Raw genomic sequence first — 54,372 nt, 5'->3', positions numbered from 1 at the left:
AGGCGAAGCCGGCCCCGATGGCCACGTTCCAGGCCGCCGACTCGTGGAAGACGTGGCCGGAGTTGTGCACGTGGGCCGTCGTCGCCGCGGTGGCGGCCTGGGCGATGCCGAGCACGAACTGGGCCGCCCCGAACACGCCGAGCAGGACCCGCAGCACCAGGACCAGGCGCTTCTTCGCGGCGGTCCCGGAGCGCTTCTGCTTCTCGGCGCTGAAGCCGGCCAGCAGCGCCTCCACCGGGGGCGGCGTGCCGAGCACCGGCTGCAGCCGCACGAGCCGGGTCACGGCCCGGGCCTCGCGCTCCCACTCCCGGCAGCCCGCGCAGCCCGCCAGGTGGGCGTCGACGAGCGCGGGCTCGATCGGTTCGTCCTCGCCGTCGATCCGGGCCGACAGCGCCTCTCGGAACAGCGCACACTCCACGGTTGGATTGTCGCCGCTCATGCCCGGTTGGTTCCAACCCGCCGCCGCGATCCGGCGGCGACGTAGGGTCACATCCATGGGGATGATGGGGTACACGACCTTCGGCGTGCTCTCCGGGAAGTACGACACGGGTCGCCCCGACACCGCGCGCCTGGACCGTGACTCGATCAGCGAGCGGGACATGAGCGTGGCCCGGGAGGTGCACGCGGTCGCCGGCGAGCTGGGCGCCACCTCGGCCCAGGTCGCGCTGGCCTGGACCCGGCGGCGCCGCGGAGTGCTGCCCATCCTGGGCGCGCGCTCCGAGGCGCAGATCCGCGACAACCTCGGCTGCCTCGACGTGGACCTGCCGGACGAGCTGGCCAAGCGCCTGGAGGACGCGACCGGGTTCGCCGCCGGGTTCCCGTCGGACTTCATCGAGCAGACCGCGCCGTGGGTGCTGGGGGCCGCCGCGCTGTAGTCAGGACCCCGTGCGCCGCAGCAGGTACGTATCCATGACCCAGCCCTTGCGGGCCCGGGCCTCGGCGCGCACCCGCTCGATCTCGTCGATCACCTCGCCCAGCCGCCCGGCGACGAGGATCTCGTCGGGGGTGCCGAGGTAGGCGCCCCAGTAGATGTCGATGGGCTGGTCGCGGTACACCTGGCAGGAAAGGCCGGCGTCCAGCATGACCACCACGTCGTCGCAGCCCTCCGGCCAGCCCGCGGCCAGGCGTCGGCCGGTGGTGATGTGCACCGGGCCGGCGACCCGGTTGAGCGTCACCCTGTGCCGGGCGGTGAGGATCTGCACGCTGCTGATCCCGGGGATGACCTCGAAGGCGACGTCGTGCCCGGCCGCCCGGATGGTCTCCAGCACGCGGATGGTGCCGTCGTACAGCGCCGGGTCGCCCCACGCCAGGATGCCCCCGGTGCCGCCGTCGGGCAGTTCGCGCTCGATCGCCTCGGCCAGCAGCCGGGCCCGCTCGTCCCGCCAGTCCCGCACCGCCCCGGCGTAGTCGGCGGCCTGCCGGTCGCGGGGCGGGTCGGGGATGACCACGGTGCGGTACTCGCCGGTGACGTACCGCGCCAGCAGCGCCCGGCGGGCCTCGGTCAGCTCCGCGGCGGCCTCGCCCTTGTCAAGCACGAAGAAGGCGTCGGCGGCGTTCATCGCGTTGATCGCCTGGACCGTGACCTGCTCCGGGTCCCCGGCCCCTACTCCAATGATCAACACGGTGCGCATGACTAAGCAGGATAGGCCCGGGTCTCGGCCGCCTTCACCGCCGCCCACACCTCGCGCCCGGGGGTCAGCTCCAGGTGGGCCGCCGCGGCCGGGGTCACGTCGGCCGCGGCCGGCAGCGCGCCGTCGAGCCGGATGCGCAGGTTGTCGCCGTGCCGCTGGATCGCGGCGATCGTGGCCGGCCAGGCGTTGCGCGGGCTGCCGTCGGGCCGGGCCGGGTGCAGCGCCACCGCGGACGGCGGGAACGCCACGAACGCGTCGCCGTGCAGCGCGTCGGCGGCGGTGAGCGCGACCCCGCCGACCTCGACGGTGTGCCCGTCGGCGCGGCCGCGGTACAGGTTGAGCCCGACCAGCCGGGCCACGTACTCGGTGCGCGGCCGCGCGGTGATCTCGGCGGCGTCGCCCTCCTGCACCACGCCGCCCTGCTCCAGGATCACCAGCCGGTCGGCGAGCACCAGCGCGTCGAGCGGGTCGTGGGTCACGATCAGCGTGGCGCCCGGGTGCTCGGTGAGGTGCCGCTGCAGCTCGGCCCGGGTGTCCGCGCGCGTGCCGGCGTCCAGCGCGGCGAGGGGCTCGTCGAGGAGCAACAGGCGCGGTTGTACGGCGAGAGCCCGGGCCAGCGCCACCCGCTGGGCCTGCCCGCCGGAGAGCTGGCGGGGCTTGCGCTTGGCGAGGTCGGCCAGCCCGACGCGGCCCAGCCAGGCCTGCGCCTCGGCCCGGGCGGCGCGCCGGTCGGCGCCCTTCCGGCGGGGCCCGAAGGCGACGTTGTCCAGCGCGCTGAGGTGCGGGAACAGCAGGTAGTCCTGGAACACCACGCCGATGCGCCGGCGCTCCGGCGGCGTCCAGACCCCTGCGGCGGGCCGGTCGAGGTCGCCGCCGTCGAGCGTGATGTGGCCCTCGGTGAGCGCGGTGAGCCCGGCGAGCGCCCGCAGCGCGGTCGTCTTCCCGGCGCCGTTGGGCCCGAGCAGCGCCACGACCTCCCCGGCGCCGATCGCGAACCGGGCGTCGAGCCTGAACGTCCCCCGCTCGACGACGAGGTGCGCTTCGAGGAAGGTCATGCCGTGATCCACCGATCCCGCAGCGAGGCCAGGATCGCGACGGACACGGCCAGGAGGATGAGGCTCAGCACGATCGCCGCCTGCAGGTCGGTTTCGAGGGCGAGGTACACCTCGAGCGGCATCGTCCTCGTCCGGCCCGGGAAGCTGCCGGCGAACGTGATCGTCGCCCCGAACTCGCCGAGCGCCCGCGCCCAGCACAGCACGCCGCCGGCCGCGATGCCGGGCGCCACCAGCGGCAGCGTGACGTGCGTGAACGTGGTCCACCGCCCGGCACCGAGCGTCGCCGCGGCCTCCTCGTAGCGGCTGTCGGCCCCGCGCAGCGCCCCCTCGACCGCGATGACCAGGAACGGCATCGCCACGAACGCCTCGGCCAGCACGACCGCGGTCGTGGTGAACGGCAGCGTGATCCCGAAGGTCTGGTCCAGCCACTCCCCGAGCAGCCCGCGCCGGCCGAACACCAGCAGCAGCGCCACGCCGCCGACCACCGGCGGCAGCACCAGCGGCACGGTGACCAGCGCCCGCACCAGCCGCCGCCCGGGAAAGTCGACCCGGGCCAGCAGCCAGGCCAGCGGTACCCCGAGCACCAGGCACACCAGCGTCGCCAGCGTTGCGCACACCATCGACAGCCGCAGCGCGGTGAGCACGCCCGGCTGCGCCAGCCGCTGCGGCAGCGTCGTCCACGGCGCGCGGATCAGCAGCCCCGCCAGCGGCAGGACGAGAAACGCCAGGCCGAGCCCGGCGGGCACCAGCAGCGCGGCCGGTACCCGCCGGGACCGGTCACGGCGCCTGGAAGCCGGCATCCGACAGCACGGTCTTGCCCTTGTCCGACAGCACGTACTCGACGAAGGCCTTCGCCCCGCTCGCGTTGGGCGCGCTCTTCAGCACGACGATCGGGTACTCGTTGATCGCCCCCGACGACTCGGGGAACTCGACCCCTTCGACGTCGCTCGCGGCGGACTTGGCGTCGGTGCGGTACACCAGCGCCGCGTCCACCTCGCCGAGCTTCACCTTCGACAGCGCCGCCTTGACGTCCTGCTCCAGCGTGACCGGCGTGAGCTTGACCCCGGCCGAGTCGAGCGCCTTCTTGGCCGCCGCGCCGCACGGCACCTGCTCCGCGCACAGCGCCACCTTCACGCCGGGCTTGGTGAGGTCGGCCAGCCCCTTGACGCCCTTCGGGTTCCCCTTGGGCACCGCGATGACCAGCTGGTTCTTCACGAAGGTGGTCGGCGACCCGGACCCGTTGCCGGCGTCGGTGACGGTCTTCATGTTGGCCGGGGCCGCCGAGGCGAACACGTCGGCCGGCGCGCCCTGGTTGATCTGGGTCGCCAGCTGCGAGCTGCCGGCGTAGTTGAACGTCACCTTCGCCCCGGGGTTCGCCGCCTCGAAGTCCTTGCCGATCTTGTTGAAGGACTCGGTGAGCGAGGCCGCCGCGAACACGGTGACGGTCCCGGTCACGCCCGTGGCCCCGCCGCTCGCGGCCGGGGTGCTCGTGCTCGACGGCTCGTCGTTGCCGCACCCGGCCAGCCCGACCGTAACGGCCAGGAGCGCCGCCAGCGCCACCCGCTTCATATGGTCCTCCCCTTGTCTACTTTGTCTGCTTGTCCGCGCGCTCGACCACGACGGTGGTCGACTTGATCACCGCCACCGCGACCGAGCCGACCTGCAGGTCCAGCTCGTCGGCGGCCTCGCGGCTCATGAGCGACACGATCCGGAACGGCCCGGCCTGGATGTCCACCTGCGCCATCACCGTGTCCTTGACCACCGCGGTGACGATCCCCCGCAGCCGGTTGCGCGCCGAGGACCCTTCCAGGCCCTCGACCTCCGCGGCCCGCTCACGCGCGAACCCCGCGAGATCCGCCCCGTCGATGACCCGGTGCCCGTGCTCGTCCCGCCCGGCCGGCAGCCGCCCGCCGTCCACCCAGCGCCGCAACGTGTCGGCGCTGATCCCGAGCAGCTCGGCCGCCTCCCCGATGCGAAAGTTGGTCATGGCCGAAAGCCTAGCCCCTGCAGTTGCGGGGATAAATCGCCGATAGGTCTCGCATCTGCCCAAGGAAAGGCGCCTGGGGCATGATAGGGGGCATGGCACAGCGGTGGCCCGAGGTCCTGAGCCTGCTCGCCGGCGCGGCCGGGCGGGCCGGCGGCCCGGCCCGCATCGTGGTCGACGGGCCGGACCCTTCGGTCGTGGCGGAGACGACGGCCCGCCTCGCCTCGGCGCTGCGCACGCGGCCCAGCGCCCCCGACACCATCACCATCGACGGCAGCGGCACCCCCGTCGAGCTGACGATCTGGCTCCGCACGTCCCGGACGTCCCCCACCGCCGACTCGGCCGACATCGTGGTCGACGTGCACGACCGCGACTGGCCCGTGGTCCGCCACGTGAACCCGGCCCTGCTGGACCACGCCAGCTGGTATCTGCGCGAGTCCCGCGCCTTCTTCGGCATCCGGGCCGCGACCTGGGACGCCAAGTTCGGCGACGACGCCCCCGCCTACGCCGCGGCCGTGCGCCGAGCCGCCATTCCCCCCGGCTCGACGGTCCTGGACGTCGGCTGCGGCACCGGGCGCGCCCTGCTCCCGTTGCGCGAGGCGGTGGGCCCGACCGGCCGCGTGCTGGGCCTGGACCACACCCCGCAGATGCTGGAGGTCGCCCGCAAGCACGGCGAGCCGCTCCTCATGGCCGACGCCCGCCGCCTGCCCTTCGCCGCGTCCACCCTGGACGCCGTCTTCGCCGCCGGCCTGATCATGCACCTGCCCAGCGCCGCGGACGGCCTGCGCGAGCTGGCCCGGGCCACGGCCGAGGCCGGCCGCCTGATCCTGTTCCACCCGACGGGCCGGGCCGCCCTCGCCGCCCGCCACGGCCGCACCCTGCACCCCGACGACCCGCTGTCCCGCCACCGGCTCGAGGCGTTGTGCGCGGCCACGGGCTGGGCCCTGACCGATTACGACGACGGCGGGGCGGTCTTCTTCGCCCTGGCCCGCCGGACCGGGTGACCGTCGGCCGGGTGCGTCTTCTTCGCCCGGCCTGCCGGACCGGGTGACCGTCGGCCGGGTGCGTCTTCTTCGCCCTGGCGCGCCGGACCGGGTGGCCGTCGGCCGGGTCGGTCAGACGGCGACCAGCAGACCGCGCCCGGACAGGAAGTCGCGGGCGTTGCGGGCGTCGGGCTCCGGCAGCAGGGTCCAGGGCAGGACCAGCACGCCGGTGCCCTTCACGATCACGACCCAGAACTCGCCGTTGTCCTCGACCCGCTCCACGCTGGACCACCGGTAGGTGGCGCGCAGGCTCGGGGTGCGGACGCGGGCCGCCTCGTCGGTCAGCTCGTACGTCGCGGTCTCGACGAAGACGCCCGTGCGGGCCTTGGCCGCGGCGCGGGTCAGGACCCACGGGCCGACCAGCAGGGTCACGCCCGGGGCGAGCAGGACGCCGGCGCCGACCGGGGTGCCCATGGCGAACGCGCTCAGGCCCGCCGCGGCCAGCCCACCGCCGACCAGGCGCCATGAACGCAGGCTGCCACGCATGCGGGCCTTCACCGACCTGCGGGTGCGGCCGCGGTCCGGCTGGACCGTCAGGCTGATGTGCATCGCCCCCCGTTCATCGATTGCTGCCGCGACAGTACGCCATCGCCGATCACTCCTCCGCGCGGCACCCGAGCCCGGGGAACGAGGACGATGGCGTGCCGCGGTGGGGAATCCCGGGCGCACGCCGCCGGGCCGCAGATCGACGCCGAGCGCTCAGATCCCGTCCGCCGGGGAGCCGACGGTCCAGTAGACCTGGTTGTAGTCCTGCAGCTCCAGCCGATCGTCCGCGGCGCGGTAGGTGGTCACGCCGCAGTTGGCCGGCGAGCCGCCCTCCGGCCACGACTGGGCCTGCGAGTAGCTCCAGCCCTCGAGCAGGAACCGGAAGCAGCGCAGCGTCCCGCCGTGGGTGACCACCATGATCTTCTGGCCGGCGTGGTCGCGGGCGATGGCGTTGAGGAACATGTGCACGCGGCCGGTCACGTCGGCCAGGCTCTCGCCGCCGGGCGGGCGGGCCATGAAGCCGCCGAAGGTCTGCCAGTACTCGTTCAGCCACGGGAACGCGGCCTCGGCCTCGGCGGTCGTCATGTCGTAGGCGAAGCCCGGGTCGCGCTCGCGGATGAACAGCTCCGTCTTGACCCGCATCCGCGAGCGCTCGACCTCGGGGTAGGCGTCGAGGATCGCCGCGGCGGTCTGCTCCGTGCGGGCGTAGCCGCTGGTGAACACGTAGTCGAAGGCGCCGAACCGCGAGCGGATGGCCTGGCCGGTCTGCGCGGCCTGCTTGCGCCCGTCCGGCGTGAGCTCGATGAGGTGGTCCGGCACGCCCCGCACGACCTGCCGGGCCGCGTCGTCGGCGAAGTACACGCTGCCCTTCTTGGCGATGTTGCGCGCGGACTCCGCGTGGCGGACCAGGACGAGCAGGGCGGGGGTCAAGGCGGTCACCTATGACTCGTACTGCTCCTGCGGCACCGGTATCAAGGTGACCTCGGACACCTCGATGTACGGGATCGCCTCGCCGTTCACCTGGTCCTGCAGCTCGCGGCTGCTGTACTTGCCGACGACCTGCAGCCACTGCTGGTCGGCCAGGCCGTCGGGCAGGTCCCCGCCCAGCGCCACCTTCACCGGCCGCGCGTCGGCCGCGCAGCAGCTCACCATCATCCGGGCCAGCAGCCACGAGTCCTGCGGGCCGCGCATCGCGAAGCCGGTGAGCTGGATGCGCCGCTCGCCGAGGGAAGCACCCCGGTCGAACACGGCCCGCGAGGCGTAGTCGAGCATCGGCAGCGCCAGCGGGTCCCCGGCCGGCAGCGGCGCGTACTCCGACCTCGCCGTCACCGCCGACCCCGACCGACCGGCCGCGTAGGAGCCCAGCGCCGGCGGCGCGAAGAGCAGCAGCCCGAGCACGGGGGCGAGCAGCAGCCAGGCCACCTTCGGGCCGCCGTGCGCGTGCCCGTGGCCGTCGTCGTGCTCCTGCGCGGCCGCGCCGCGCGCCCGCAGCTCGTACCACAGCGTGAAGCCGCCCGCGACGAGGAGGATGCCCCCGGCGACGACGAGATACGGCTGCAGCCCCGGCTTGACGTAGTTGAGGTACTGCCCGGTGAGCGACGCCCGCAGCACCGCCCCGCCGACGAGCAGCAGGATCACGGCCTGAGCCTGTTTGTTCACAGCAGCACCGGTCCCAGGAGCGCGGAGACGAGGATCGCCATCACGAAGGTGGCGGGGGCGAAGCGCAGCGCGAACCGCCGGCCGAAGATCCCGGCCTGCATCGCGAAGAGCTTCAGGTCGATCATCGGGCCGACGACCAGGAAGGCCAGCCGGGCGGTCATCGAGAACTGGGTGAGCGACGCGGCCACGAAGGCGTCGGCCTCCGAGCAGATCGACAGCAGCACCGCCAGCAGCCCGAGCACCAGGATGGCCAGCAACGGGTTGGCCGCCACGTGCTCCAGCCAGCTCTTGGGCACCACCACGGCAATGACCGCGGCCGACGCCGCCCCGATGACGAGGAAGCCGCCGGCGTGCAGCACGTCGTGGCGCACCGACGCCCAGAACGCCGGCCACTTGCCCATCCCGTCCAGGTGGGCCCGCGACGGTATGCGCAGCCAGCTGCCCTTGCCGAACGCCTGCCACAGCCAGCCCATGAGGCAGGCGACGACGAGGCTGGCCACGGCCCGGGCGATCACCACGCGGGGCTGACCGGGGAAGGCGACCGCGGTGGAGACCAGCACGACCGGGTTGACGGCGGGCGAGGCGAGCAGGAACGCGAACGCGGCGGCGGGCGTGACCCCACGGCTGACCAGCGCGCCGGCCACGGGCACCGACGCGCACTCGCAGCCGGGCAGCACGACGCCGGCGACGCCGGCCGTCGGCACGGCGAGCGCCGGGTGCCGCGGCAGCGCCTTGGCGAAGAAGGACGGCGGGACGAAGACGGCGATGATCGCGGAGAGCACGACGCCGAAGACGAGGAACGGGATCGCCTGGGTCAGCACGGAGACGAACACGGTGAGCCAGGTCTGCAGCGCCGGCGCGGCCAGCGAGCGCATGATCGGCCCGCGCAGCACGACCACGAGCACGAGCACGACGGCGAGCACCTCGACCGACCCGGGACGCCACCGTTTCTGCGGCGCGGCGGCCTCGGGAGGGGACTGGGGTGGGTGCTCGGTCAGCGTCACGCCCAGGAGGCTACCGCGTCGATTGGTACCGTCGGCATGAAGCGCGGACGAACACTTCGGAGGGTGAGCGATGTTCGACTCACAGGCGTGCGCCCTGGCCCACGGCGCGGTCGAGCTCGCGCCGGACGGCCGGGCGGTGGTAGCCGTCTTCGACTCCCCCGTCGCCACCCACCTGCTGCACTTCGCGGCGACGCTGGGCTACCGGGTCGCGCTGGCCGAGCCGGGCCTCGAAGGCCTGGACATCACGGCGAACACGGACATCGTGGTGACGGACCATGATCGCCCCGAGCTGGGCGAGGTCCTGCGGGACGCTCTCGCCACGCCGGCCCGCTGGATCGGCGTGATGGGCAGCCCGAGGCACCCGGCCCCGCACATCGAGGCCCTGCGCAGGCTCGACGTCGACGAGGCGGACATCGCGAGGGTCCACCGCCCGATCGGGCTCAACATCGGCTCCCGCACGCCCGCCGAGATCGCCCTGGCGACCCTCGCCGGGCTGGTCGCCGACAGAAACGACCGGCCCGGCGGGTTCAGCTTCGGATGATCAGCAACCCGGGAGGCGCTCGATCAGGTACCGCTCGACCTGGTCGATCGAGACCCGCTCCTGGGCCATCGAGTCGCGGTCGCGCACCGTCACCGCGTTGTCGTTGAGCGTGTCGAAGTCCACCGTCAGGCAGAACGGGGTGCCGATCTCGTCCTGGCGGCGGTACCGCCGGCCGATACCCTGGGCGTCGTCGAAGTCCACCGTCCAGCGCTTGCGCAGCTGCGCGGCGAGGTCGCGGGCCTTCGGCGAGAGGTCGGCGTTGCGCGACAGGGGCAGTACGGCCGCCTTGACCGGGGCGAGCCGCTTGTCGAACCGCATGACCGTGCGCGTGTCCACCGAGCCGCTGGTGTTCGGCGCCTCGTCCTCGTCGTACGCCTCGAGCAGGAAGGCGAGCACCGCGCGGGTCAGGCCGGCCGCCGGCTCGATGACGTAGGGGACCCAGCGCTCCTTCTTCTCCTGGTCGAAGTACGACAGGTCGACGCCGGAGTGCTTGGAGTGCGTGGTCAGGTCGAAGTCGGTCCTGTTGGCGATGCCCTCGAGCTCGGAGAACTCCTGGCCACCGAAGCGGAAGCGGTACTCGATGTCGACCGTGCGCTTCGAGTAGTGGGAGAGCTTCTCCTTCGGGTGCTCGTAGTAGCGCAGGTTGTCCGTGGAGATGCCGAGGTCGATGTACCAGTTCCAGCGCTCCTGCAGCCAGTACTCGTGCCACTGCTCGTCGCTGCCGGGCTCGACGAAGAACTCCATCTCCATCTGCTCGAACTCGCGGGTCCGGAAGATGAAGTTGCCCGGGGTGATCTCGTTGCGGAAGCTCTTGCCGACCTGCGCGATGCCGAACGGCGGCTTCTTGCGGGCGGCGCCGGCGACGTTGTTGTAGTTGACGAAGATGCCCTGGGCGGTCTCGGGGCGCAGGTAGTGCAGGCCCTCGTCGTTCTCGACGGCGCCCAGGTAGGTCTTCATGAGGCCGTTGAACATGCGCGGCTCGCTGAAGGTGCCCTTGTTGCCGCAGTTCGGGCAGTTGATGTCGCCGAGCACGAAGGGCTTGCCCGCGCCGTGCTTCTCGACCCAGGCCTCCTCGAGGTGGTCGGCGCGGAAGCGCTTGTGGCAGGAGGCGCACTCGGTCAGCGGGTCGACGAACGCGTCGACGTGGCCGGAGGCGACCCACACGTCGCGGGCGAGGATGACGGCCGAGTCGAGGCCGACGATGTCGTCGCGCTGCTGGACCATCGTCTTCCACCACTGGCGGCGGACGTTGTCCTTGAGCTCCACACCGAGTGGGCCGTAGTCCCAGGCCGAGCGCGTGCCCCCGTAGATCTCGCTCGACGGGAAGACAAAGCCGCGGCGCTTCGCGAGGCTGACGACGGAATCGATGCGATCTGCGGCCATGGTTCCTCCTCGGCCTCACGGCGACTGGCTGTCGGCAAGGCAGGTTGTCGGGGTTTGTCCAAATAGGGAAAATGCGGCAAACCGTCAAACGTCACCATCGACGGTACGGTTACGCCGGGGCGAGCCGCACCAGATTAACCGTCCGGGTCGCCCGGCCCGCCGCGCGGTCGGGCTAATCGATCCCGCCGCAGATCTCGAAGCGGCTGCCGGACTGTTCCATGATGTACTGCTGCGTCTCCCACCGGCCGCCGGTGTGCTCGATCTGCACGGCGACGGTGACCGAGTCGGCGATGGTCACGTCCTCGACGGAGACCCGGTAGTCGATCACCGGGTTGCTGCCGTAGTGGTCCTCGAACCAGCCGATGGAGTGGGTGCGCTGCTCCGGCGCGCACAGCTGCCTGCGGGCCTCGGCAAAGTTCTCGTCACGCACGGCGACCAGGTAAGTCTGGACCTCGGAGACGACCTGCTTCTTGGCGACGCCGTCCGCATACGGCACCAGGAGCACGACGCCGACCACCCCGCCGACGCAGCACAGCACGACGACGAGCGCGCCCACGACGAGGCTGATCCACAGTCCCCGCAGGTCGCGGTCGCGCGGCGGCGACGCGAACGGGGCGAGCACACCCGGGCCGCGCGGCGGTGGCGGCACCTCCCCGGGCGCCGGCCACTGCGGCTGGGGCGGCATCATGTGATCAGCCTATCCAACGTCAGGCGCGGTCACTCGCCGCGACCGTCAGCCCGCCGCCGGGTTCGCACTCGGCCAGCACCTCGAACGCCGACGGCTCGTCGAGCGCCTGGGCGAGCAGCGGCGTGGCGTGCACCTTCACGTCGAAGTTGGACAGCGCGCGGCGGTAGGAGCCGACCGACTCCCACTCGGTGACGATGCTCCAGTGCGCCGGGTCGTCGAAGGCCCGCCCGAGGCGGCCCCGAAGGTACCCTGGGCACGCCGCCAGGGCGGCCAGCGCGGCGTGCGCGCGCCCGACGAAAGCCTCATCGGCGGTATCGACGACGAACCTGGTCATCACGAGCATGCCGCCGAGCATACGGAAAGGACCCCGCCCCATGCCCGAGCGCGTGCTGATCCGGCTGGCCCGGCTCAACAAGACGCTGGTCTTCCTGGTCACAGCCGCGCTCGTGTTCCTCGGGCTGCTGCTGCCCGGCATCGTCGGCGCGGCGGTGCTGTCGGTGCTGGCCGCGGGGCTGGCGTGGCTGCAGTACGTGACGTGGTCCGTCACCCCGGCGGCGGGGCGGGTCCCCCGGATGCTCATTCTCGCACTCGTGGTGGCGGCCGCTATATACAAGGCAAGTTGACAACGATTCCCATTATCAGGCACGCTCGGAGTGTGGTTCTCCAGGTCGAACGGGCGGTCGTCGCCTACGATGGCCGGCCCGTCCTCGATGGGGTCTCGCTCAGCGTGCGGGCCGGCGAGGTGGTCGCCATCCTCGGCGCCAACGGCTCCGGCAAGTCCACCCTCGTCAAGGCGTCGATGGGGCTCGCCCCGCTGGCCGGCGGCGAGGTGCGGCTGTTCGGCACCCCGCTGCGGCGCTTCCGCGGCTGGCACCGCATCGGCTACGTGCCGCAGCGCGTCGGCGCCGGCAGCGGCGTGCCGGCCACGGTCGGCGAGGTGGTGGCCGAGGGCCGGCTGGCCCGGCGCGGCTTCCTGCGTCCCGCCTCCGGCGCCGACCGGCAGGCCGTCGAGGAGGCCCTGACCGCGGTCGGCCTCGCCGATCGCGCCCGCGAGCCGGTCTCCGTGCTCTCCGGCGGCCAGCAGCAGCGCGTGCTCATCGCCCGCGCCCTGGCCGGCGGCCCGGAGCTGCTGGTGCTGGACGAGCCCACCGCCGGCGTCGACGCGGTCAGCCAGGATCTCTTCGCCGACTGCCTGCGCCGGTTCGTGACCCAGGGCGGCACGGTCGTCTTCGTCGCGCACGAGCTGGGCCCGCTGCGGCCGCTGATCAGCCGGGCCGTCGTGGTCAGCCGGGGCGCGATCGTCCACGACGGCGCCCCGCCGGCGACCGACAACGACCACGTGCACCCGCACGCCGCGGCGGCCTGAGCGCGCCGATGGGCATCTTCGCGTACGACTTCATGATCCGTGCCCTGCTCGGGGCGCTCATCACCGGAGCCGCGGCCCCGGCCATCGGCGTCTACCTGGTCCAGCGGCGCCTGTCGCTGATCGGCGACGGCCTCGGCCACGTCGCGCTCACCGGCGTCGGGCTCGGGCTGCTGCTGCACCGCTCCCCCGTCATCATGGCCGTCCTCGCCGCCGCGGCCGGCGCCGTGGTCATCGAGCTGGTCCGCGAGCGGGGCCGCACGTCGGGCGACATCGCCCTGTCGATGCTCTTCTACGGCGGCATCTCCGGCGGCGTGGTCCTCGTCAACCTGTCCGACGCGCAGAGCAGCCGGAGCCTGGTGACGTACCTCTTCGGCTCTCCCCTGACCACCAGCCGGCAGGACCTGGCGGTGATGCTGATCCTCGGCGTCGCCGTGCTCGCCGTCGCGCTGCTGCTGCGGCCGTGGCTCTTCGCGGTGTGCCACGACGAGGAGTACGCCCGCGTCTCGGGTCTCCCGGTGCGCACCCTGAACCTCATCCTGGCGGTCACCACCGCCGTCACCGTCACCGTGGCCATGCGGGCCGTCGGGCTGCTGCTGGTCAGCGCGCTCATGGTGGTGCCGGTGGCGACCGCGCAGCAGATGACCCGCGGCTTCCGGGCCACCATGCTCGCCGCCATCGGCCTGGGCCTGGTCGTCTCCGGCGGCGGCGTGTGGCTGTCGACCGCGATCGACACCGGCCCGGGCGCCACCGTGGTGCTGCTGGCCATCGCCGGCTTCTTCGCCGTCACCGTCGGGGTCGCCGCCGTCCGGGCCGCCCGCGGTGCCCGCCACCGGCAGGAGACCCCCGCCCTCGACGACGTGGCGAGCGACGCGCATGCCGGCGCCTGACGGCTACGAGGCGGCCGGCGAGCTGCTGCGGGCGCTGTCGGCCCCGCTGCGCATCCGGATCGTCACCGAGCTGGCCGCCGGGCCGCGCTGCGTGCACGAGCTGGTCGAGACCCTGGCCGCGCCGCAGCCGCTGGTCTCGCAGCACCTGCGCGTGCTGCGCGGCGCGGGCGTGGTGCGCGGGTCGCGGCGGGGGCGGGAGATCGCGTACTCGCTCATCGACGAGCACGTGGCCCACATCGTGGCCGACGCCGTGAGTCACGCCCGCGAAGGACACTGACGGCACCCGGGGCCGGCGAGCCCAGCGGGATCGACGGTCGTGCCCCACGCTTGAAGGCATGAAGCTCTATGCCGACCGCGCCCCCGTCGCCATCCGGCAGCTCGTCACCGACGCCTTCGTCGTCGTGTGGGTGTACGCCTGGGTGAGGCTGGGCATGGCGCTGCTCGACCTGATCCAGAAGCTGGCCGTCCCCGGGCAGAAGCTCGAGGGCGCCGGCGACGGCCTGGCCCGCAACCTCACCTCGGCGGGCGACAAGATCAAGGACCTGCCGGGCGTGCCCGACTCGGTCGCCTCGCCGTTCAGCGACGCGGCCGGCGCGGCCACGTCGCTGGCCGACGCCGGGCGGGAGCAGCAGACCATCATCAACGACCTGGCCTGGGTCCTGTCCGTGGTGGTGGTCGTCGTCCCCGTGCTGCTCGTGATCGGCGTCTGGCTGCCGCTGCGCATCCGCTGGGTCCGCCGGGCCGGCTCGGCCGCCCGGCTGCGCACCGCGGCGGCCGGCAAGGACCTGCTCGCCCTGCGGGCCCTGGCCACCCAGCCGCTCAAGCGCCTGCTGAGCCTCGACCCGCAGATCGCCGCGCTGTGGCGGCGCGGCGATCCCGAGGCGGTCGAGGCCCTGGCGAGGCTGGAGCTCAAGGGGCTGGGACTGCGTTAGAAGCGGCGGCGGACGTCCTCGGCCTGCGAGGGGCCCTGGGTCCAGCCGGACGTCCACTCGCCCGCGGCAGGCGGGGCCACGACGCCCTCCTCCAGGCCGAGGTACCGCCCCTGCAGCACCCGGTTCGCCGCGGACAGCTCCACGGAGTCGGCGTTGTCCCACAGGTCGCGGAAGAGCGCCTCGGCCCGCAGCGTGGCCTGCCGGCAGAACAGGTCGGCCAGCTCCACGCCCTCCGGCCGCGCCGCCAGCTCGGTGCGGGCCTTCACGCAGGCGGCCGCCATCGCGAACAGCTCCGCCCCGATGTCCACGACCCGGCCGAGGAAGCCCTGCTTGTGCTCGAGCTTGCCCTGCCAGCGGGCCATCGCGTAGAAGGTCTCCCGGGCCAGCCGCCGGGAGGCCCGCGCGACGTAGCGCAGGTGCCCGGCCAGCGGGCCGAAGTCCCCATAGCCGCCGGGGAGCTGGCCCTTGCCGGCCACCAGCGTCGGCAGCCACTTGGCGTAGAAGGCGCCCGCGTTGCCGGCCGCCTTCGCCTTGCGGCCGAGGCCGGCCTCCGGGTCGATGATGTCGCCGGCCACGGAGAGGTGGGCGTCGACCGCCTCGCGGGCGATGGCCAGGTGCATGATCTCGGTCGAGCCCTCGAAGATGCGGTTGATCCGCAGGTCGCGCAGGATCTGCTCGGCCGGGATGGCCCGCTCGCCGCGCGCGGCGAGGGACTCGGCGGTCTCGTAGCCGCGGCCGCCGCGGATCTGCACCAGCTCGTCGGCGACCTTCCAGGCCAGCTCGCTGGCGTAGAGCTTGACCAGCGCGGCCTCGATGCGGATGTCGTTGCGGTTGTCGTCGGCCAGCCGGCAGGCGACCTCGAGCATCGCCTCCATGCCGTAGGTCGAGCCGGCGATGAACGCGACCTTCTTGGCGATGGCCTCGTACGTGCCGATCGGCCGGCCCATCTGCACCCGCTCGGCGGCCCACTCGCGGGCCACCCCGAGGCACCACTTGCCGGCCCCGACGCACATCGCGGGCAGCGACAGCCGGCCGGTGTTGAGGGTGCTCAGCGCGATGCGCAGGCCCTGGCCCTCGCCGCCGATGACATTGGCCGCCGGGATGCGCACGTCGTGGAAGCGGGTGACGCTGTTCTCCAGGCCGCGCAGGCCCATGAAGGCGTTGCGGCGCTCGATCGTCACGCCCGGCGCGTCGCCGTCCACCACGAAGGCGGTGATGCCGCCGCGGTGCCCCTCGCTCTTGGGCACCAGCGCCATGACCACGAACAGCGTGGCCAGGGTGCCGTTGGTCGCCCACAGCTTCACCCCGTTGAGCAGGTAGTCACCCTCCGGCGTCGGTACCGCGGACGTGCGCAGGTTCGCCGGGTAGGAGCCCACTTCGGGCTCGGTGAGCAGGAAGGCCGACACCTCGCCGGCGGCCAGCCGGGGCAGGAACTCCCGCTTCTGCTTGTCGGTGCCGACCAGCTTCAGCGGCTGCGGCACCCCGATGGACTGGTGCGCCGACAGCAGCGCGCCGATCGCCGGGCTGACCGAGCCGGTGAGCATGAGCGCGCGGCAGTAGTCCAGGTTGGTGAGGCCCAGGCCGCCGTACTTCTCGTCGATCTTCATGCCGAAGGCGCCCAGCTCCCCGAGGGAGCGCAGGACCTCGTCCGGGATGCGCGCGTCGCGCTCGATCTGCTGGCCGTCGACTTCGGCCGAGAGGTACGCGGCGAGCTTCGCGCGGAACTCCGTCCCGCGCGCCTCGGCCACCGGGTCGAGCTCCGGCAGCGGGTCGATGAGATCGAGGCGGAACCGGCCCAGGAAGAGCTCCTTGCCGAAGCTGGGCTTCCTCCACTCGGTCTCGCGACTCTCCTCGATGACCTTGCGCGCCTCCCGCTCGGCGCGCACCGACGTGGAAACCATGGCCACCCCCAGGTGATCGGGCCTACAAGCCAGGTTATTACCCGCGGGTAGGGTGCGCTATGCCTCAGCCGAGCGAGCGGGCCAGCACGGCCGCCGCAACCTCGGATGGCGCCTGATCGGGAATCCAGTGACTGATGCCCGCAAGTGGGACGAACCGGTAGTCCGCGGCCACGTGCTCGGCGCAGGCGCGGGCCGCCGTGGGGCCGACGGCCAGGTCGCCGTCGCTCCACAGGTACGTCGTGGGCACCTGGCACGGCCCGAGCCCGACGAGGTCGAGGGGGCTCATCGCGCGGTACCAGTTCAGCGCCGCGGTCAGCGCCCCCGGCTCCAGCAGCGGCCGCACGTAGCCGTCGACCGCCTCGGCGGACAGGCCCGAGCCGTCGAACAGCCGGCGCAGGCGCCGCGCGTCCTCGGCGAGCAGCCGCTCCTCGGCCACGCCGGCCTGGCGGAACAGCTTGATGTAGCCGAACCGGGCCTTCTGGTCGGGATCGGTCGAGGTCGCGTGGGCGCTGGCGTGCGGGTGCGGCAGCGACACGGCGGTGAGGGTGCGCACCCGCTCGGGGTGGCGCAGGGCCACGTTCCAGGCGCACACCGCCCCCCAGTCGTGCCCCACCAGGTGTACCGAGGCAAGCCCCAGCGCGTCGAGGACCGCCACCACGTCCAGGGCGCACTCCGTGATCCGGTAGGCCTCGACCGCCTCGGGCCGGGCCCCCGGCGAGGTCCCGCGCTGGTCGAGGGCGTAGGTGCGCAGGCCGGCCGCGTGCAGGTGCGGGGTCACCGCCGCCCACTCGCCGCTGTGCTGGGGGAAGCCGTGCAGCAGCAGGACGGGCTCGCGCCCATCCGCCGGCCCACCTTCGACCACGTCGAACGTGAGATCGCGCGCCGTGATTTTCATGACCCGAGCCTACGAGCGAAGAAGATTCACTGTTACCTTCAGGGAACAACTGCACATCCGACAGGGGAGCGCACAGCGCTGAGAGTGTGACCGCCGGACCACGGCGGCGCAGACCCTCGAACCTGATCTGGGTAATGCCAGCGCAGGGAGTTCGGTCACCTCACGCCAGTCGTCACGTCGTCCATCCGTGGTCGCGTGGCGTCGCGTCTCCTTCTGGTTCACCCCCGAACTAGGAGGCATCTCGCAATGCAGACACGTTGGCGCACCGTCGACATCGTCGTGGCCGCCGTCATCGCCGTGGCCTTCGCCGCCGTCTTCTACGCCTGGAACAACCTGTGGGCGGCGCTGAACGGCTTCGCCCTGCCGTGGCGGGCCGCCATCTACGGCGTGTGGCTGATCCCCGCCGTGCTCGGCCCGCTTGTCGTGCGCAAGCCCGGCGCCGGGCTGTTCGTCGAGCTCGTCGCCGCCACCATCTCCGCCGTCATGGGCTCCCCCTGGACCTTCACCATCATCGCGTCCGGCCTGGTGCAGGGCATCGGCGGCGAGTTCGCCTTCGCGGCCACCGGCTACCGCCGCTTCGGGCTGGTCAACGCCGTGGTCGGCGGCGCACTGTCCGGCGCCGGGGCGGCGCTGATGGACCTGGGCGTCCTGCAGTACCTCCCGCCGATGACGACCGGCCAGCGCTGGACGTACGCGATCCTGGTGATCGTGAGCAGCGCGGTGATCGCGGGCGCGGGCAGCTGGGCCCTGCAGCGGGCGCTTTCCCGCACGGGCGTGCTCGACCGCTTCCCGTCGGGCCGGGAGCGCGTCGCGGTCTGATACGCACAGCAATGGGTTCCGTCGAGTTCCGCGGGTTCGGTTGGCGGCACGCCGGGCGCAAGGCCTGGGCCGTGCGCGGCTTGGACCTGCGCATCGAGCACGGCGAGCGGGTACTGCTGCAGGGCGCCTCGGGCGCCGGCAAGAGCACCCTGCTCGCCGCGCTCGCCGGCCTGCTCGCCGAGGACTCCGGCGAGCAGGAGGGCGAGGTCCTCGTCGACGGCCGCCCGGCCCGCGAGGCGCGGGCCGGGACCGCGATCGTGTTCCAGGACCCGCAGACCCAGCTGGTCATGCGCCGGGCCGGCGACGACGTCGCCTTCGGCCTGGAGAACCGGGGCGTGCCGCGGGCCGAGATCTGGCCGGCGGTCGACGCCGCCCTGGCCGCCGTCGGCTTCCCGTACGGCCGCGACCGCGACACCTCGGCGCTCTCCGGCGGCGAGCAGCAGCGGCTGGCCATCGCCGGGGCCATCGCCCTGCGCCCCGGCCTGCTGCTGCTCGACGAGCCGACCGCGAACCTCGACCCGGAGGGGGCCCGGCTGGTGCGCACCGCCGTGACCAAGGCGCTGGCCGACCTCGACGCCACCATGGTGCTCGTCGAGCACCGGGTCGAGGAGGCGCTGGCCCTGGTCGACCGGGCCGTCGTGATCGGCGAGCACCCGGACGCGGTGTGGGCGCCGGGCGCCGCGCTGCCGGCTCGCAAGGCCGCCGCCGCGCCGGGCGGGCCGCTGCTGCGCGCGCAGGGGCTGGTCCTGCCGCACACCGGCACGGTCGTCGACGAGGAGGTGCTGGCGGGCCAGGCCCTCGCGGTCGAGGGGCCCAACGGCGCCGGCAAGACCACCCTGGCCCTGCTGCTGGGCGGGCTGGCCCGCCCGGCCGGCGGCCGGGTTTCGGCCGCCGCCGAGCTGGCCGGCCGGGACGCCGCCCGCCCGCCGCACCGCTGGCGGGCCGGACGGCTGGCCGGACGGATCGGCTCGGTGTTCCAGAACCCGGAGCACCAGTTCGTGACCGCGACCGTGCGCGAGGAGCTGGCCCTGTGCGGGGCGTCCCCGGCCGCCGTGGACGAGCTGTTGGAGCGCCTGTACCTGGACAAGCTGGCCCTGGCCAACCCGTTCACCCTCTCCGGCGGCGAGCAGCGGCGGCTCAGCGTGGCCACCGCCCTGGCCGCGGCGCCGCGGGTGCTGGTGCTCGACGAGCCGACCTTCGGCCAGGACCTGCGCACCTGGCGGGAGCTGGTCACGCTGCTGGCCGACCTGCGCGACGAGGGCCGGGCACTGGTCCTGGTCACCCACGACCCGCAGCTCGTCGACGCGATCGGCGACCGCCGCCTGGAGCTGACCCGGTGAGCGGTCGAGGGGCCGGCGGGTGGCTCGCCCGGCGGGACGCGACCGCCAAGCTGCTCGCCACGCTGCTGGTCACCGTGGCCCTGATGACGAGCCTCGAGCCGGTCGTGGCGCTCACCGCCATCGGGGCGCTGCTGGCCGCGCTGCCGCTGACCGGGGTCGCCCCCGCCGTGCTGTGGCGGCGCGGCTGGCCCCTGCTGGCCTCGGCGGCCGGCGTCTTCGCCTTCGGCGTGCTCTTCGGCGAGCGGCACTCCCCCGTCCTGGCCCACGTCGCCGGGCTCGACATCCGGCAGGACGCGCTCGGCTACGCGCTGCGGCTGCTCGCGGTGGCGCTGCCCGGGATCGTGGTCTTCGCCACCATCGACCCGACCGACCTCGCCGACTCGCTGGTCGCGCACCTGCGGGTCCCGCCGCGCTTCGCGATCGGGGCGCTGGCCGCGCTGCGCCTGGCGCCGTTGCTGGCCGAGGAGTACCGGCTGATCCGGTTGGCGCGGCGGGCCCGCGGTACCCGCGCGGGGCCCTTCTCGACCCTGTTCGGTCTGCTCGTGGCGGCCATCCGGCGCGGCATCCGGCTGGCGACGGCGATGGAGGCCCGCGGCTTCGACCGGGAAGGCCCCCGCACGATCGCCCGCGAGACCCGTTTCGGCTGGCCGGACGCATTGGTGGTGGTCGCTGGGGTGGCAATTGCCATCGCGGTGATCGTGCTGAAGTTCGCGTACGCATAGTCGTATCGCTACCTGTTGTTCTCCGACAACGTCGAGGGTCGGCCATGAGGACCACCGAGCGAAACGGAGCCTTCCCTCATGGGCCACGGCCATCACCACCACCACGAGGACATGCCGCACACCACCGGCGACGTCCCCGCGGTTCTCGACGCTTCGATCCCCGACAGTGAGCTCTCCCCCGGCGACGTCTCGCGCCGCGGCTTCCTGCGCCGCGCCGGTCTGCTGGGCGCGGCCGCCGCCGCGGGTGGCGCGCTGGCCAACGCCGGTGTCGCCCACGCGCACGACGACGACCAGCAGCACGACTTCAACGGCTGGGACCGGCACGGCCACGGCCGCCCGACGTCCGGCAACTACAAGTGGCTGGCCGGCGACCACCACATCCACACCCAGTTCTCCAGCGACGGCATGTACCGCCCGGGCGACCAGGTCAAGCACGCCTCGGCGTACGGCCTGGACTGGATGGTCATCACCGACCACGGCACGGTGCAGCACTCCAAGATCGGCGTCGAGAAGGTCAACCCACTGATCCGCGCGGCCCGCGCGGACTACAAGGACATGCTCGTCTTCCAGGGCCTGGAGTGGAACATCCCGCAGGCGGAGCACGGCACCGTCTTCGTGCACCCGGGGGCCAACGAGGTCGCCGTCCTCAAGGAGTTCGAGAACACCTTCGACGGCTCCGTCGTCGGCGCGGTCGACCCCAACGCCGTCACCGAGGCGCTGGCCATCGCCGGCATCAAGTTCCTCGGCGACCAGGTCACCAAGCGGCGGGTCCAGGACGCGCTGTTCCTGGCCAACCACCCGGCCCGCAACGGCATCGACTCGCCGCACGAGATCCGCGGCTGGCGCGACGCCAACCCGAGGATCGCCATCGGCTTCGAGGGCGCCCCCGGCCACCAGGCCGCGGGCATCGCCAAGCCCAACGGCGGCGGCGCCGGCCGTGGCTACTACGAGAACGCCCCCAACGCCAAGTCGTTCCCCGGCTTCCCGCTGGAGAGCTACCGCACCTGGGGCGGCTTCGACTGGATGACCGCGACCGTCGGCGGCCTCTGGGACAGCCTCCTCGCCGAGGGCAAGGCCTGGTGGATCACCGCCAACTCGGACTCGCACGTGGTGTACGAGGAGACGGCGGCCCGCCCGGGCAACACCGACTTCAACACCAACGGCTACCACTTCGACCCGGTCTACGGTCAGCCGACCAGCCTCACGCCCGGCGACTTCTGGCCCGGCTACTACAGCCGCACTCACGTCGGCTCGCGCGACTTCAGCTACGCCTCGGTCATGGACGGCCTGCGGGCCGGCCGCGTCTGGGTCGACCACGGCGGCCTGATCAGCGGCCTCGACGTGCAGGTGCGCGTGAAGGGCAGCCCGACCGGCGTCACCCTCGGTGACTCGCTGGTGGTGCGCCGCGGCCAGAGCGCCGAGCTGGTCATCAAGATCAACCTGGCCAACACGCCGAACTGGGCGAACTTCGTGCCGACCCTGGCCCGGGTGGACGTCATCCGTGGCGAGGTCACCGGCGCGGTGAGCGACCAGGACTCGATGAAGGCGCCGAACACGAAGGTCGTCAAGAGCTTCGAGGTCAACAAGTCGACCGGCACCGTGTCGTTCACCTACGACCTCGGCGCGGTGGACAAGGCGTTCTACGTGCGCCTGCGCGGCACCGACGGCAACCGCACCGCCCCGGGCTACCTCGGCGCGGCGATCGACCCGGCCGGCCCGGCCATCGACGTCCTCGGCGACGCCGACCCGTGGAAGGACCTGTGGTTCTACGCCAACCCGATCTGGGTCTACACGCGGTAATGACGCAGTTCCCCGACGTACAGGCGGCCGACCATCACATCCTGACGGCCGGCCGCCCCGCGTTCACGTACTTCGACGGCGGCCAGGTCGCCGTCGGTCTGCTCGGAGACGCCGGCGCGGACGCGCCCCCGGAGGGCGCCCGCCAGGTGCTGTTCGAGGGCGCGGAGCAGCTCAAGGGCACGATGGCGGTCTCGGCCATCCTCGATGGCTCGGCGATCGAGAAGGTCGTGATCCTGGGCGGCATGGCGGCGGTGCCGGAGATGCTCGTCGACACCCGCGACTTCGTCCGGCCGATCTGGCGCGACGGCGTCCTGACGCTGGTGACCCAGTTCGCCCGCAACGGCGTGCTGGTCCCCTTCGAGCCGCCGAACAACCGGCCCTGCTGCACCGACCACTAGTTCCTGGAGTTCCCGGAGTTCCTGGGGCCCGTCGCTTCGCGGCGGGCCCCTATTAGGCTTTCGGGCATGCCCAGGGACCACGTGGACGCCGTCGTCGAGGAGTGGCGCACCCCGCTGCCCGACGTGGTCGGCCCGCCGATGGAGCTGGGTAAGCGCATCCACCGCCTGGCCGGCCGCCTGCAGGAGGTGGTCCGCACCGAGACCGCCGCCGCGGGCCGCACCCCGGCCGAGTTCGACGTGCTCTCGGCGCTGCGCCGGGTGGGCCCGCCCTACGCGCTGAAGCCCTCGGAGCTCGCCTCCGGCCTGCTGCTCACGTCCGGCGGGATCAGCAACGTGCTGCGCCGGCTGCAACAGGACGGGCTCATCGAGCGCGCCGCCGACCCCGGCGACGCCAGGGTCGCCTGGGTGCGGCTCAGCGAGCGCGGGGTGCCGGCCGCCGAGAAGATCGTGCGGGCGGTGACCGCGGCGCAGGCCCGGCAGTTCGCCGCCGCGCCCGAGGCGCTGGTCGGCTCGGCCGCCGAAGGGCTGCGCGAGGTGCTGATCGCGCTTGGGGACATCGCCAAGGAGGACGACTGATGCTGCAGCGATACGACGAGCGCAACGCCGACCTGCGGTACTGGGTGAACGGCACCCTCCGCCACCGCGACGAGCCGGGCATCTCGCCCTTCGACTCGGTGGTGCAGGGCGGCGACGCGGTGTGGGAGGGACTGCGCCTCTACGACGGCGGCATCTACGGCCTGCACGAGCACCTGGCCCGGCTGCGCCGATCGGCCATCGCGCTGGGCTTCGCCGGCATCCCCGCCGACGAGGACGTCATCGCCGCGCTGCGGGCCACGCTGGCCGCCAACGACATGCGCGACGGCGTCCACGTGCGCCTGACCCTGACCCGCGGCGTGAAGGTGACCAGCGGCATGGACCCGCGCCTCAACCGCGACGGCTGCACGCTCATCGTGCTGGCCGAGTTCAAGGCCCCGGTCTACGACACCGGCGGCCTGACCCTGATCACCAGCAGCGTGCGCCGCCCCGGCCCGGACGTGCTCGACCCGCGCATCCACCACAACAACCTGCTGAACTCGATCCTGGCCAAGATGGAGGCCAACGTGGCCGGGGCCGACGACGCGATGATGCTCGACGCCCGCGGCTTCGTGGCCGAGACCAACGCCACCCACCTGTTCGCGGTGGCCGAGGGGCGGCTGCTCACCCCGCGCGCGGTGGCCTGCCCGGAGGGCATCACCCGCGACACGGTACTGCGCATCGCCCCGCTGCCGGTCGAGGTCCGCGACCTGGCCCAGGTGGAGATGTACACGGCGGACGAGGTCTTCTGCACCGGCACCATGGGCGAGATCGCGGGCGTGGTGACGATCGACGGGCGCCCGATCGGCTCGGGCAAGGTCGGCCCGGTGACCCGGCAGATCGCCGAGCTCTACCGCGACCACGCCCGAGCCAACGCTGTTGCCCTGTAGCCGGGCGCGCCGGTTCAGCCGCTGATGAGCGTGAGCGTCAGCGTGCCGGTGTAGGTGCCGGTCGGCGAGGTGTCGGGGATCCACAGCACCATGTCCGCGCGGACGTGCTGGGTGCCCAGGCCGCTGCCGCCGGGCGCGCCGGCCAGCATGGACACCCCGGCGAGGCCCAGGCTGTCCGGGACCTGCATCCTGGGGGCGATCGCGGGCCCGGCCACGGGGAGGCCCTCGGCGTCGCTGCCTGCGGCGACCAGCGCCGGTGTCCAGCCGAAGTGCGCTGCGGAGACCGTGGTGGCGCCGTTGACGAAGTCGGTCGACTGCCCGCTCAGCGTCCAGCCGGGCTGGCCGGGGCGGGAGTCGCCGACCGAGATGCCGGACAGCGACCCGGTGAAGACCCAGGCGTGCCGGTGCCCGGTCGGGTCCGTGCCCTGCACCGGGTGGCCGGCCGGCGTGCCCGGGTCGAGCTGCCGCAGGTGCACCGCGGTGCCGCCGGCGACCTGCAGCGCCACGGCGCCCTCGTAGGGGGCCGTCTCGTCGCTGGCGTCGAGCGGCACCCCGCCCCCGGTCCCGCTGCCGGTGGCGTCGCAGCTCGCGAGAGCGGACACGTCGACGGCCGGGTCGGCGTCGTGGAGCCTGCGCAGCTGGTCGAAGCCGGCCGCGACCAGGTTCGGCGGCAGCGGGGCGTAGCCGATGTGCTCGATCGTGGTCTGGCCGGCGCACAGCGCGTAGTGGAAGAAGTCGACAAGCGTCTGCCGCTTCGCGGTGGTCAGCCGGCGCTCGTCGGCGCCGCTACCCGTCGGCAGGATCGTGTACACGTACGACGCCAGCGGGTACACCCGCGGGTCCGTCGCGGTGTACAGCCGGCTCAGGTCCGCCGTGAGGTAGTCCGGCGAGGCCGGATTGTTGTTGACCTTCGCGTAGGTCAGCGAGACGGAGGTGGCCTGCGGGGTCGGCGCCACGAACGCGCCGGACGCGTTGCCCACCGAGGCCACCGGATAGCCGACGGCGAGGGCGTACGAGTACTCGTCGTAGCCGATCGCGCCGTTCACCGACGCGATCTGGTGCATCACGCCGTCGGAGCCGTTCGCGGAGATCGCGTTGCCCCGGAGCGGGAAGTACTCGGTCGGCGCGTTCGCGCCGGCGAAGGGCCCCCAGAGCGCCGGGAACCGGTCGGCCAGGTAGGAGGTGAACTGCCAGCCGGCGCCGGAGCCCTCGGCGTGCAGCACGGGGGTGATCGGCAGCGCCGGCAGCTCCCGCCCGCCGTTGTCAGCCGTGATCCGCGGGTCGCTCCACTCGGTGATCTGGTTCGTGAAGATCCTGGCCAGGGTGTCGCCGGAGAGCTTCAGGTCCCGCACGAGCGCGCCGTCGACCACCACGTGGAAGGGGAACGTGGTGGCCGAGCCGACCAGCGGCAGGTACGCGAACGGCCGACCGCGGCTGGAGTCGTCCTCGCCGGTGCGCGGATCGTAGCCCCTGAACGGCAGGTCGCTGATCGCGAAGTCGTTCACCTGGTTGGCGAAGTCCTTGCGCCCGGCCGCCGAGCCGGTCGCGGTGTAGACGACCTGCAGGCCCTTCTGTTGGACGTCGGCGACGAACTGGCTCATCGCGTTGGCCGCCATCGAGGATCCGGTGCCCTCGATCCGGGCGTGGGCGGCGCCCCACGCCGGGCCGCCGGCCGCCGTGACGACGGACGTCAGGAGTAACGACAGTGCTGTTGCGCTCGCGGATCGGCGCATGTGGTCCCCCTCCACTTCGTCGAAGGAGACGATTCGACCGCTTGCACGCGTCCCGCCGGTGCCCCGTTGGCGAACGGCCGGCGAACGCCGGACACGTGTCCGGCGCCTCTCAGCCCTGTGGCGTGATGCGGTGCGCGGCCAGTTCCTCGTACAGCGGCCGCGCCCGATCCACCAGCGACCGCAGCCGGTCCGGCACCTCCGCCGGCGCCGGGTCGTAGGGGACGAACCCCGTCGAGCGCTCCACCGCCGCGTACCAGTGCGGCGCCCACACCCCGTCGGTGGACCGCTGCCCCGCCGGCCAGGAGAGCATCGCCGGGTCCCAGGACAGGCCGAGCGCCGCGCACAGGGCGGACAGCGTGCCCGCCGGGGCGCGCAGCACGTCGACGGCGTCGACCACCGGGCCGCCGTGGGCGCGGAAGATCTCCACCTGCTGGGGGTACCCCAGATCCTCCAGCGTCGGCTCCCCGCGGACCTTCGCGTAGGAGGCCACCACGTACGCCGGATCGCGAATCAGGTACGCGTTGGTCACCTCGGCCAGCCAGTCCCGGCCCACCTGCGGGAGCAGGTGATGGGTCATGTGCTTCTGGTAGTACACCTGCGCCCCGACCGGCCCCAGGAGCCCGGCGACCGCGTCCTGCCAGCGGCGTGGCTGCGAGGCGAGGATCTCCTCCCGGGCCGGGTGGTCCAGGCCGGTCTCCTGCAGGTAGTGCGCGTACAGCGGCTCGTCGACCACCACCGTGTCGGGCCGCGCGCCGAAGCTGCGCATCATCGCCGTGGAGATGTTGCGGGGGCCTGACCACATCGCGACACGCACCGTCATGGTGCACGAGGGTAACCCACTCGCCGTTCCGCCCGTTTTACTCGCGTATAGCACGAAATCCTGGCGCGCGTCGATGCGATCCACTCGGCGTTGCGGCGCTTACTGTCAAGGGCGGAGCCCTGCAGTGCGCCCGCCCCGCCACCAGGCTTTCTGGAGACCGACGACGGATCGATGCTGCGCGGGAAGGAAGGGGCCGGTCGATGGACCTGCTGATCGACGTGCGAGTGGCGAGGCGAGATTCGACCGCGACACTGGACCGCACGGTGCGGCTGCGGGCCGACCCGGGTGGCGTGGTCGCCGACCTGATCGCGGCCCTGCTGGGGCTGCTCGACCCGGCCGACCGGCCGCAGCAGACGACGTGGGCCTGGCTGATGCGGACCGGCCGGCGCCTCGACCCCAACCGCTCGCTGGGCGACCAGGGCCTGCGCTGCGGCGACGCGATCCTGCTGGCCCCGCCGGAGCAGCGCCCGGAGCGCCCGGTGCGGGCCGAGGGGCACCGCTTCGAGCTGCTGGTGGTGGCCGGCCCGGACACCGGGACCTGGCTGCCGCTGCCGCCCGGCGAGTTCGTCATCGGCACCGATCCGGCCGGCGACCTGGTCCTTTCCGACGCCACCGCCGGCCGGCGCCACCTGCACCTGGGCATCGGCAGCCACGAGGTGGCCGCCACCGACCTGCGCTCACCCGCCGGCACCCGGCTGGACGGCGCGCCGCTGACCGGGACCGTGACGCTGAGCGGCGGGCAGCTGCTGCGCCTCGGGACGACGCTGATCACGATCGAGGAGGTGCCTGCGGATCCGCCCGCGCCCAAGGGTCCGCCGCCGGCCGTGTGGCTGCCCGTCGTACCGCAGCCGCAGAAACGCCGCCGTCTCGCGCTGCGCCGCCGGGCGGCCGATCCCGCCGCCGAGTTCGCCGCGGCCATGGACCGGGCCGAGGCCGACGCGGCCATCAAGCACCGGGCCGTGGTGCAGGCGCGGCGGGCCGAGGCGCCCAGCCTGGCCCACCTGGCGCGGGCCGCGGAACGGCAGGAGAAGCCGGCCCGCCGCCCCGACGACCGGGACTTCCTCACGCTGCGGGTGGCGACCGACGACCAGCCCAGCCGGCTGCGCTTCGAGCAGGCGCCCACCACCGGCGACTTCGACCCCGCGCACACCGACCGGATCGCGGCGCTGCGGCAGCGGTACACCCTGGACCCCGACGTCCCCGTCGAGGCCGACCTGCGCGGGCTCGGCGCGCTCGGCGCCACCGGCCCGGACGAGACCCGCCGGGCGGTGCTGCGCTCGTGGGTCGTGCAGCTGGCCACCCTCGTCGGCCCCAACGACCTGGCGCTCGTCGTGCTCACCACACCGGACGAGGCCGAGCACTGGACGTGGACCGGCTGGCTGCCCCACACCCGCACGCTGACCACCGCCTTCGCCCCCGGCGCGCGCACGGTGGCGGCCCGCGAGGACGACCGCCGCCGGGTGCTGGCCCTGGTCGAGGCCCTGCTGCGGCAGCGGCGGCTGGGCCGGCACGCGATCGCCGAGCAGTTCACGCCGCACGTGGTGGTGGTGCTTCCAGACCCGGATTCGGTACCGCAGGAGTCGCTGGCCCGCCTCGTGGAGGACGGCCCGCGGGGCGGGATCAGCCTGCTCACGGCCGCGCCGGAGGCCCTGTCGCTGCCGCCCGGCGTGGTCGCCCTGGAGGGCGAGGGCCTCGCCGCCGCGGTCGCCGACCGGGTCGCTCACGCCCTGGCCGCCACCCGGGACGCGGCCGGCAACGCCGCCCCGCGCCTGGCCCCGCTGGGCGAGGTGCTCAGCCTCGGCGGCGAGCCCGCCCCCAGCTCGATCGTGAAGCGCTGGGTGCCGTCCACCCGCGATCGGGGCCTGGCCGCCCCGATCGGGCTCGGCAGCACCGGGCCGGTCGTGGTCGACCTGCGCCGCGACGGCCCGAACGGGCTCATCGCGGGCGCCCCCGGCTCCGGGCGGTCCTGGCTGCTGCGCTCCTACCTGGCGGGCCTGGCCGCGACGTACCCCGCCAACCGCCTCACCTTCGTCCTGGTCGACCCGGACGGCACCACGTTCGGCGAGTGCGCCGACCTGCCGCACACCGTCGGCGTCTTCACCGGCGACGACGGCTACCAGGCCCGGCGCGTGCTGATCTCCCTCGGCGCCGAGGTGCGCCGCCGGGAGGGGGTCCTGCGCCGGCACTCGGTGAAGGACATCGTGGAGATGGAGCGGCGCCACCCGGCGGCCGCCCCGGCCAACCTGCTCATCGTGGTGGCCGAGCTGGCCGCCGCGCCGCCGGACTTCGTGACCGGGCTGCGCGAGCTGGCCCGGCGGGGGCGCCCCGCCGGGGTACACCTGCTGCTCTCCACGGCCCACCCGCACGGGCTGGTCGACGACGACCTGCGGGCCGAGGCGCCGCTGCGCATCGCGCTGCGGGTGGACGAGGAGCAGGACAGCCTCGAGGTCCTCGAGCGCCCCGACGCCGCCCACCTGTCCCCGCTGCTGCCCGGCCGCGCGTTCGTGCGGGCCGGCGCGGCCGAGCCCGAGGCCGTGCAGGTCGCCTACGGCGGCGCCCGCTCCCCCGCCGACCGCACACACGGCCCCACGCTCGTGACCGAGTGGCGCTTCGAGTCGGGCCTGCACATGCCCGACCCGGCGCCCGAGGTCGCCGAGGAGTCGTCCGGGGCGCAGCTCGTGCCGGTCCCCGGCGAGATCACCGACCTGCGGCGGCTCGTGGCGGCCATCACCGCGGCGCACCGGGAGGCCCGGGTGCCGGATCAGCCGCAGGCCTGGCAGCCGCCCATGCTGCCCACGTACGAGCTGTCGGAGCTATCGGACAGCATCGCGGGGACCGCGCCCGGCGCCGACGAGGTGCGCCCCCTGGGGGCCCGGGCGGCGTTCGCGGCGCCGATCGGGATGGTCGACCTGCCCAGCTCGCAGACCGTGCACGTGTGGCCGCTCGACCTGGACGAGCTGGGGCACCTGTTGGTGTACGGCCCGGCCGGCGCCGGCAAGACCACCCTGCTCGACACGATCGCGGCCTCCTTCGGGCGGCGCTTCGACGGGGCGGCCCTGCGGATGTACCGGGTCGACGCCGCCGCCCTGCCGGCCGCCACCGCGCTGCTGGGCACCATCGGCGAGCTGGTGGCCGAGCGCACCGCGCTGGCCGAGCACGACGGCGCCCGGGTGCTGGTGCTCGTCGACGGTCACGACCCGATGCTCAACGACGCCCTGACCCTGGTGGCCGCCGGCGGCAAGGCGGTCGGCGTGCACCTGGTGCTGGCCACCGAGCAGCGCAGCGCCGTGCCGACCTCCCTGGCCCGGCTGATGCCCGGACGGATCGTGCTGCGCTCCGGCGGGCGCGGGCTCGTCGAGGGCACGATCGAGCTGCAGGTGGCCACGGCCGCGCCCGAGGCGCCGGCGGTGAAGCCCACGACACCTTCACAACGCCCCCGCCAGTTGCAGCTGGAAGTCTGAGTACGCTGAAACATCGTGCAGACCAATGGTGACTATCGCGCAGGCTTCGCATGCTTCGTCGGCCGACCCAACGCTGGAAAGTCGACGCTGACCAACGCGATCGTCGGCCAGAAGATCGCCATCACCTCGCCCAAGCCGCAGACGACCCGGCACACCGTGCGCGGGGTGGTGCACCGCCCGGACAGCCAGCTGGTGCTGGTCGACACGCCCGGCCTGCACCGCCCGCGCACGCTGCTCGGCGAGCGCCTCAACGACCTGGTCCGCTCCACCTGGAGCGAGGTCGACGTGATCGGCCTGTGCCTGCCGGCCGACGAGGAGATCGGCCGCGGCGACCGGTTCATCAGCGGCGAGATCGCCGAGCTCAAGGCCACCCTGGTCGCGGTGGTCACGAAGACCGACCTGGTCGACAGGGCCACCCTGGCCCAGCGCCTGCTGGCCGTGCAGGAGCTGGGCGAGTTCGCCGACATCGTGCCGGTGAGCGCCGTCTCCGGCGCGCAGGTCGGCACCCTGGTCGACGTCATGATCGGGCACCTGCCGCGCTCGCCGCAGCTGTACCCCGACGGCATGCTCACCGACGAGCCCGAGCACGTCCTCATGGCCGAGCTGATCCGCGAGGCTGCCCTGGACGGGGTCCGCGACGAGCTGCCGCACTCGATCGCCGTCCTGGTGGAGGAGGTACTTCCCGAAGAGGGCGGCCTCACCCGCATCTACGCCGACATCTACGTCGAGCGCTCGAGCCAGAAGGCGATCGTCATCGGCCACCAGGCGAGCCGGCTCAAGCAGGTCGGCACCCGGGCCCGCCGCGAGATCGAGGACCTGCTCGGCGGCCGGGTCTACCTGGACCTGCACGTCCGCGTGGCCAAGGACTGGCAGCGCGACCCGAAGCAGCTGCGCCGCCTGGGCTTCTGATGTCCGGGTCAGGCTTCCGCGGAAAGCTGTACCGGGATGACGCCGTCGTGCTGCGCGTGCAGAAGCTCGGGGAGTCCGACCGCATCATCACGCTCTTCACCCGCCACCACGGCCGCATCCGCGCCGTCGCGAAAGGGGTGCGCCGCACCACCTCCAAGTTCGGCGGCCGGCTGGAGCCGTTCGGGCACGTGGACGTACAGCTGCTGGAGGGCCGGACCCTCGACGTGATCAGCCAGGTCGAGGGCGTCGACCTGTTCGGCCGGCGGTTTCTGGAGGACTACTCGCGGTACACCCTGGCCAGCGCCATCGCCGAGACCGCCGAGCGGCTCACGCCGATCGAGCAGGAGCCGTCGCTGCGGCTCTTCCAGCTCACGCTGGGCGCCCTGCGCGCCCTGGCCAAGGCCGAGCACGCCGGCGGCCTGGTGCTGGACGCCTACCTGCTGCGGGCGATGAGCGTGGCGGGCTGGGCCCCGGCCCTTCGCGAGTGCGCGGTGTGCGGCACGCCCGGCCCGCACCGCGGCTTCTCGATCCCGGCCGGCGGCGCCGTCTGCCCGGACTGCCGCCCGCCCGGCGCCGCCCATCCCGCGCCCGCGACCATCGAGCTGATGAGCGCCCTCGCCGAGGGCGACTGGACCATCGCCGACGCCGCCCCCGGGGCCCAGCAGCGCGAGGCCAGCGGCCTGGTCGCCGCGCATCTGCAGTGGCACCTGGAGCGGGCACTACGCTCGCTCCCGCTGGTCGACCGCGATGAACGACCCCTGCGAAAGGAACACTCGTGAGCAACTTCCGCCCGCCGTCGCAGCATCCCACGGGTGCCCGCCCGCCGGCGCTGCCGAAGGAGGCCATCCCGAAGCACGTGGCGATCATCATGGACGGCAACGGCCGCTGGGCCAAGCAGCGCGGCCTGCCCCGCACCGCCGGCCACACCGCCGGCGAGGCGGCCCTCTTCGACGTGATCGAGGGCGCGCTGGAGCTGGGCGTGAAGTACGTCAGCGCCTACGCGTTCTCCACCGAGAACTGGAAGCGCTCCCCGGACGAGGTCCGCTTCCTCATGAACTTCAACCGCGACACGATCCACCGCCGCCGCGACGAGTTCCACGAGATGGGCATCCGGGTCCGCTGGGCCGGCCGCCGCCCCCGCCTGTGGCGCTCGGTCATCAACGAGCTGGAGTACGCGGAGCACCTGACCCGCCACAACGACCTGCTGACGTTCACGATGTGCGTCAACTACGGCGGCCGCGCCGAGGTGGCCGACGCCGCCGCCCGCCTGGCCGCCGACGTGGCCGCGGGGCGCCTCAAGGCCGACCGCATCTCGGAGAAGACCTTCGCGCGGTACCTCGACGAGCCCGACCTCCCGGACGTGGACCTGATGATCCGCAGCTCGGGCGAGATGCGCACCTCGAACTTCATGATCTGGCAGGCGGCCTACGCCGAGTTCGTCTCGATCGACACCTTGTGGCCCGACTTCGACCGCCGCCACCTCTGGTACGCCTGCGAGGTGTACGCCAAGCGGGACCGGCGCTTCGGCGGCGCCATCCCCAACCCGGTGGTCCCGACCCTGACCACCTGACGGGGTCTTCTGCTGGCCTTTTTCCGGATAAATCCGGCGCCTGGCGGCGCCAGATTTATCCGACGTATCAGGCATCGGGATTTTTCGTCCCTCCGAGCCCTCAGTCCTCGACGGTGGTGAGGACCGAGGCGTCCGGGCCGGCCAGGTGGATGGGGGCGGCCGGCGAGACGTCACGCACCGCCGCGTGCCCCGCCGGGTCCAGCGTCGAAGCCTCCGTCACCACCGCCGCCGCCTCGATCTTCGTCGCGCCCGACGCCACCGCCGAGGCCACCGCGAGCTGCAGGGCGGTGAGCGAGAAGGACGGCAGCGCCACCGAGGCGGCGTTGTACGTGCGGCCGTCGCCGTCGCGGACCGCGGCGCCCTCCACGGCGCCGATGCGGGCGCGGGCCGCGCGGGCCAGGGTCACCAGCTTGGTGTCCTCGGCGGTCAGGTCAGGCATCGGCGTGCTGCCTCTCGGTCTCGTGGCTGGTCTGCTGCTCGTCCTCCGGGTCGGCCCGGCGCACCAGCAGGGTCTCGATGCGGTTGCGGCGGCCGGTGGCACCCTCGGCCACGAGGACCAGGCCGCCGACGACGGCCGTCGCGCCCGGGATCGGCACGCGGCCGAGGGCCTGGGCGAGCAGGCCGGCCACGGTCTCGACCTCGTCGGCGGGCAGGTCCACGCCGAAGAGCTCGCCGAGGTCCTCGATCGGCAGGCGGCTGGTGACCCGTACGGCGCCGTCGGGCAGCTCCTCGATCGGCGGGCGCTCGGCCACGTCGTACTCGTCGGTGATCTCGCCGACGATCTCCTCGAGGATGTCCTCGATCGTGACCAGGCCGGCCGTGCCGCCGTACTCGTCGATGATCACGGCCATGTGGGTGCGCTTGGCCTGCATCTCGCGGAGCAGGTCGTCGACCGGCTTGGACTCCGGCACGAAGGTGGCGTCGCGCATGACCTGGGCGACGGGCATGTCCACGGCGGTGGTGTCGTCTCCCGCGGTACGGCGGACAAGATCCTTGAGGTACACGATCCCCAGAACGTCGTCCACGTTCTCCCCCACCACCGGAATGCGGGAGAAGCCGCCGCGCATCGCGAGCATCAGGGCCTGACGGACGGTCTTGTGGGCCTCGATCCAGACCATCTCGGTGCGCGGCACCATGACCTCGCGGGCGATCGTGGTGCCCAGCGCGAAGACGGAGTGGATCATGTCCCGCTCGCCGTGCTCCACCACGCCGCGCTGCTCGGCGATGTCGACCAGCTCGCGCAGCTCGATGGTGGTGGCGAAGGGGCCCTCGCGGTACCCCTTGCCGGGCGTCACCGCGTTACCGATGAGGATCAGCAGGCGGGCCAGCGGGCCCAGGGCCGTGCCGAGCCAGCGCACCGGCGGCGCGGCGAACCGGGCCACGTTGTACGCGTGCTGGCGGCCCATGGTGCGCGGCGCCACGCCCACCACGACGAAGCTGACGACGGTCATGACGCCGGCGGTAATGAGCGCGGCGAGCCAGTCCCGATGACCGCCGACCGCCGCCGCCGTTTCCAGGGCCACGAGCGTGGTCGCGGTGAGCTCGCACAGCAGGCGCAGGAGGAGGAGCAGGTTGATGTACCGCGCGGGGTCGGCCGCGACGACCTCCAGCGCCCCGGCGCCGGGCTTGCCCTCGCGGGCGAGCTCGTGCGCACGGGCCGGGGAGACCACGTTGAGGGCGGCGTCGGTCATGGCGAACAGCCCCGCCAACACAACCAGCCCAGCGACGGTGGTCAGCAGAGTGACGTCACTCATGTATTCACGACTTTCGCCAGCTCTCCAGCAATCGCGCCTGGAGGCCGAACATCTCAGCCTCCTCCTCGGGCTCGGCGTGGTCGTACCCGAGCAGGTGCAGGATGCCGTGCACGGTGAGCAGCGCCAGCTCGTCGATCGTGGAGTGCCCGGCGGTGGCGGCCTGCTTGGCGGCCACCTCCGGGCAGAGCACGATGTCGCCGAGCAGGGCCGGCTCGCCGGAGCCCTCGCCGGGCCCGTGGTCGACGCTGCCCTCGTCCATGGGGAAGGCCAGCACGTCGGTCGGACCGTCGCCGTCCATCCAGCGGTGGTTGAGCTCGGTCATGTACTCCACGTCGACGAGCAGCACCGACAGCTCCGCCAGCGGGTTGACCCCCATCTCGTCGAGGGCGTGCCTCGCCACCGCGAGAATGGTGTCGGAGTCGACGTCGGCGCCGGACTCGTTGGCGATCTCGATGGACAACAGCGCTCCCGTGGCTATCGGCGGCGCCCGGGCCGGCCGCCCTGTGCGGCACGGTCCGGGACGGCGCGCACCGGCTGCTGAGCCTCCTGCGCTTCGTCCCAGCGGGCGTAGGCGTCGACGATGTCACTGACCAGCCTATGGCGCACCACGTCGGCGCTGCCGAGCAGGGCGAAGTGAACATCCTCGACGCCGTCGAGGATCTCACGGACGACTCGCAGGCCGCTGCGGGTCCCCCCGGGGAGGTCGACCTGCGTCACGTCGCCGGTCACGACGATCTTGGAGCCGAAGCCGAGCCGGGTCAGGAACATCTTCATCTGCTCGGGCGTGGTGTTCTGGGCCTCGTCGAGGATGATGAAGGCGTCGTTGAGGGTCCGGCCACGCATGTAGGCCAGCGGCGCGACCTCGATCGTCCCGGCGGCCATCAGCTTCGGGATGGACTCCGGGTCGATCATGTCGTGCAGCGCGTCGTACAGCGGCCGCAGGTACGGATCGATCTTGTCGTAGAGCGTGCCGGGCAGGAAGCCGAGCCGCTCGCCGGCCTCGACCGCGGGCCGGGTCAGGATGATCCGGTTGACCTGCTTGGCCTGCAGCGTCTGGACGGCCTTGGCCATCGCGAGGTACGTCTTGCCCGTGCCCGCCGGCCCGATGCCGAACACGATCGTGTGCTGGTCGATCGAGTCGACGTAGCGCTTCTGCCCCAGCGTCTTGGGGCGGATCGTGCGGCCACGGCGCGACAGGATGTTGAGGGTGAGCACCTCGGCCGGCCGCTCGCTGGTGTTCTGCTGCAGCATGCCGACGGTGCGCCGGACGTTGTCCGTGGTGAGCGTCTCGCCCTTGCGCACCAGCTCGATCAGCTCGCTGAAGATGCGCTCGGCCAGCGCATTGTCGGCGGCGGCACCGGTGATGGTGATCTCGTTGCCCCGCACGTGAACATCGCTCTGTACCGACCGCTCGACGAGCTTGAGGATCTCGTCGCCGGCCCCGAGCAGCCTGACCATGACGTGCGGGTCGGGAACGGTGATCTTGCTGATGGCCCGCACGGGTTGCTCCGACGACGCAGCCGGCGCGGGGTTCGGGGTCTCGGTCATACCTTGGCCGCGGTGGGCCTCAAGCACCTGCTTCCGGGCTCAATCCAGCCTGGGCTCATGTCCAGGCTCTTCATGGTATCGGCTGACCGCCCGCCCGGCCGTTCCCATTTTTGCCCGTACACCATCCACTTCCCGGTTCGGCCGATCATGCGGTTCGCCGCCATTCGCCCGCGCAGGACCCCCTCGTGCTGGTAGGGAGGCAGATGACCGATTCAATTGGAGGCCCCAGCCATGGTCGAGCGCACCGGATACATCGACGGCGAGCCCTGCTGGGCTGACGTGGTGGCGGCCGACGTACCCGCCGCGCAGCACTTCTACGCACAGCTGTTCGGGTGGGAGTACGCGGACACCGGCGCAGATTTCGGGCATTACGTCATGTGCCTGAAGAACGGGCGGATCGTGGCCGGGATGAGCCCGCCGATGCCCGGGTCCGAGTCGCTGCCGGCCGCCTGGAGCCTGTACCTCATGTCGCACGACCTGGCCGGCACGGCGAACCGCATCGAGGAACACGGCGGCAAGCTGCTCGTCGCGCCGATGGAGATCCCCGGCAACGGCCGCATGCTGTTCGCCATGGACCCGTCGGGCGCCGCGTTCGGGGCCTGGGAGCCGGGCAAGCACACCGGCTCGCAGCTCTTCGACGAGGACGGCTCCCTGTGCTGGGCCGAGGTGACGACCCGCGAGCCGGCGGTGACCGACTTCTTCTACCACGGCCTCTTCGGCTACCGGCAGACCCGCGTCCCGAACACGTCCGACCTCGCCGAGGAGCCGTTCGACTACTCCGCGTGGAGCCTCGGCGACGCCGACCCGGTGGCCGGCCGGCTCACCATGACCTCGGAGTGGGACGGCGTGCCGGCGCACTGGACGGTGTACTTCGCCACCGCCGACACCGACGCCGCCGTCGAGCGGGTGCTGGCCGCCGGCGGGCGGGTGCAGCACGGCCCGTTCGACTCCCCGCACGGCCGCCTGGCCGTCATCGAGGACCCGAACGGGGCCGTGTTCACCCTGATCGCCCGTTAGCGGCAGGCCCGAGTGCCGCGAAGCGGCATGGGGGGTCCGGGGTGGGACCCCCCGGAGGCGCCGCGCCGAAGGCGCCGCAAGGCTAGAAGCGGTACCCGTCGAACGCCTCTTGGCCGCGCGTGAACCGGTACGTCGCCCAGTGCATCCGCACCACGGTGCCGTCCTCGTCCCGGGTCAGGCGCAGCAGTTCCCCCGCCTCCCGTCCGGAGACGGTCCGGAAGACGTCGGGCCGGCCCTCGATCGGCGCGAAGACCGCCGGCGGGCGCTTGCCCGGCGCCTCCACGGCCCGGGCGTGCAGTCCGCCGTCGCGCCAGCTGAAGATGTACTCGGAGCCCTCGCCCCACCAGCGGCCGAGGACCGAGCGGTACTCCTGCGGCGCCCCCGGCCCGGGCACCCACGGCGCGATGTCGGCCGGGTCGTGCTCCACCACGGCGGCGAGGAGCTCGTGCGGGAGGTCGCAGACTTCTCCCGCGGTACCGGATGAGCCAAGCGAGGCCACCCCGAGGCCCTTCGGCGTGCCCGATCCGCCCACCCGGCCGTAGGCGGCGGCCAGGAAGCCCGGCATCGCGCCGTCGTGCCCGACGTGCACCACGCGCTCGGCGCCGGCCTGCGGGTGCAGGATGAGGCCCAGGCCGAAGGCGCGGGCCCAGAGGACGTCCTCGGTGACCGCCTGCGGTACCCGCATCTCCTCCACGGTCGAGGCGGCCAGCACCGTCCCGTTGGGGTCCATCTCGCGCGGATCGGCGAGGAAGGCGGCCCAGCGGGCCAGGTCGGCGGCGGTGCTCCACAGCTGCGCGGCCGGCCCGACCGCGCCGAAGTCATCGGGCGGCTCGGGGTGGGCGTAGTCGGACCAGGCGTCGACCTGGTAGCCGGGGACCGGCCGCTGCGGCGTGACGGCCACGTCGTGCAGCCCGAGCGGCTCCAGGATCCGCGCCCGCAGCACCTCCTCCCAGGTGCCGCCGCGCAGCCGCCCGACGAGGTGGCCGAGCAGCGCGATCGCCAGGTTGGAGTAGTGGAACCGCTGGGCCGGCCGCAGCACCTGCTCGGCCCGGTCCAGCTGGGCCAGCAGCGTCTCCACGTCGGGCGCCTGCATGGTGTCCCAGACGTCGCCGAAGGGCTCGCGCTGCAGCCCGGACAGGTGCGAGAGCATCCGCCCGACGGTCAGCTCCCCGTGCGCCTTGACCGGCAGGTGGCGCGCGATCCGGTCGTCGAGGTCGAGCAGCCCCTCGTCGCGGCACTGCATCACCAGCACGGCGGTGAAGGTCTTGGTGATCGACCCCATCCGCAGCTGGCTGGCGGCGTCGACCCCCTCGCCCACCTGGAAGGTCCAGAGTGGACGGTCGGCGCGGTGCACCGCCACGCTCACGGCCGGGACCCGGGCCTCCGCCTGGACCCTTCGGGCCATCCTCTCGTACCGCTGCACAGGCTTCATGACGAGACCATCGGCCCGAGCGGGCGCCCGCCGAGCACGTGCGCGTGGACGTGGAAGACCTCCTGGCCGCCGTGCTCGCCCGCGTTGAAGATGACCCGGAACCCGTCCTGCGTCAGCCCCTCGGCATCGGCCACCGCCGCCCCCGCGGCGAGCACCTGCCCGGCGAGCGCCGGATCGGCCTTGGCCAGCTCGGCGACGTCGGCGTAATGCGCCTTGGGGACGACCAGCACGTGCACCGGCGCTTTTGGCGCGATGTCGCGGAATGCCAGCGTCGCGTCGGTCTCGTGCACGACGGTCGCCGGGATCTCACCGGCGACGATGCGGCAGAAGAGGCAGTCACTCGTCACCAACGCATCTTAGGGGTCGCATCGGGTCGATCTTGACGATTAGGGTACGGGTCATGACAGCCCGCAGAGTCCTGGTCACCGGCGCGGCGCGCGGCATCGGCGCCGCGATCGCCGCCGCGTTCAAGGCCAACGGCGACCGCGTGGCCCTCCACCGCCGCGCCCCTTCTCCGGGCGACGACGACCTCGTCGTCACCGGCGACCTGTCCGACCCGGACGCGACCCTCGCCCTGGTCGACGCCGCCGCCGAGGCCCTCGGCGGCCTGGACGTGGTGGTCAACAACGCCGCGATCTACGTCGAGCACAAGATCCTCGACACCGACTACGCCGCCTGGCAGGCCGCCTGGCGCGACACCCTGGCCGTCGACCTGCTCGCCCCGGCCAACGTCTGCTGGGCCGCCGCCCGCCACCTGCCGCGGGGCGGCCGGATCGTGAACGTGAGCTCGCGCGGCGCGTTCCGGGGCGAGCCCGACCACCCGGCGTACGGCGCGGCCAAGGCCGGCCTCAACTCCCTCACCCAGAGCCTGGCCCGGGCCCTGGCGCCGCGGGGCATCGCGGTTTCGGCGGTCGCGCCGGGCTTCGTGGCGACGGATCTCGTGGAGTCGCTGCTGTCCTCGGAGGAGGGCGTGGCGATCCGCGCCCAGAGCCCGTTCGACCGGGTCGCCACCGCGGAGGAGATCGCGGCCGCGGTGCTGTACCTCGCCTCTCCCGCCGCCGAGTGGTCTTCCGGCGCCATCCTGGATCTGAACGGGGCGAGCTACTTCCGCTGATTTCGCGATAAGTCGGGCGCTCCGCGCCGCGACTTATCTGACTTATACGGTGTCGGGCGAAAAATCGGATATGTCCGGATGCGCCAGCATCCGGACATATCCGTGCAAACGCGGGCCTACCAGCGGCCGAGGCGCACAGACAGGGCGGCAACCGCCACCGCGCCCGCCGTCGACGTGCGAACGTGGGCCTACCAGCGGCTGAGGCGCACAGACAGGGCGGCAACCGCCACCGCGCCCGCCGTCGACGTGCGAACGTGGGCCTACCAGCGGCCGAGGCGCACAGACAGGGCGGCAACCGCCGCCGCACCCGCCGTCGACGTGCGCAGGACCTCGCGGCCCAGGCGGACCGGCGTGCCCCCCAACGCCGACAGCTCCTCCGGCGCCACTCCGCCCTCCGGCCCCACGACCAGCGTGATCTCCCCCGACGAGGGCAGGGGCACCGTGGAGAGCGGCGAGGTGGCCTCCTCGTGCAGCACCAGCACGGTGCCGGAGAGGGAGAGCTGCCGCGTCGTGCAGGCCGCCGTCACCTCGGGCAGCCACGCCCGGCGCGACTGCTTCACCGCCTCGCGCACCGTCGAACGCCACCGCTCCAGCGGGCGGTCGTCCTTCCAGCGGGCGATGCTGCGGGCCGCCTGCCAGGGCACGATGCGGTCCACGCCGACCTCGGTCAGCAGCTGTACCGCGAGCTCGCCCCGCTCCCCCTTGGCGATCCCCTGCACCACGGTGATGGCCGGGTCGGCCGCGGGCACCTGCGAGACCGAGGAGACGTCGAGCGTCAGCGCGCCCTTGCGGGCCGCGGTGACCACGCACTGGGCCAGGCCGCCACGGCCGTCGGCGAGCAGCAGCGCCTCGCCAGGCGTGAGGCGCTGCACGTCGGCGGCGTGGTGCCCCTCCGGGCCGTCGAGCGTCCAGAGAGACTCCGAAGGCAGCTCGGCGACTAAGAAGAGGGGCAGGCTCACGACGCCGCCTCCGCAAGCTCCGGCGACGTCGCGAACAAGCTGAACTTATGGTGAGCGGCCCCTCCGCTTCGCTCCGGACCGCTCACGACGCCACCTCCGCAAGCTCCGGCGACGTCGCGAACAGGCTGAACTTATGGTGAGCGGCCCCTCCGCTTCGCTCCGGACCGCTCACGACGCCACCTCCGCAAGCTCCGGCGACGTCGCGAACAGGCTGAGCTTATGGTGAGCGGCTCCTCCGCTTCGCTCCGGACCGCTCACGACGCCACCTCCGCAAGCTCCGGCGACGCCGCGAACAAGCTGAACTTATGGTGAGCGGCCCCTCCGCTTCGCTCCGGACCGCTCACGCGTGGCCGTTGAAGGCGTCGCGCATCCGGGAGAAGAAGCCGCCCTGCTTGGACAGCTCGGCGACCTCCTCGCCGCGGCTGCGGGCGAACTCGCGCAGGAGGCGCTCCTGCTCCGGCTCCAGGCGGGTCGGGGTGCGCACGTCGAGGTGGACGTAGAGGTCGCCCCGGCCGGCGCCGCGCAGGTGCGGCACGCCCTTGCCACGGATGCGCAGCGTCGAGGTCGGCTGGGTGCCGGCCTTCACGTCGACCGTCTCCTCGCCGTCGAGGGTCTTGATGGTCAGGCGGGTGCCGAGGGCGGCGGCGGTCATCGGCACGGTGACGCGGCAGTGCAGGTCGTCGTCCTTGCGCGAGTACACGTCGTGCGGGCGCTCATGGATCTCGACGTAGAGGTCGCCGGGCGGGCCGCCGCCGGGGCCGACCTCGCCCTGCTGGGCGAGGCGGATGCGCATGCCGTCCTCGACGCCGGAGGGGATCTTCACGGTCAGCTGGCGGCGGGTGCGGACCCGGCCGTCGCCGCCGCAGGTCGCGCACGGGTGCGGGATGACCGTGCCGAAGCCCTGGCAGGCGGAGCAGGGGCGGGCGGACACGACCTGGCCCAGGAAGGTGCGCTGCACCGACTGGACCTCACCGCGGCCCTGGCAGATCTCGCAGGTCTGCAGGTGGGTGCCCGGCGAGGTGCCGGCGCCCTGGCAGGTGTTGCACACGATGGCGGTGTCGACCTGGATCGGCGCCTCGACGCCGAAGGCCGTCTCGTGCAGGTCGAGGTCGAGGCGCAGGATCGCGTCGGCGCCCGGGCGCACGCGCGGGCGGGGCCCGCGGGCGGACTGGGTGCCGAAGAAGGCGTCCATGATGTCCTGGAAGCCGACGAACGCGCCGCCGGCGGGACCGGCCCCGCCACCGTTCGGGGCGAGCGGGTCGCCGCCCAGGTCGACCATCTCGCGCTTGCGCGGGTCGGACAGGACCTCGTACGCGGCGTTGATTTCCTTGAACTTCTCCTGCGCCGCCGGGTCGGGATTGACGTCCGGGTGGAATTCGCGGGCCAACCGACGGTAGGCCCGCTTGATCTCATCGGCCGTGGAGTCTCGCTTGACGCCGAGAATCCCGTAATAGTCCTTCGCCACTGAGTCCTATGCCCCTGAGATAGATGTCAACTCTGTGCCAGCAGGTCGCCGACGTAGCGTGCCACGGCGCGTACGGTCGCGATGTTCCCGGGGTAGTCCATCCGGGTCGGGCCGAGAACGCCCATGCCGCCGACAACCATGGTGCCCGGACCGTAGCCGGTGGCCACGATCGACGCGGTGCGCAGGTCCTCGATCTCGTTCTCGTCGCCGATGCGGACCCGCGTCATGCTGGGCTCCACCTCGCCGAAGAGCTTGAGCAGGATGACCTCCTCCTCGAGCGCCTCGAGGATCGGCCGCAGCGAGCCCTGGAAGTCCAGCAGGCCGCCGCGGGCCAGGTTGGCGGTGCCGGCGAGCGCGATGCGCTCCTCGGACCGCTCGACCAGCGTCTCCAGCAGCACCGTCGACAGCGCCGTCATCGGCGGTCGCAGGCTCCGCGCGGCCTCCTCGACCAACGCCGCGACCAGCGGTGGGGTGTCGACCAGCCGCTTGCCCACCAGCTTCTCGTTGATGAGCCGCCGCAGCTCCGTCACCTCGTCGGCGAGGATCGGGCCGGGCAGGTCGACCAGGCGCTGCTCGACGCGGCCCGTCTCGGCGATCATCACGACCATGAGCCGGGTGGTGGAGATCGGCACCAGCTCGAAGTGCCGCACGCTGGCCCGGGACAGGCTCGGGTACTGCACCACGGCGACCTGCCGGGTGAGCTGCGCGAGCAGCCGGACCGTGCGGTGCACGACGTCGTCGAGGTCGACCGCCCCGATCAGGAACCGCTCGATCGCCCGGCGCTCGGCCTGGCTGAGCGGCTTGACCCTGGAGAGCTTGTCGACGAAGAGCCGGTAGCCGGCGTCGGTGGGCACCCGGCCCGCACTGGTGTGCGGCTGCCTGATGTACCCCTCCTCCTCCAGCACGGCCATGTCGTTGCGGACCGTCGCCGGGGAAACCCGAAGGTTGTGCCGCTCGACCAGCGCCTTGCTGCCGACCGGTTCCTGGGTGGCGACGTAGTCCTCGACGATGGCGCGCAGCACTTCCAGCTTGCGCTCGTCAAGGGCCATGGCACCTCCTCGTCGACTGGCACTCCCAACTAGTGAGTGCCAGTCTACGTCAGTCGCGCGGGGGCACGCGATGATCGTTTCGCGCACGATAGACGGCATGGCCGCTGGACTGGGCAAAAGATGTCTAAAAGACGTCATGTCGTGTCGCTGGCGCCACTTGATCGATGCACCTACCGTGACCCCCATGACAGAACCACCTCGTCCCCCGGGGGAATACGGCATGCCGTCGGACCCCAACTCCGGGTACCCGCCCCAGCCGCCCGTCTCGGGTGGCGGGTACACGCCGCCGCCGACCTCCGGCGGGGGTTACCAGCAGCCCGGGTACCAGCAGCCCGGGTACCAGCAGCCGGGCTACCAGCAGCCCGGGTATCAGCAGCCCGGGTACCAGCAGCCGGGGCAGTACGGCGCGCCCGGCATGGGCGGCCCGGCCCCCGTCGGCTACAACAACAGCGACGAGAAGACGTGGGCGCTCATCGCCCACTTCGGCGGCATCCTGGTCGGCTTCATCGCCCCGCTCATCGCGCTGCTCGTGAAGGGCAACGAGTCGCCGACGGTCAAGGCGCACGCCAACGAGGCGCTCAACTTCCAGATCACCTACGGGATCGCGCTGATCATCACGTGGATCATCGGGGCCTGCACGATCATCCTGATCTTCGTGCCGCTCCTGCTGTGGATCTACGTCGTCGTCATGTGCATCCTCGGCGGCATGAAGGCCAACAACGGTGAGCTGTACCGCTACCCGGCCACCCTGCGCCTGATCAAGTAAGACCCGCAGTCATCTCGGGGCGGTCGCCAACCTCGGAGGCGACCGCCCCGCATATGTTCACGTCAGTGCCCGGGCCACGTGGTCGGCGAGCAGCCGGCCGCGCAGGGTGAGCACGGCCCGGCCCGCCGCGAACGCCCCCGCCTCCAGCTGCCCGTCGGCGAGGCAGTCCCGCGCGCCGGCCAGCCCGGCCGCGTCGAGCGCGTCCAGCGGCAGCCCGTCGGCCAGCCGGATGCGCAGCATGACGTCCTCCATGTGCCGTTCTTCCGGCGTCAGTACCTCCCGAGCCTGCCCCGGCGAGGCGGAGTCGGCCAGCCGCGCCGCATAGGCGTGCGGGTGCTTGACGTTCCACCAGCGCACGCCGCCGACGTGGCTGTGCGCGCCCGGCCCGAAGCCCCACCAGTCCCCGCCGCACCAGTAGAGCTCGTTGTGCCGGCAGGGCGAGTCCCGGGACCAGTTGGACACCTCGTACCACGCGAACCCGGCGGCGGCGAGCGCCTCGTCGGCGGCCACGTACCGGTCCGCGGCCACGTCGTCGTCCGGGAAGGGCAGCTCGCCCCGCCGCATCCGCGCGGCCATCCGGGTGCCGTCCTCGACGATGAGCGCGTAGGCGCTGACGTGGTCGACCCCGGCGTCCACGGCCGTGCGCAGCGAGGCGGCGAAGTCCTCGGGCCGCTCCCCCGGCGTGCCGTAGATCAGGTCCAGGCTGACGCGGTCGAACCCGGCCGTGCGGGCCTCACCGGCGATCTGCGCCGGGCGGCCCGCGGTGTGCCGGCGGTCGAGCACGGCCAGCACGTGCGGCGCGACCGACTGCATGCCGAGCGAGAGCCGGTTGAACCCGGCCGCCCGCAGCTCGCGCAGCGCCGCCAGGTCGACCGACTCGGGATTGGCCTCGGTGGTCACCTCGGCGCCGGCGGCCAGCCCCCAGGTGCGGTCGATGCCCTCCAGGATGCGGCCGAGCTCGGCCGGGGGCAGCAGCGTCGGGGTGCCGCCGCCGAAGAAGACCGTGTCCACCCGCGGCGGGCTGACCACCTTCGCGGCCAGGGCCAGCTCGTCGAGCACCTGCTCCGCGTAGCCGGCGCTGAGCACGCCCTCGCCCGCGGTGTAGGTGTTGAAGTCGCAGTATCCGCACCTGGTGGCGCAGAAGGGCACATGGACGTAGACGCCGAAGCCCGCCTGCCCGGCGCGCTGCGCTGCCTCGTCGGGCAGGGCGCCGTCGCGCGGCATCGGCTCGCCTTCTGGTAGTACTCCCGGCACTTGTCTAGTGTGCCCGCATGCCACTTGTGACGACCGAGACCCGGCGGGGCGTGGCGACGCTCACCCTCGACAGCCCGACCAACCGCAACGCGCTGTCGACCGCCCTCATCGAGGAGCTGCTGGCCGCCCTGGCCGCGGCCGAGGCAGACGACGCCGTCCGCGCCGTGGTGCTGACCCACACCGGCCCGGTCTTCTGCTCCGGCGCCGACCTCAAGGAGACCGCCGCCGCGTTCGGCAGCGGCAAGCCGCCGGTGAGCCGGCTCGGCGACGTGCTGGCCGCGATCTGGGAGAGCCGCAAGCCGGTCCTCGCCCGGGTCGGTGGGCCGGCCCGGGCCGGCGGCCTGGGGCTCATCGCCGCCGCCGACATCGCCGTGTGCACCACCGCGGCGACCTTCGCATTCTCCGAGGTACGCATCGGGGTGATCCCCGCGGTGATCTCGACCACAGTTCTGCCCCGGTTGGCGCCGAGGGCGGCCGCCGAGCTGTACCTCACCGGCGCCACCTTCGACGGCGCGCGGGCCGAGCGGATCGGGCTGGTGACCGCCGCGGTCGAGGCCGAGCGGCTCGACGAGACCGTCGAGGGCTACGTGCGCGACCTCGTGCGCGGCGCCCCCGGCGCGCTGGCCGGGGCCAAGGAGCTGCTGCGCAGCCGGGAACCCGATACGTTCCGTGACGAGGTGGCGGCCATGACCGAGCTGTCCGTCCGATTCTTCGGATCCGCCGAAGGGATGGAAGGCATCATGGCATTCCGGGACAAACGCGACCCAAATTGGGTGCCCGACGGCGCCGCCTGAGCGCCTTGAGTGGCATCGAGCACGTACTCTGTTCGACCTGAGCGTGATGAACGTCCACTAAGCCGACGAACGAGCGGAGCGGAGACTCACGATGCGTGCGCGGACACTGGTGACGATCGCGGTGGTGGCCGCCGTCGCCGTGGCCGTGTGCGCCTACGTCGTGATCCAACGCATCGGCGACAGCCTGCAGCTGCCGATCATCGCGGGCAAGGCCTGCGTGGTCAACGCCGGCAACGCGTCGGTCAGCGCGACAAATGACGCGGGCGAGGTACAGCTGGACGCCGAGCAACTGGCCAACGCGGCCACGATCACGGCGGTCGGGCTGACCCGCAAGGTCCCGCACAAGGGGCTGGTCATCGCGCTGGCCACCGCGTGGCAGGAGTCGAAGCTGGAGAACCTCACCGGCGGCGACCGCGACTCGATCGGGCTGTTCCAGCAGCGGCCCAGCCAGGGCTGGGGCAAGCCGGAGCAGATCGCCGACCCGCGCTACGCCGCCAACGCGTTCTTCACCGCCCTGCTCAAGGTCAAGGGCTGGCAGGACATGCGGGTCACCGACGCGGCCCAGGAGGTGCAGCGCAGCGCCCACCCGGAGGCCTACGAGAAGTGGGCCGACGAGTCCGAGATCATGGTCCGCGCGCTGTCCGGCGACGTGACCAGCGCGGTGGCCTGCACCGTCAGCGAGGCGTCCAGCCACGGGCCGGAGGCGGCCCGCTCGCTCGGCGACAGCCTGAAGCTCGACTGGGGCACCATCAGCACCGCGGACGTGCAGAACCTCGTCGGGGTGGCGCTCAAGGTCCGCGAGACGAAGTCCGGCTGGCAGTACGCCCACTGGCTGGTCGCCCACGCCCAGGACCACGGCGTAAAGCGGGTGGTCTATGCCGACATGCAGTGGACCGCATCCAGCGGAGCGTGGTCGCACGTGACGGAGCGTGGTGGTATCGACGCCGGTCCAGCCGGCGAACGGGTCGTCGCCGAGGTCTACTGAGGCACTGACGTTCCGCGCGACCAGCGGGTTGTCGCCCTTTCGGCCATTGTCCGGTGGCCAACTCCCGAGTCGGATCGGCATGCACCTCGCGTTACGATCGGGCGTTCGGGATTACTGAGCAAGGGTTCTGCCAAGTAGCAAGGTTCAAGAAGTAAGGGGAGGACATGACGTCCGCTGCACCCGACTACGACGGTCTCACCGGCTACGAGCCGATCAGTGAGACCGATCGCAAGGAGTTCCTGGACAACGGCTTCCTGCTGGTCCGCAACGTCCTCAAGGAGGACCACCGGGCCCAGCTCGAGGCCGCCATGGACCGGGTCTACGCCGAGGAGAAGGCGGCCGGCTCGTCCAGCATGAAGAAGGACGGCACGCTGCACCTGCTGGGCTTCCTCAACCGGGACGAGCTCTTCGGGCACCTGCTGACCCAGCCGACCATCTTCCCGTACATGTGGGGCCTGGCCGGGTGGAACATCTACACGCACCACAACCACCTGGACGTCACCCCGCCCACCTCCGAGGAAGAGCCGCCGTCGTGGGGCTGGCACCAGGACGGGTACCGCCAGAACTCCGACCCCGAGACGATGGACCCCAACGTCCCGCGGCCGATGTTCTCGCTCAAGGTCGCCTACGTCATCTCCGACCTTTCGGAGACCGGCCGGGGCGCCACCAAGGTCATTCCGGGCAGCCACCTGTGGAACTCCCTGCCCCGCCCGGCCGACACGACGGTGCACAACCCCGACCCCGAGGGCACCATCGAGATCACCGCGAACCCGGGTGACTGCTTCATCTTCGACCGCCGCCTCTGGCACTCGCGGTCGCCAAACTACTCGGACATCACGCGCAAGATGCTGTTCGTCGGCTACACCTACCGGTGGATCCGCATTCTCGACGACATGCCGATCGACTTCGACGGCGAGTGGTGGGCCAACCGCACCCCGGTGCAGCGCCAGCTGCTCGGTGAGGCATCGCACACGGCCAACTACTGGGGCATCAACTGGAACGGTTACATCGACGAGGAGATTCCGCTCCGTAAGGAGCTGAAGACCCGCGGCCTGCTCGACCGTTCGATTCCCTGGCTGCGCTGAGAAAAAACGTTTGAAACGCGATTGACCCCCGGCTCGTTACGAACCGGGGGTCAATCGCGTATTCGGTGGAAATTACAGGGCGCGGCGGCCACGCCCGTGGAAACCGGCCACCAGGGCCACGCCGACGGCCGCGAGCAGCACCTGAATCAGCAGCTCGCCCCAGTCGACACCCGGGGTGTCGGTCGAGATCCCGATCGCGTGGGCCACAACGGTGCCCAGCAGGGCGGCAATCACGCCGACGACCATCGTCAGCAGGATCGACATGTTCTGCCGGCCGGGAACGACCAGGCGGCCCAGCGCACCCACGATCAGACCGACGATGAGCGCGGTGATGATTCCGGTGACAGTCACTGGAGTCCTCCTCTTACCAACTCAACCAGGGGGTTCGTGCTTTGCGGTTGAACTGGTAATGCCCGCGGACTCACAGAGCCAAACGCACCGACGATTGTCGAACGATCGAATTGCGTAACGCGAGGTCCATGGTCGCAAATGCCATCTCGGGCGGATCCGCCAGCTCGAGCCAGGTGAACTCGCTGGCCTCGGCCGGGTCCAGGGATATCTCCCCGGCCGTGATCGTGGCCACCCAGAAGCAGTCCAGGACCGGGAGGCGTTCCTCCTGATAGTCGTACGTGCCGATGTACATGCCGGCGAAGGCGCCCAGCTCGACGGTGACCCCGAGCTCCTCCCGTGCCTCGCGCACGGCGGCGTCGGCCGGCAGCTCGAAGCCGTCGCAGAAGCCGCCGGGCAGGTCCCACCAGCCCTCGCGCGGCGCCCGCGCCCGGCGGATGGCCAGGAAGCGGTCGCCGTCGACGATGATGACCGTGCCGGTCGGCCGCGGGTTGACCCACACGGCGTAGCCGCAGGCGGCGCAGATGGCCGGAGCGGCCTCGGTGGGACCTCCGCAGCGCGGGCAGTGCCTCATTTCTTCGGCTTCTCCTGGGCGGCGGTGTCCGAGGTGTTCAGGGCGGCGATGAAGGCCTCCTGGGGCACCTCCACCCGGCCGACCATCTTCATCCGCTTCTTGCCTTCCTTCTGCTTCTCCAGCAGCTTGCGCTTGCGGCTGATGTCACCGCCGTAGCACTTGGCGAGCACGTCCTTGCGGATGGCCCGGATCGTCTCGCGGGCGATGATCCGGCTGCCGATGGCCGCCTGGATCGGCACCTCGAACTGCTGGCGCGGGATGAGCTTCTGCAGCTTGCCGGCGATGGTGACGCCGTAGTTGTACGCCTTGTCCTTGTGCACGATGGCGCTGAAGGCGTCGACCGCCTCGCCGTGCAGCAGGATGTCGACCTTGACCAGGTCGGCCACCTGCTCGCCGGAGGGCTCGTAGTCGAGGCTCGCGTAGCCCTTCGTACGGCTCTTGAGCTGGTCGAAGAAGTCGAAGATGATCTCGCCGAGGGGCAGCGTGTAGCGCAGCTCGACGCGGTCGGCCGAGAGGTAGTCCATGCCCAGCAGCGAGCCGCGCCGGCCCTGGCAGAGCTCCATGACCGCGCCGACGTAGTCGTTCGGGGTCAGCACCGTGGCCCGGACCGTCGGCTCGAAGATCTGGCCGGTCTTGCCGTCGGGGAACTCGCTGGGGTTGGTCACCGCGACCTCGGTGCCGTCGTCCATGATCACGCGGTACACCACGTTGGGCGCGGTGGAGATCAGGTCGAGGTTGAACTCGCGCTCCAGCCGCTCCTGGATGATCTCCAGGTGCAGCAGGCCGAGGAACCCGCAGCGGAACCCGAAGCCCAGCGCGGCGCTCGTCTCGGGCTCGTACACCAGCGCGGCGTCGTTGAGCTTGAGCTTGTCGAGGGCGTCGCGCAGCAACGGGTAGTCGGAGCCGTCGATCGGGTACAGCCCGGAGTACACCATGGGCTTGGGGTCCTTGTAGCCCCCGAGCGGCTCGGTGGCCGGCTTCGCGTTGATGGTGACCGTGTCACCCACCCGCGACTGGCGCACGTCCTTCACGCCGGTGATGAGGTACCCCACCTCGCCCGCGCCCAGCCCGCCGCTCTTGATCGGCTCGGGCGAGATCACGCCGATCTCCAGCAGCTCGTGCACGGCGCCGGTGGACATCATCCGGATGCGGTCGCGCGCCTCGATCCGGCCGTCGACCACCCGGACGTAGGTGACGACGCCGCGGTACACGTCGTAGACGGAGTCGAAGATCATCGCGCGGGCGGCGCCGTCGGTGACCCCGGTCGGGGCCGGCAGCTGCCGGACGATCTCGTCGAGCAGGTGCGGGACGCCCACGCCGGTCTTGCCCGAGACCCGCAGGCAGTCGTCCGGCTCGCACCCGATGAGGTGGGCCAGCTCCTCCGCGTACTTCTCCGGCTGCGCGGCCGGCAGGTCGATCTTGTTGAGCACAGGGATGATCTGCATGTCGTTCTCGAGCGCGAGGTACAGGTTGGCCAGCGTCTGCGCCTCGATGCCCTGCGCCGCGTCGACCAGCAGAACCGCGCCCTCGCAGGCGGCCAGGCTGCGCGAGACCTCATAGGTGAAGTCCACGTGGCCCGGGGTGTCGATCATGTTGAGGACGACCCGCTCGCCCGTCCGGTCGCCCTCGCGGACGGTCCACGGCATGCGGACGGCCTGGCTCTTGATCGTGATGCCGCGCTCGCGCTCGATGTCCATGCGGTCGAGGTACTGCGCCCGCATCTGCCGGGCCTCGACCACCTCGGTGAGCTGCAGCATCCGGTCGGCCAGCGTCGACTTGCCGTGGTCGATGTGGGCGATGATGCAGAAGTTGCGGATCCGGTCCGGCTCGGTGTCGCCGGGTCGGTTCGCGCCGGGGTCGATCGTCGGTGGCACAGGCGTCCGTTCTCCATCGGGCTGGGGATCTCATACATCGTCCCACGCCCGCGGGGAAATCCGGCCCCCGGCCGTCGGCCGTCGGCCTCCGGATTCTGCCAGTGAGAGGGGCGCGATAGCCACCTGAGAGGAGATCGAGAGCGTTGTATTCCATGCTGGACGGGTCGAGCGCCGCGCCCGGCACTGGGGTCGGTGAGGTGGCCTCCACGTCAGTGGTGGCACCGTCCGGCACGGGCCTCCGGGAGTTGTGCGCGCCAACAGGCACGGCGCGGCCACGAATCCCGGTGACCCGTATCGGACGGACGTCAGCCTCATCGGACGGACGCGGCGCCCGACCCCCTGCGAATCGGACGAACCGCTAGAAGCCTCAGAGCAGTGCGCCCTCGTCGTGGAGCCAGTCCACGAAGCCCAGCGCCACCACGGCGGCACAGTCGACGAGCTCGCCGATGAGCGCGTCGTGGGCGCCGGAGAGCAGCGGTACCTGCATCTCGGCGTAGATCGGCAGCTGGTTGCGGTCGGTGGGGTCGCCGACATACGCCTTGTAGAAGCGGCGCGTGTGGTTCCACTCGTTGACCACCTGGTAGGAGCGGTCCGCCCAGTCCGGCGGGACCGTCGCGTGCGGCCGCGCGCGGATGACCAGGATCTCGTCCGACGGGCCCTCCAGCGCGAACAGCACCGCGTGGCGCTCCCACAGCGCGAGCAGGCTGCCGTCTCCGTCGGTCAGGTATCGGATCTCGAGCTTCTCGAGGGCATCGGCCACCCGCTGCAGCGTCACTGGGGCTATGCCTGCGGCGCCGTCCTCCTGCGGCGTCTCACACGCTCCGTCGAGCGTAGGGGTCGCGTCTTCCCGCGGTAGCTGAGCGACGGTCGAGTCGGTCTTCGACCCGTTCGCCGGCTCGGCCCGCCATGGCCACTTTGGCATCGTTCCGGACTCCCTGCTCCCCCGTGCGCCTCCACCCGCATGTGCGGTCCGTCGCCGCCCGATTCCGCTCGGCGGTGGACCCGAAAGAGGACGGTACCCGTTCGGTCGAGTTTCAGCAGCCCCCAATTTCACCCTCGTCCCACCCGTTCGGGTGAGGGTCTTATAGCCGTCTATCCGATGAGGGTGGATCCGCCGCCACGATGCCAGGCAGAGCCATATGCGCAGGCCAGAGCCGTCCACGGACCCGAAATCCGCACATCGACGAAGTCTCGGGGGCCGCTCCCGGTGAAGCCCATCCGGACGACCGCCTGGACGAGGCGCTGCGAAACGGGTATGTCCGCGCCGCCGTCGGTGGTGACGGTGATCGGCACGTGGTCGAGGAGCGCGTCGCGCAGCATCCGGGAGCCGACCGCGCGCCCGCCGACCCCCTCAGCGGCGGCGGTCCGCACGGTCCGCGCGGCCGCCTCACCGACCCGCACGACGTCCGCGGCGGGGATCCGCTCGACCGTTGTCCCGGGGACAGCGGGCAGGGACCATCGCCAATCGGTGTCCCGCGATGCGGGAAGGTCGCCATCGACGGACGCGAGCAGCTCGGCCGCCGCCACGGTCCGGTCGGAGCCGACCGTGGCCGGCAGCGCGCGGCACACCAGTACACCCCAGGGAAGGCGGGACCACAGGGTCACCGCGCCCTCCCCGGCGGGCCGCAACCGGGCGACCGCGCCGGGGTCCAGGCGGGCCACCCGGGCCAGGAACGCCACGGCGTCGGAGCGGCCGGAATCGGCTAGCCAAGCCATGGAGAGAGAAATTTGCGCTCGATGTCGCGGACCCGGCGCGGCCGCCCGGCGTCGAGGTCGTAGGGCACGCAGACGGTCCGCGCCCGGGACGCGAGCGCCTCGCCGTCGAAGAGCTCGTAGGCCACCGTCAGCCGGGAGGCCTTGATCTCCTCGATCCACAACTCGATGCGCACCGGGTCGCCGTAGTCGATCGGGCGGAGGTAGTCGATCTCATGACGTGAGATGACGATGCCGTTCTCGAACGACTCGAGGCCGGCCGACCGGGCCGCGGTGAACATCAGGGCAACGCGCGCCTCCTCGTACAGCGTGAGGAAGCGCGCGTTGTTGACGTGCCCGTACGCGTCCAGGTCGGACCAGCGCAGGGCGCAGTGATAGATGAAGCGGGCCACTGCGGTTCGTTCAGTCGCGGGTCAGCTTGCGGTAGGTGACGCTGTGGGGCCGCGCCGCCTCCGGGCCGAGCCGGTCGACCTTGTTCTTCTCGTACGACTCGAAGTTGCCCTCGAACCAGAACCACTTGGACGGGTTCTCGTCGTCGCCCTCCCACGCCAGGATATGGGTGGCCACGCGGTCCAGGAACATCCGGTCGTGGGAGATGACCACGGCGCAGCCGGGGAACTCCAGCAGCGCGTTCTCCAGCGACGACAGCGTCTCGACGTCGAGGTCGTTGGTCGGCTCGTCGAGCAGGATCACGTTGCCGCCGATCTTCAGCGTCAGCGCGAGGTTGAGCCGGTTGCGCTCGCCGCCGGAGAGGACCTTGGTCGGCTTCTGCTGGTCGGGGCCCTTGAAGCCGAAGGCGGCCACGTAGGCCCGCGAGGGCATCTCGACCTTGCCGACCATGAGGTGGTCCAGGCCGTCGGAGACGACCTCCCACACCGTCTTGTCGCCGTCGAGGCCCGACCGGTTCTGGTCGACGTAGGACAGCTGGACCGTGTCGCCGACCCGCACCGAGCCGTCGTCCGGCTTCTCCAGCCCGACGATGGTCTTGAACAGCGTGGTCTTGCCCACACCGTTGGGGCCGATGATGCCCACGATGCCGTTGCGCGGCAGCGTGAAGGACAGGTCGTCGATGAGCAGGCCGCGCTCCTCGAAGCCCTTGCGCAGGTTGGCGGCCTCGATGACCACGTTGCCCAGGCGCGGGCCCGGCGGGATCTGGATCTCCTCGAAGTCCAGCTTGCGGGTCTTCTCCGCCTCGTTGGCCATCTCCTCGTAGCGGCCGAGGCGGGCCTTCGACTTGGTCTGGCGGGCCTTGGCGTTGGAGCGCACCCACTCGAGCTCCTCGCTGAGGCGCCTCTGCAGCTTCGCGTCCTTGCGCCCCTGCACCGCCAGGCGCTGGGCCTTCTTCTCCAGGTAGGTGGAGTAGTTGCCCTGGTAGCCGTGGACCTGGCCGCGGTCGACCTCGGCGATCCACTCGGCCACGTGGTCGAGGAAGTAGCGGTCGTGGGTGACGGCGAGCACGGCGCCGGCGTACTTCTGCAGGTGCTGCTCCAGCCACTGCACACTCTCGGCGTCGAGGTGGTTGGTGGGCTCGTCGAGCAGCAGCAGGTCGGGCGCCTCGAGCAGCAGCTTGCACAGCGCGACCCGGCGGCGCTCACCCCCGGAGAGCTGGGAGACCTCGGCGTCCGGCGGCGGGCAGCGCAGCGCGTCCATCGCCAGCTGCAGCTTGGAGTCGATGTCCCACGCGTCGGCGTGGTCGAGCTCCTCCTGCAGGCGGCCCATCTCCTCCATGAGCGCGTCGGTGTAGTCGGTGGCCATCAGCTCGGCGACCTCGTTGAACCGGGCGAGCTTGGCCTTGGTCTCGGCGACGGCCTCTTCGATGTTGCCCAGGACCGTCTTGGTCTCGTTGAGCGGCGGCTCCTGCTGCAGCATGCCGACGGTGTAGCCGGGCATGAGGCGGGCCTCGCCGTTGCTCGGCTTGTCCAGCCCCGCCATGATCTTGAGCAGGCTCGACTTGCCGGCACCGTTCGGGCCGACGACACCGATCTTCGCGCCAGGCAGGAACGACAGCGTGACGTTGTCGAGCACGACCTTGTCGCCGTGCGCCTTGCGCGCCTTCTCGAGCACGTAGATGTACTGCGCCACGGTGCGCCCCTACCTCCGGTGAACGTTTCGTCTGTTTTTTGTGCTGGTTCCGGGCCCAATCTTTCCAGG

At 72.2% G+C, this 54,372-nt stretch carries 59 protein-coding genes and 1 riboswitch (1 of these 60 running past the window's edge); of the genes, 25 read left to right on the top strand and 34 right to left on the bottom strand.

The window, feature by feature from the left end; translation table 11 throughout:
• Nucleotides 1–418, bottom strand: partial view of a zf-HC2 domain-containing protein gene (locus ABD352_RS23825; RefSeq protein ID WP_344614681.1) — the 5' portion only. 347 nt of this gene lie to the left of the window's left edge; the window shows 418 of its 765 coding nt (coding positions 1–418); the start codon lies at nt 416–418; its stop codon lies off the left edge, out of view.
• Between the two features lie 76 nt (nt 419–494).
• Here ABD352_RS23825 and ABD352_RS23820 point away from each other — a divergent pair, with 76 nt between their 5' ends.
• Nucleotides 495–875, top strand: a complete 381-nt coding sequence (locus ABD352_RS23820; protein ID WP_344614680.1) for an aldo/keto reductase — start codon at nt 495–497, stop codon at nt 873–875.
• Here ABD352_RS23820 and cobF read toward each other — a convergent pair whose 3' ends face one another.
• From cobF to ABD352_RS23795, 5 genes are read right to left on the bottom strand one after another with little or no spacing between them, the layout of a single operon-like run.
• A complete protein-coding gene (gene cobF / locus ABD352_RS23815; RefSeq protein WP_344614679.1) occupies nt 876–1,631 on the bottom strand; it encodes a precorrin-6A synthase (deacetylating) in 756 nt (251 codons plus the stop codon). It abuts the gene before it with no gap.
• Between the two features lie 2 nt (nt 1,632–1,633).
• Nucleotides 1,634–2,686: an ABC transporter ATP-binding protein gene (locus tag ABD352_RS23810; RefSeq protein WP_344614678.1), complete on the bottom strand. Its 1,053-nt coding sequence runs from the start codon at nt 2,684–2,686 to the stop codon at nt 1,634–1,636.
• Nucleotides 2,683–3,486: an ABC transporter permease gene (locus ABD352_RS23805; protein ID WP_344614677.1), complete on the bottom strand. Its 804-nt coding sequence runs from the start codon at nt 3,484–3,486 to the stop codon at nt 2,683–2,685. Before ABD352_RS23805 ends, ABD352_RS23810 begins: the two co-directional genes overlap by 4 nt.
• Nucleotides 3,464–4,255, bottom strand: coding sequence for a molybdate ABC transporter substrate-binding protein (gene modA, locus ABD352_RS23800; RefSeq protein WP_344614676.1), 792 nt, complete (start codon nt 4,253–4,255; stop codon nt 3,464–3,466). The genes ABD352_RS23805 and modA overlap by 23 nt, the downstream gene beginning before the upstream one ends.
• Nucleotides 4,256–4,271: 16 nt before the next feature.
• Nucleotides 4,272–4,673, bottom strand: a complete 402-nt coding sequence (locus ABD352_RS23795) for a TOBE domain-containing protein (RefSeq protein ID WP_344614675.1) — start codon at nt 4,671–4,673, stop codon at nt 4,272–4,274.
• A 92-nt stretch (nt 4,674–4,765) separates the two neighbouring features.
• Between ABD352_RS23795 and ABD352_RS23790 the strand changes: the two genes are divergently transcribed.
• Nucleotides 4,766–5,674 carry a class I SAM-dependent methyltransferase gene (locus ABD352_RS23790; protein WP_344614674.1) on the top strand — a complete coding sequence of 303 codons (909 nt, stop codon included), beginning with the start codon at nt 4,766–4,768 and terminating at the stop codon, nt 5,672–5,674.
• Between the two features lie 111 nt (nt 5,675–5,785).
• Here ABD352_RS23790 and ABD352_RS23785 read toward each other — a convergent pair whose 3' ends face one another.
• From ABD352_RS23785 to ABD352_RS23770, 4 genes are all read right to left on the bottom strand, one after another.
• Nucleotides 5,786–6,262: a YcxB family protein gene (locus ABD352_RS23785; protein WP_344614673.1), complete on the bottom strand. Its 477-nt coding sequence runs from the start codon at nt 6,260–6,262 to the stop codon at nt 5,786–5,788.
• 150 nt (nt 6,263–6,412) lie between these two features.
• Complete coding sequence (locus ABD352_RS23780; protein ID WP_344614672.1) at nt 6,413–7,138, bottom strand: histidine phosphatase family protein; 726 nt, start codon at nt 7,136–7,138, stop codon at nt 6,413–6,415.
• On the bottom strand, nt 7,139–7,858 hold the full coding sequence (locus ABD352_RS23775; RefSeq protein WP_344614671.1) for a TIGR03943 family putative permease subunit: 720 nt from the start codon (nt 7,856–7,858) through the stop codon (nt 7,139–7,141).
• Nucleotides 7,855–8,862, bottom strand: coding sequence for a permease (locus tag ABD352_RS23770; RefSeq protein ID WP_425553618.1), 1,008 nt, complete (start codon nt 8,860–8,862; stop codon nt 7,855–7,857). The genes ABD352_RS23775 and ABD352_RS23770 overlap by 4 nt, the downstream gene beginning before the upstream one ends.
• Before the next feature lie 70 nt (nt 8,863–8,932).
• On the opposite strand from ABD352_RS23770, the gene ABD352_RS23765 reads away from it, so the two are divergent.
• Nucleotides 8,933–9,403: an XdhC family protein gene (locus ABD352_RS23765; protein ID WP_344614670.1), complete on the top strand. Its 471-nt coding sequence runs from the start codon at nt 8,933–8,935 to the stop codon at nt 9,401–9,403.
• Here ABD352_RS23765 and ABD352_RS23760 read toward each other — a convergent pair whose 3' ends face one another.
• The 3 genes from ABD352_RS23760 to ABD352_RS23750 form a co-directional block, all read right to left on the bottom strand.
• Nucleotides 9,404–10,786, bottom strand: a complete 1,383-nt coding sequence (locus ABD352_RS23760; protein ID WP_344614669.1) for a glycine--tRNA ligase — start codon at nt 10,784–10,786, stop codon at nt 9,404–9,406. It abuts the gene before it with no gap.
• A gap of 172 nt (nt 10,787–10,958) precedes the next feature.
• On the bottom strand, nt 10,959–11,474 hold the full coding sequence (locus tag ABD352_RS23755; protein WP_344614668.1) for a hypothetical protein: 516 nt from the start codon (nt 11,472–11,474) through the stop codon (nt 10,959–10,961).
• 19 nt (nt 11,475–11,493) lie between these two features.
• Complete coding sequence (locus ABD352_RS23750; RefSeq protein WP_344614667.1) at nt 11,494–11,817, bottom strand: antibiotic biosynthesis monooxygenase family protein; 324 nt, start codon at nt 11,815–11,817, stop codon at nt 11,494–11,496.
• 31 nt (nt 11,818–11,848) lie between these two features.
• On the opposite strand from ABD352_RS23750, the gene ABD352_RS23745 reads away from it, so the two are divergent.
• From ABD352_RS23745 to ABD352_RS23725, 5 genes are read left to right on the top strand one after another with little or no spacing between them, the layout of a single operon-like run.
• Nucleotides 11,849–12,097 (top strand): DUF6703 family protein, encoded by a 249-nt coding sequence (locus ABD352_RS23745; RefSeq protein ID WP_344614666.1) that lies wholly within the window; start codon nt 11,849–11,851, stop codon nt 12,095–12,097.
• Nucleotides 12,098–12,129: 32 nt separating this feature from the next.
• A complete protein-coding gene (locus ABD352_RS23740) occupies nt 12,130–12,840 on the top strand; it encodes a metal ABC transporter ATP-binding protein (RefSeq protein WP_344614665.1) in 711 nt (236 codons plus the stop codon).
• An 8-nt stretch (nt 12,841–12,848) separates the two neighbouring features.
• Nucleotides 12,849–13,727, top strand: coding sequence for a metal ABC transporter permease (locus tag ABD352_RS23735; RefSeq protein ID WP_344614664.1), 879 nt, complete (start codon nt 12,849–12,851; stop codon nt 13,725–13,727).
• The gene (locus ABD352_RS23730; protein WP_344614663.1) at nt 13,714–14,004 is read left to right on the top strand and encodes an ArsR/SmtB family transcription factor; all 291 of its coding nucleotides are present in this window, start codon (nt 13,714–13,716) and stop codon (nt 14,002–14,004) included. The genes ABD352_RS23735 and ABD352_RS23730 overlap by 14 nt, the downstream gene beginning before the upstream one ends.
• Nucleotides 14,005–14,062: 58 nt before the next feature.
• Complete coding sequence (locus ABD352_RS23725; RefSeq protein ID WP_344614662.1) at nt 14,063–14,659, top strand: hypothetical protein; 597 nt, start codon at nt 14,063–14,065, stop codon at nt 14,657–14,659.
• Here the strand turns inward: ABD352_RS23725 and ABD352_RS23720 are convergent.
• Nucleotides 14,656–16,560 (bottom strand): acyl-CoA dehydrogenase family protein, encoded by a 1,905-nt coding sequence (locus ABD352_RS23720; protein WP_344614661.1) that lies wholly within the window; start codon nt 16,558–16,560, stop codon nt 14,656–14,658. The two genes, ABD352_RS23725 and ABD352_RS23720, sit on opposite strands and share 4 nt — an antisense overlap.
• A gap of 64 nt (nt 16,561–16,624) precedes the next feature.
• The gene (locus ABD352_RS23715) at nt 16,625–17,455 is read right to left on the bottom strand and encodes an alpha/beta fold hydrolase (protein WP_344614660.1); all 831 of its coding nucleotides are present in this window, start codon (nt 17,453–17,455) and stop codon (nt 16,625–16,627) included.
• 52 nt (nt 17,456–17,507) lie between these two features.
• A riboswitch (TPP riboswitch) is annotated at nt 17,508–17,622 on the top strand.
• A gap of 79 nt (nt 17,623–17,701) precedes the next feature.
• Between ABD352_RS23715 and ABD352_RS23710 the strand changes: the two genes are divergently transcribed.
• From ABD352_RS23710 to ABD352_RS23680, 7 genes are all read left to right on the top strand, one after another.
• Complete coding sequence (locus ABD352_RS23710; RefSeq protein WP_344614659.1) at nt 17,702–18,274, top strand: ECF transporter S component; 573 nt, start codon at nt 17,702–17,704, stop codon at nt 18,272–18,274.
• An 11-nt stretch (nt 18,275–18,285) separates the two neighbouring features.
• Nucleotides 18,286–19,614, top strand: coding sequence for an ABC transporter ATP-binding protein (locus ABD352_RS23705; RefSeq protein ID WP_344614658.1), 1,329 nt, complete (start codon nt 18,286–18,288; stop codon nt 19,612–19,614).
• Nucleotides 19,611–20,336 carry an energy-coupling factor transporter transmembrane component T family protein gene (locus ABD352_RS23700; RefSeq protein ID WP_344614657.1) on the top strand — a complete coding sequence of 242 codons (726 nt, stop codon included), beginning with the start codon at nt 19,611–19,613 and terminating at the stop codon, nt 20,334–20,336. The genes ABD352_RS23705 and ABD352_RS23700 overlap by 4 nt, the downstream gene beginning before the upstream one ends.
• 78 nt (nt 20,337–20,414) lie before the next feature.
• Complete coding sequence (locus tag ABD352_RS23695) at nt 20,415–22,136, top strand: PHP domain-containing protein (protein ID WP_344614656.1); 1,722 nt, start codon at nt 20,415–20,417, stop codon at nt 22,134–22,136.
• On the top strand, nt 22,136–22,534 hold the full coding sequence (locus ABD352_RS23690) for a hypothetical protein (protein ID WP_344614655.1): 399 nt from the start codon (nt 22,136–22,138) through the stop codon (nt 22,532–22,534). The genes ABD352_RS23695 and ABD352_RS23690 overlap by 1 nt, the downstream gene beginning before the upstream one ends.
• Before the next feature lie 66 nt (nt 22,535–22,600).
• Entirely contained in the window at nt 22,601–23,110 is a 510-nt protein-coding gene (locus ABD352_RS23685) for a MarR family winged helix-turn-helix transcriptional regulator (protein WP_344614654.1), read from the top strand.
• Nucleotides 23,110–23,997: an aminotransferase class IV gene (locus tag ABD352_RS23680; RefSeq protein WP_344614653.1), complete on the top strand. Its 888-nt coding sequence runs from the start codon at nt 23,110–23,112 to the stop codon at nt 23,995–23,997. The genes ABD352_RS23685 and ABD352_RS23680 overlap by 1 nt, the downstream gene beginning before the upstream one ends.
• Nucleotides 23,998–24,011: 14 nt before the next feature.
• Here the strand turns inward: ABD352_RS23680 and ABD352_RS23675 are convergent, their stop codons facing one another.
• Together ABD352_RS23675 and ABD352_RS23670 are read right to left on the bottom strand one after the other, a co-directional pair.
• Nucleotides 24,012–25,730 carry a substrate-binding domain-containing protein gene (locus ABD352_RS23675; protein WP_344614652.1) on the bottom strand — a complete coding sequence of 573 codons (1,719 nt, stop codon included), beginning with the start codon at nt 25,728–25,730 and terminating at the stop codon, nt 24,012–24,014.
• Nucleotides 25,731–25,839: 109 nt separating this feature from the next.
• Nucleotides 25,840–26,550, bottom strand: coding sequence for a sulfotransferase-like domain-containing protein (locus ABD352_RS23670; protein ID WP_344614651.1), 711 nt, complete (start codon nt 26,548–26,550; stop codon nt 25,840–25,842).
• Between the two features lie 200 nt (nt 26,551–26,750).
• Between ABD352_RS23670 and ABD352_RS23665 the strand changes: the two genes are divergently transcribed.
• Genes ABD352_RS23665 through ABD352_RS23650 form a run of 4 tightly spaced genes read left to right on the top strand, consistent with a single transcriptional unit; the run spans nt 26,751 to nt 32,490 of the window.
• Nucleotides 26,751–30,011, top strand: coding sequence for an FtsK/SpoIIIE domain-containing protein (locus tag ABD352_RS23665; RefSeq protein ID WP_344614650.1), 3,261 nt, complete (start codon nt 26,751–26,753; stop codon nt 30,009–30,011).
• Between the two features lie 15 nt (nt 30,012–30,026).
• Nucleotides 30,027–30,920, top strand: coding sequence for a GTPase Era (era, locus tag ABD352_RS23660; RefSeq protein ID WP_344614649.1), 894 nt, complete (start codon nt 30,027–30,029; stop codon nt 30,918–30,920).
• Nucleotides 30,920–31,699, top strand: a complete 780-nt coding sequence (recO, locus tag ABD352_RS23655) for a DNA repair protein RecO (RefSeq protein ID WP_344614648.1) — start codon at nt 30,920–30,922, stop codon at nt 31,697–31,699. The genes era and recO overlap by 1 nt, the downstream gene beginning before the upstream one ends.
• Nucleotides 31,696–32,490, top strand: coding sequence for an isoprenyl transferase (locus ABD352_RS23650; protein ID WP_344614647.1), 795 nt, complete (start codon nt 31,696–31,698; stop codon nt 32,488–32,490). Before recO ends, ABD352_RS23650 begins: the two co-directional genes overlap by 4 nt.
• Nucleotides 32,491–32,590: 100 nt before the next feature.
• On the opposite strand, the gene ABD352_RS23645 is transcribed toward ABD352_RS23650, so the two are convergent.
• Genes ABD352_RS23645 through ABD352_RS23630 form a run of 4 tightly spaced genes read right to left on the bottom strand, consistent with a single transcriptional unit; the run spans nt 32,591 to nt 35,792 of the window.
• The gene (locus ABD352_RS23645; RefSeq protein ID WP_344614646.1) at nt 32,591–32,929 is read right to left on the bottom strand and encodes a cytidine deaminase; all 339 of its coding nucleotides are present in this window, start codon (nt 32,927–32,929) and stop codon (nt 32,591–32,593) included.
• Nucleotides 32,922–34,244 carry a hemolysin family protein gene (locus ABD352_RS23640; RefSeq protein ID WP_344614645.1) on the bottom strand — a complete coding sequence of 441 codons (1,323 nt, stop codon included), beginning with the start codon at nt 34,242–34,244 and terminating at the stop codon, nt 32,922–32,924. Before ABD352_RS23640 ends, ABD352_RS23645 begins: the two co-directional genes overlap by 8 nt.
• A gap of 4 nt (nt 34,245–34,248) precedes the next feature.
• On the bottom strand, nt 34,249–34,704 hold the full coding sequence (gene ybeY, locus ABD352_RS23635) for an rRNA maturation RNase YbeY (RefSeq protein WP_344614644.1): 456 nt from the start codon (nt 34,702–34,704) through the stop codon (nt 34,249–34,251).
• 14 nt (nt 34,705–34,718) lie between these two features.
• Nucleotides 34,719–35,792 (bottom strand): PhoH family protein, encoded by a 1,074-nt coding sequence (locus ABD352_RS23630; protein WP_344614643.1) that lies wholly within the window; start codon nt 35,790–35,792, stop codon nt 34,719–34,721.
• Between the two features lie 231 nt (nt 35,793–36,023).
• Between ABD352_RS23630 and ABD352_RS23625 the strand changes: the two genes are divergently transcribed.
• Nucleotides 36,024–36,809 (top strand): VOC family protein, encoded by a 786-nt coding sequence (locus tag ABD352_RS23625; protein WP_344614642.1) that lies wholly within the window; start codon nt 36,024–36,026, stop codon nt 36,807–36,809.
• Nucleotides 36,810–36,891: 82 nt separating this feature from the next.
• Here ABD352_RS23625 and ABD352_RS23620 read toward each other — a convergent pair whose 3' ends face one another.
• Entirely contained in the window at nt 36,892–38,241 is a 1,350-nt protein-coding gene (locus tag ABD352_RS23620; RefSeq protein ID WP_344614641.1) for a serine hydrolase domain-containing protein, read from the bottom strand.
• Nucleotides 38,238–38,591 carry a histidine triad nucleotide-binding protein gene (locus tag ABD352_RS23615; protein ID WP_344614640.1) on the bottom strand — a complete coding sequence of 118 codons (354 nt, stop codon included), beginning with the start codon at nt 38,589–38,591 and terminating at the stop codon, nt 38,238–38,240. Before ABD352_RS23615 ends, ABD352_RS23620 begins: the two co-directional genes overlap by 4 nt.
• Before the next feature lie 50 nt (nt 38,592–38,641).
• On the opposite strand from ABD352_RS23615, the gene ABD352_RS23610 reads away from it, so the two are divergent.
• Entirely contained in the window at nt 38,642–39,355 is a 714-nt protein-coding gene (locus ABD352_RS23610) for an SDR family NAD(P)-dependent oxidoreductase (RefSeq protein ID WP_344614639.1), read from the top strand.
• Between the two features lie 260 nt (nt 39,356–39,615).
• Here ABD352_RS23610 and ABD352_RS23605 read toward each other — a convergent pair whose 3' ends face one another.
• From ABD352_RS23605 to hrcA, 3 genes are all read right to left on the bottom strand, one after another.
• A complete protein-coding gene (locus ABD352_RS23605) occupies nt 39,616–40,314 on the bottom strand; it encodes a 16S rRNA (uracil(1498)-N(3))-methyltransferase (protein ID WP_344614638.1) in 699 nt (232 codons plus the stop codon).
• A gap of 340 nt (nt 40,315–40,654) precedes the next feature.
• Nucleotides 40,655–41,779 carry a molecular chaperone DnaJ gene (dnaJ, locus tag ABD352_RS23600; protein ID WP_344614637.1) on the bottom strand — a complete coding sequence of 375 codons (1,125 nt, stop codon included), beginning with the start codon at nt 41,777–41,779 and terminating at the stop codon, nt 40,655–40,657.
• Between the two features lie 26 nt (nt 41,780–41,805).
• Nucleotides 41,806–42,828, bottom strand: coding sequence for a heat-inducible transcriptional repressor HrcA (hrcA, locus tag ABD352_RS23595; protein WP_344614636.1), 1,023 nt, complete (start codon nt 42,826–42,828; stop codon nt 41,806–41,808).
• Nucleotides 42,829–43,012: 184 nt separating this feature from the next.
• Here hrcA and ABD352_RS23590 point away from each other — a divergent pair, with 184 nt between their 5' ends.
• A complete protein-coding gene (locus ABD352_RS23590; RefSeq protein WP_344614635.1) occupies nt 43,013–43,594 on the top strand; it encodes a DUF4870 domain-containing protein in 582 nt (193 codons plus the stop codon).
• A 57-nt stretch (nt 43,595–43,651) separates the two neighbouring features.
• On the opposite strand, the gene hemW is transcribed toward ABD352_RS23590, so the two are convergent.
• Nucleotides 43,652–44,818, bottom strand: a complete 1,167-nt coding sequence (gene hemW / locus ABD352_RS23585) for a radical SAM family heme chaperone HemW (RefSeq protein ID WP_344614634.1) — start codon at nt 44,816–44,818, stop codon at nt 43,652–43,654.
• Nucleotides 44,819–44,865: 47 nt separating this feature from the next.
• On the opposite strand from hemW, the gene ABD352_RS23580 reads away from it, so the two are divergent.
• From ABD352_RS23580 to ABD352_RS23570, 3 genes are all read left to right on the top strand, one after another.
• On the top strand, nt 44,866–45,642 hold the full coding sequence (locus ABD352_RS23580) for an enoyl-CoA hydratase-related protein (protein ID WP_344614633.1): 777 nt from the start codon (nt 44,866–44,868) through the stop codon (nt 45,640–45,642).
• A gap of 91 nt (nt 45,643–45,733) precedes the next feature.
• A complete protein-coding gene (locus ABD352_RS23575; RefSeq protein ID WP_344614632.1) occupies nt 45,734–46,627 on the top strand; it encodes a VldE C-terminal domain-containing protein in 894 nt (297 codons plus the stop codon).
• A gap of 164 nt (nt 46,628–46,791) precedes the next feature.
• A complete protein-coding gene (locus tag ABD352_RS23570; RefSeq protein WP_344614631.1) occupies nt 46,792–47,712 on the top strand; it encodes a phytanoyl-CoA dioxygenase family protein in 921 nt (306 codons plus the stop codon).
• A gap of 72 nt (nt 47,713–47,784) precedes the next feature.
• On the opposite strand, the gene ABD352_RS23565 is transcribed toward ABD352_RS23570, so the two are convergent.
• The 7 genes from ABD352_RS23565 to ettA all read right to left on the bottom strand — a co-directional run bounded on the left by ABD352_RS23565 (nt 47,785) and on the right by ettA (nt 54,303).
• Nucleotides 47,785–48,063, bottom strand: coding sequence for a GlsB/YeaQ/YmgE family stress response membrane protein (locus ABD352_RS23565; protein ID WP_344614630.1), 279 nt, complete (start codon nt 48,061–48,063; stop codon nt 47,785–47,787).
• 70 nt (nt 48,064–48,133) lie between these two features.
• On the bottom strand, nt 48,134–48,634 hold the full coding sequence (locus ABD352_RS23560) for an NUDIX domain-containing protein (RefSeq protein WP_344614629.1): 501 nt from the start codon (nt 48,632–48,634) through the stop codon (nt 48,134–48,136).
• On the bottom strand, nt 48,631–50,508 hold the full coding sequence (gene lepA, locus ABD352_RS23555; RefSeq protein ID WP_344614628.1) for a translation elongation factor 4: 1,878 nt from the start codon (nt 50,506–50,508) through the stop codon (nt 48,631–48,633). Before lepA ends, ABD352_RS23560 begins: the two co-directional genes overlap by 4 nt.
• Before the next feature lie 367 nt (nt 50,509–50,875).
• Nucleotides 50,876–51,430 (bottom strand): type III secretion system chaperone family protein, encoded by a 555-nt coding sequence (locus ABD352_RS23550; RefSeq protein ID WP_344614627.1) that lies wholly within the window; start codon nt 51,428–51,430, stop codon nt 50,876–50,878.
• A 170-nt stretch (nt 51,431–51,600) separates the two neighbouring features.
• Nucleotides 51,601–52,224 carry a DUF8185 domain-containing protein gene (locus ABD352_RS23545; protein ID WP_344614626.1) on the bottom strand — a complete coding sequence of 208 codons (624 nt, stop codon included), beginning with the start codon at nt 52,222–52,224 and terminating at the stop codon, nt 51,601–51,603.
• Nucleotides 52,212–52,613, bottom strand: a complete 402-nt coding sequence (locus ABD352_RS23540; protein ID WP_344614625.1) for an acyl-CoA thioesterase — start codon at nt 52,611–52,613, stop codon at nt 52,212–52,214. Before ABD352_RS23540 ends, ABD352_RS23545 begins: the two co-directional genes overlap by 13 nt.
• 10 nt (nt 52,614–52,623) lie before the next feature.
• The gene (gene ettA / locus ABD352_RS23535; RefSeq protein ID WP_344614624.1) at nt 52,624–54,303 is read right to left on the bottom strand and encodes an energy-dependent translational throttle protein EttA; all 1,680 of its coding nucleotides are present in this window, start codon (nt 54,301–54,303) and stop codon (nt 52,624–52,626) included.
• Between the last annotated feature and the right edge of the window lie 69 nt (nt 54,304–54,372).

Origin of the sequence: Dactylosporangium salmoneum (assembly GCF_039532525.1) — a bacterium.
GTDB lineage: Bacteria > Actinomycetota > Actinomycetes > Mycobacteriales > Micromonosporaceae > Dactylosporangium > Dactylosporangium salmoneum.
This window is presented reverse-complemented; position numbering and strand designations above follow the sequence as displayed.

Bases quoted from the DNA above. Each gene is read 5' to 3' on its own strand.
- ABD352_RS23575 (WP_344614632.1), top strand. From the start codon at position 45,734: ATGCGTGCGCGGACACTGGTGACGATCGCGGTGGTGGCCGCCGTCGCC.
- ABD352_RS23695 (WP_344614656.1), top strand. From the start codon at position 20,415: ATGGGCCACGGCCATCACCACCACCACGAGGACATGCCGCACACCACC.
- ABD352_RS23745 (WP_344614666.1), top strand. From the start codon at position 11,849: ATGCCCGAGCGCGTGCTGATCCGGCTGGCCCGGCTCAACAAGACGCTG.
- ABD352_RS23590 (WP_344614635.1), top strand. From the start codon at position 43,013: ATGACAGAACCACCTCGTCCCCCGGGGGAATACGGCATGCCGTCGGAC.
- ABD352_RS23560 (WP_344614629.1), bottom strand. From the start codon at position 48,634: ATGAGGCACTGCCCGCGCTGCGGAGGTCCCACCGAGGCCGCTCCGGCC.
- ABD352_RS23625 (WP_344614642.1), top strand. From the start codon at position 36,024: ATGGTCGAGCGCACCGGATACATCGACGGCGAGCCCTGCTGGGCTGAC.
- ABD352_RS23645 (WP_344614646.1), bottom strand. From the start codon at position 32,929: ATGCCTGACCTGACCGCCGAGGACACCAAGCTGGTGACCCTGGCCCGC.
- ABD352_RS23675 (WP_344614652.1), bottom strand. From the start codon at position 25,730: ATGCGCCGATCCGCGAGCGCAACAGCACTGTCGTTACTCCTGACGTCC.
- ABD352_RS23765 (WP_344614670.1), top strand. From the start codon at position 8,933: ATGTTCGACTCACAGGCGTGCGCCCTGGCCCACGGCGCGGTCGAGCTC.
- ABD352_RS23705 (WP_344614658.1), top strand. From the start codon at position 18,286: ATGGGTTCCGTCGAGTTCCGCGGGTTCGGTTGGCGGCACGCCGGGCGC.
- ABD352_RS23795 (WP_344614675.1), bottom strand. From the start codon at position 4,673: ATGACCAACTTTCGCATCGGGGAGGCGGCCGAGCTGCTCGGGATCAGC.
- ABD352_RS23755 (WP_344614668.1), bottom strand. From the start codon at position 11,474: ATGATGCCGCCCCAGCCGCAGTGGCCGGCGCCCGGGGAGGTGCCGCCA.
- ABD352_RS23550 (WP_344614627.1), bottom strand. From the start codon at position 51,430: ATGCCAAAGTGGCCATGGCGGGCCGAGCCGGCGAACGGGTCGAAGACC.
- modA (WP_344614676.1), bottom strand. From the start codon at position 4,255: ATGAAGCGGGTGGCGCTGGCGGCGCTCCTGGCCGTTACGGTCGGGCTG.
- ABD352_RS23670 (WP_344614651.1), bottom strand. From the start codon at position 26,550: ATGACGGTGCGTGTCGCGATGTGGTCAGGCCCCCGCAACATCTCCACG.
- ABD352_RS23715 (WP_344614660.1), bottom strand. From the start codon at position 17,455: ATGAAAATCACGGCGCGCGATCTCACGTTCGACGTGGTCGAAGGTGGG.
- ABD352_RS23730 (WP_344614663.1), top strand. From the start codon at position 13,714: ATGCCGGCGCCTGACGGCTACGAGGCGGCCGGCGAGCTGCTGCGGGCG.
- ABD352_RS23630 (WP_344614643.1), bottom strand. From the start codon at position 35,792: ATGACCGAGACCCCGAACCCCGCGCCGGCTGCGTCGTCGGAGCAACCC.
- ABD352_RS23620 (WP_344614641.1), bottom strand. From the start codon at position 38,241: ATGAAGCCTGTGCAGCGGTACGAGAGGATGGCCCGAAGGGTCCAGGCG.
- ABD352_RS23640 (WP_344614645.1), bottom strand. From the start codon at position 34,244: ATGAGTGACGTCACTCTGCTGACCACCGTCGCTGGGCTGGTTGTGTTG.
- ABD352_RS23580 (WP_344614633.1), top strand. From the start codon at position 44,866: ATGCCACTTGTGACGACCGAGACCCGGCGGGGCGTGGCGACGCTCACC.
- cobF (WP_344614679.1), bottom strand. From the start codon at position 1,631: ATGCGCACCGTGTTGATCATTGGAGTAGGGGCCGGGGACCCGGAGCAG.
- ABD352_RS23680 (WP_344614653.1), top strand. From the start codon at position 23,110: ATGCTGCAGCGATACGACGAGCGCAACGCCGACCTGCGGTACTGGGTG.
- ABD352_RS23735 (WP_344614664.1), top strand. From the start codon at position 12,849: ATGGGCATCTTCGCGTACGACTTCATGATCCGTGCCCTGCTCGGGGCG.
- ABD352_RS23665 (WP_344614650.1), top strand. From the start codon at position 26,751: ATGGACCTGCTGATCGACGTGCGAGTGGCGAGGCGAGATTCGACCGCG.
- ABD352_RS23820 (WP_344614680.1), top strand. From the start codon at position 495: ATGGGGATGATGGGGTACACGACCTTCGGCGTGCTCTCCGGGAAGTAC.
- ABD352_RS23610 (WP_344614639.1), top strand. From the start codon at position 38,642: ATGACAGCCCGCAGAGTCCTGGTCACCGGCGCGGCGCGCGGCATCGGC.
- ABD352_RS23790 (WP_344614674.1), top strand. From the start codon at position 4,766: ATGGCACAGCGGTGGCCCGAGGTCCTGAGCCTGCTCGCCGGCGCGGCC.
- ABD352_RS23710 (WP_344614659.1), top strand. From the start codon at position 17,702: ATGCAGACACGTTGGCGCACCGTCGACATCGTCGTGGCCGCCGTCATC.
- ABD352_RS23690 (WP_344614655.1), top strand. From the start codon at position 22,136: ATGACGCAGTTCCCCGACGTACAGGCGGCCGACCATCACATCCTGACG.
- ABD352_RS23750 (WP_344614667.1), bottom strand. From the start codon at position 11,817: ATGCTCGTGATGACCAGGTTCGTCGTCGATACCGCCGATGAGGCTTTC.
- ABD352_RS23685 (WP_344614654.1), top strand. From the start codon at position 22,601: ATGCCCAGGGACCACGTGGACGCCGTCGTCGAGGAGTGGCGCACCCCG.
- ABD352_RS23720 (WP_344614661.1), bottom strand. From the start codon at position 16,560: ATGGTTTCCACGTCGGTGCGCGCCGAGCGGGAGGCGCGCAAGGTCATC.
- ABD352_RS23570 (WP_344614631.1), top strand. From the start codon at position 46,792: ATGACGTCCGCTGCACCCGACTACGACGGTCTCACCGGCTACGAGCCG.
- ABD352_RS23805 (WP_344614677.1), bottom strand. From the start codon at position 3,486: ATGCCGGCTTCCAGGCGCCGTGACCGGTCCCGGCGGGTACCGGCCGCG.
- ABD352_RS23785 (WP_344614673.1), bottom strand. From the start codon at position 6,262: ATGCACATCAGCCTGACGGTCCAGCCGGACCGCGGCCGCACCCGCAGG.
- ABD352_RS23725 (WP_344614662.1), top strand. From the start codon at position 14,063: ATGAAGCTCTATGCCGACCGCGCCCCCGTCGCCATCCGGCAGCTCGTC.
- ABD352_RS23545 (WP_344614626.1), bottom strand. From the start codon at position 52,224: ATGGCTTGGCTAGCCGATTCCGGCCGCTCCGACGCCGTGGCGTTCCTG.
- ABD352_RS23760 (WP_344614669.1), bottom strand. From the start codon at position 10,786: ATGGCCGCAGATCGCATCGATTCCGTCGTCAGCCTCGCGAAGCGCCGC.
- hrcA (WP_344614636.1), bottom strand. From the start codon at position 42,828: ATGGCCCTTGACGAGCGCAAGCTGGAAGTGCTGCGCGCCATCGTCGAG.
- hemW (WP_344614634.1), bottom strand. From the start codon at position 44,818: ATGCCGCGCGACGGCGCCCTGCCCGACGAGGCAGCGCAGCGCGCCGGG.
- recO (WP_344614648.1), top strand. From the start codon at position 30,920: ATGTCCGGGTCAGGCTTCCGCGGAAAGCTGTACCGGGATGACGCCGTC.
- ABD352_RS23810 (WP_344614678.1), bottom strand. From the start codon at position 2,686: ATGACCTTCCTCGAAGCGCACCTCGTCGTCGAGCGGGGGACGTTCAGG.